This is a genomic window from Streptococcus infantis SPAR10 (assembly GCF_000279535.1).
GTDB classification, from domain to species: Bacteria; Bacillota; Bacilli; order Lactobacillales; family Streptococcaceae; genus Streptococcus; species Streptococcus infantis_I.
In genome coordinates this window covers 352,097-409,767 of sequence record NZ_ALCH01000004.1, presented here as the reverse complement: position 1 = coordinate 409,767, position 57,671 = coordinate 352,097, and the positions used below count along the sequence as shown (strand labels likewise).

Annotated in this window: 60 protein-coding genes, 1 tRNA gene and 2 pseudogenes (2 of these 63 running past the window's edge); 8 read left to right on the top strand and 55 right to left on the bottom strand. The window is 38.9% G+C overall.

The genetic code is table 11. From position 1 onward, the window contains the following. The 4 genes from SPAR10_RS07250 to SPAR10_RS0102005 form a co-directional block, all read right to left on the bottom strand. Positions 1-464: the 5' portion of an alpha/beta fold hydrolase gene (locus SPAR10_RS07250; RefSeq protein WP_004252456.1), read on the bottom strand. The gene continues 469 nt to the left of window position 1, outside the view; the window shows 464 of its 933 coding nt (coding positions 1-464); the start codon lies at positions 462-464; its stop codon lies off the left edge, out of view. A 153-nt stretch (positions 465-617) separates the two neighbouring features. Continuing rightward, entirely contained in the window at positions 618-824 is a 207-nt protein-coding gene (locus SPAR10_RS07245) for a hypothetical protein (RefSeq protein WP_004252454.1), read from the bottom strand. Between the two features lie 14 nt (positions 825-838). Then, positions 839-1,183, bottom strand: a complete 345-nt coding sequence (locus tag SPAR10_RS07240) for a hypothetical protein (protein ID WP_004252453.1) — start codon at positions 1,181-1,183, stop codon at positions 839-841. A gap of 23 nt (positions 1,184-1,206) precedes the next feature. Beyond that, positions 1,207-1,446 carry a hypothetical protein gene (locus tag SPAR10_RS0102005; RefSeq protein ID WP_006148166.1) on the bottom strand — a complete coding sequence of 80 codons (240 nt, stop codon included), beginning with the start codon at positions 1,444-1,446 and terminating at the stop codon, positions 1,207-1,209. Between the two features lie 279 nt (positions 1,447-1,725). Between SPAR10_RS0102005 and SPAR10_RS07235 the strand changes: the two genes are divergently transcribed. After that, on the top strand, positions 1,726-2,187 hold the full coding sequence (locus SPAR10_RS07235) for a helix-turn-helix transcriptional regulator (protein ID WP_004252452.1): 462 nt from the start codon (positions 1,726-1,728) through the stop codon (positions 2,185-2,187). Between the two features lie 133 nt (positions 2,188-2,320). On the opposite strand, the gene SPAR10_RS07230 is transcribed toward SPAR10_RS07235, so the two are convergent. From SPAR10_RS07230 to SPAR10_RS07185, 10 genes and pseudogenes are all read right to left on the bottom strand, one after another. Continuing rightward, complete coding sequence (locus SPAR10_RS07230; protein ID WP_004252450.1) at positions 2,321-3,202, bottom strand: class II fructose-bisphosphate aldolase; 882 nt, start codon at positions 3,200-3,202, stop codon at positions 2,321-2,323. A 147-nt stretch (positions 3,203-3,349) separates the two neighbouring features. Continuing rightward, entirely contained in the window at positions 3,350-4,669 is a 1,320-nt protein-coding gene (gene vncS / locus SPAR10_RS07225) for a sensor histidine kinase VncS (protein ID WP_004252445.1), read from the bottom strand. Then, positions 4,666-5,321: pseudogene (gene vncR, locus SPAR10_RS11240) on the bottom strand (response regulator transcription factor VncR). The gene vncS and the pseudogene vncR overlap by 4 nt, the downstream one beginning before the upstream one ends. A 70-nt stretch (positions 5,322-5,391) precedes the next feature. Continuing rightward, positions 5,392-6,771 carry an ABC transporter permease subunit Vex3 gene (gene vex3 / locus SPAR10_RS07215; RefSeq protein WP_006148162.1) on the bottom strand — a complete coding sequence of 460 codons (1,380 nt, stop codon included), beginning with the start codon at positions 6,769-6,771 and terminating at the stop codon, positions 5,392-5,394. A gap of 47 nt (positions 6,772-6,818) precedes the next feature. After that, complete coding sequence (gene vex2 / locus SPAR10_RS07210; RefSeq protein ID WP_004252438.1) at positions 6,819-7,466, bottom strand: ABC transporter ATP-binding subunit Vex2; 648 nt, start codon at positions 7,464-7,466, stop codon at positions 6,819-6,821. A gap of 13 nt (positions 7,467-7,479) precedes the next feature. Then, entirely contained in the window at positions 7,480-8,757 is a 1,278-nt protein-coding gene (locus SPAR10_RS07205) for an ABC transporter permease (protein WP_004252437.1), read from the bottom strand. Between the two features lie 135 nt (positions 8,758-8,892). Next, positions 8,893-8,978, bottom strand: a tRNA-Leu gene (locus tag SPAR10_RS07200). A 77-nt stretch (positions 8,979-9,055) separates the two neighbouring features. Next, positions 9,056-9,631 carry a cysteine hydrolase family protein gene (locus SPAR10_RS07195; RefSeq protein ID WP_004252435.1) on the bottom strand — a complete coding sequence of 192 codons (576 nt, stop codon included), beginning with the start codon at positions 9,629-9,631 and terminating at the stop codon, positions 9,056-9,058. Further along, the gene (codY, locus tag SPAR10_RS07190) at positions 9,631-10,419 is read right to left on the bottom strand and encodes a GTP-sensing pleiotropic transcriptional regulator CodY (protein WP_004252433.1); all 789 of its coding nucleotides are present in this window, start codon (positions 10,417-10,419) and stop codon (positions 9,631-9,633) included. Before codY ends, SPAR10_RS07195 begins: the two co-directional genes overlap by 1 nt. A gap of 273 nt (positions 10,420-10,692) precedes the next feature. Next, positions 10,693-12,267, bottom strand: coding sequence for a DEAD/DEAH box helicase (locus SPAR10_RS07185; RefSeq protein ID WP_004252431.1), 1,575 nt, complete (start codon positions 12,265-12,267; stop codon positions 10,693-10,695). Between the two features lie 339 nt (positions 12,268-12,606). On the opposite strand from SPAR10_RS07185, the gene SPAR10_RS07180 reads away from it, so the two are divergent. The 4 genes from SPAR10_RS07180 (at position 12,607) to SPAR10_RS07165 (ending at position 17,333) form a co-directional block, all read left to right on the top strand. Further along, positions 12,607-13,923: an FAD-containing oxidoreductase gene (locus tag SPAR10_RS07180; RefSeq protein WP_004252428.1), complete on the top strand. Its 1,317-nt coding sequence runs from the start codon at positions 12,607-12,609 to the stop codon at positions 13,921-13,923. Positions 13,924-14,009: 86 nt separating this feature from the next. Next, positions 14,010-15,353: a lipid II isoglutaminyl synthase subunit MurT gene (gene murT, locus SPAR10_RS07175; RefSeq protein WP_004252424.1), complete on the top strand. Its 1,344-nt coding sequence runs from the start codon at positions 14,010-14,012 to the stop codon at positions 15,351-15,353. Continuing rightward, the gene (gene gatD / locus SPAR10_RS07170) at positions 15,353-16,135 is read left to right on the top strand and encodes a lipid II isoglutaminyl synthase subunit GatD (RefSeq protein ID WP_004252422.1); all 783 of its coding nucleotides are present in this window, start codon (positions 15,353-15,355) and stop codon (positions 16,133-16,135) included. Before murT ends, gatD begins: the two co-directional genes overlap by 1 nt. A 115-nt stretch (positions 16,136-16,250) precedes the next feature. Further along, a complete protein-coding gene (locus SPAR10_RS07165; RefSeq protein WP_004252420.1) occupies positions 16,251-17,333 on the top strand; it encodes a M24 family metallopeptidase in 1,083 nt (360 codons plus the stop codon). Positions 17,334-17,379: 46 nt separating this feature from the next. Here SPAR10_RS07165 and SPAR10_RS07160 read toward each other — a convergent pair whose 3' ends face one another. From SPAR10_RS07160 to SPAR10_RS07075, 18 genes are all read right to left on the bottom strand, one after another. After that, positions 17,380-17,922: a GNAT family N-acetyltransferase gene (locus SPAR10_RS07160; RefSeq protein ID WP_025170553.1), complete on the bottom strand. Its 543-nt coding sequence runs from the start codon at positions 17,920-17,922 to the stop codon at positions 17,380-17,382. Between the two features lie 57 nt (positions 17,923-17,979). Then, positions 17,980-18,804 carry an ammonia-dependent NAD(+) synthetase gene (nadE, locus tag SPAR10_RS07155; RefSeq protein ID WP_004252415.1) on the bottom strand — a complete coding sequence of 275 codons (825 nt, stop codon included), beginning with the start codon at positions 18,802-18,804 and terminating at the stop codon, positions 17,980-17,982. Next, entirely contained in the window at positions 18,801-20,261 is a 1,461-nt protein-coding gene (locus SPAR10_RS07150; protein WP_004252413.1) for a nicotinate phosphoribosyltransferase, read from the bottom strand. The genes nadE and SPAR10_RS07150 overlap by 4 nt, the downstream gene beginning before the upstream one ends. 107 nt (positions 20,262-20,368) lie before the next feature. Further along, positions 20,369-20,857: a DUF6773 family protein gene (locus tag SPAR10_RS07145; RefSeq protein WP_004252411.1), complete on the bottom strand. Its 489-nt coding sequence runs from the start codon at positions 20,855-20,857 to the stop codon at positions 20,369-20,371. Next, the gene (locus tag SPAR10_RS07140; RefSeq protein WP_001107501.1) at positions 20,847-21,056 is read right to left on the bottom strand and encodes a helix-turn-helix transcriptional regulator; all 210 of its coding nucleotides are present in this window, start codon (positions 21,054-21,056) and stop codon (positions 20,847-20,849) included. The genes SPAR10_RS07145 and SPAR10_RS07140 overlap by 11 nt, the downstream gene beginning before the upstream one ends. A 150-nt stretch (positions 21,057-21,206) precedes the next feature. After that, a complete protein-coding gene (locus SPAR10_RS07135) occupies positions 21,207-21,617 on the bottom strand; it encodes a GNAT family N-acetyltransferase (RefSeq protein WP_004252408.1) in 411 nt (136 codons plus the stop codon). A gap of 98 nt (positions 21,618-21,715) precedes the next feature. Next, positions 21,716-23,089: an amino acid permease gene (locus SPAR10_RS07130; protein ID WP_004252407.1), complete on the bottom strand. Its 1,374-nt coding sequence runs from the start codon at positions 23,087-23,089 to the stop codon at positions 21,716-21,718. Positions 23,090-23,170: 81 nt separating this feature from the next. Further along, positions 23,171-23,653, bottom strand: coding sequence for a transcription elongation factor GreA (greA, locus tag SPAR10_RS07125; RefSeq protein WP_004252406.1), 483 nt, complete (start codon positions 23,651-23,653; stop codon positions 23,171-23,173). 76 nt (positions 23,654-23,729) lie between these two features. Then, positions 23,730-25,397, bottom strand: a complete 1,668-nt coding sequence (gene mltG, locus SPAR10_RS07120; protein ID WP_004252405.1) for an endolytic transglycosylase MltG — start codon at positions 25,395-25,397, stop codon at positions 23,730-23,732. Between the two features lie 82 nt (positions 25,398-25,479). Beyond that, positions 25,480-25,974, bottom strand: a complete 495-nt coding sequence (locus tag SPAR10_RS07115) for a GNAT family N-acetyltransferase (RefSeq protein WP_004252404.1) — start codon at positions 25,972-25,974, stop codon at positions 25,480-25,482. Continuing rightward, entirely contained in the window at positions 25,971-26,486 is a 516-nt protein-coding gene (locus SPAR10_RS07110; protein ID WP_004252403.1) for a GNAT family N-acetyltransferase, read from the bottom strand. Before SPAR10_RS07110 ends, SPAR10_RS07115 begins: the two co-directional genes overlap by 4 nt. Before the next feature lie 8 nt (positions 26,487-26,494). Beyond that, positions 26,495-27,829 carry a UDP-N-acetylmuramate--L-alanine ligase gene (gene murC, locus SPAR10_RS07105; RefSeq protein ID WP_004252402.1) on the bottom strand — a complete coding sequence of 445 codons (1,335 nt, stop codon included), beginning with the start codon at positions 27,827-27,829 and terminating at the stop codon, positions 26,495-26,497. A gap of 11 nt (positions 27,830-27,840) precedes the next feature. Then, complete coding sequence (locus tag SPAR10_RS07100) at positions 27,841-28,434, bottom strand: hypothetical protein (RefSeq protein ID WP_004252400.1); 594 nt, start codon at positions 28,432-28,434, stop codon at positions 27,841-27,843. 46 nt (positions 28,435-28,480) lie between these two features. Next, entirely contained in the window at positions 28,481-31,579 is a 3,099-nt protein-coding gene (locus SPAR10_RS07095) for a DEAD/DEAH box helicase (RefSeq protein WP_004252398.1), read from the bottom strand. A 91-nt stretch (positions 31,580-31,670) separates the two neighbouring features. Beyond that, entirely contained in the window at positions 31,671-32,837 is a 1,167-nt protein-coding gene (locus SPAR10_RS07090; RefSeq protein WP_004252396.1) for a MalY/PatB family protein, read from the bottom strand. 4 nt (positions 32,838-32,841) lie between these two features. After that, the gene (locus SPAR10_RS07085; RefSeq protein WP_004252395.1) at positions 32,842-33,936 is read right to left on the bottom strand and encodes a cystathionine gamma-synthase; all 1,095 of its coding nucleotides are present in this window, start codon (positions 33,934-33,936) and stop codon (positions 32,842-32,844) included. Positions 33,937-34,077: 141 nt separating this feature from the next. Continuing rightward, positions 34,078-36,036, bottom strand: a complete 1,959-nt coding sequence (locus SPAR10_RS07080; RefSeq protein WP_004252393.1) for a peptide ABC transporter substrate-binding protein — start codon at positions 36,034-36,036, stop codon at positions 34,078-34,080. A gap of 187 nt (positions 36,037-36,223) precedes the next feature. After that, complete coding sequence (locus tag SPAR10_RS07075; protein WP_004252391.1) at positions 36,224-37,846, bottom strand: putative polysaccharide biosynthesis protein; 1,623 nt, start codon at positions 37,844-37,846, stop codon at positions 36,224-36,226. Positions 37,847-37,951: 105 nt separating this feature from the next. Between SPAR10_RS07075 and SPAR10_RS07070 the strand changes: the two genes are divergently transcribed. Next, entirely contained in the window at positions 37,952-39,397 is a 1,446-nt protein-coding gene (locus tag SPAR10_RS07070) for a UDP-N-acetylmuramoyl-L-alanyl-D-glutamate--L-lysine ligase (protein ID WP_004252389.1), read from the top strand. Between the two features lie 39 nt (positions 39,398-39,436). Here the strand turns inward: SPAR10_RS07070 and SPAR10_RS07065 are convergent. The 22 genes and pseudogenes from SPAR10_RS07065 to SPAR10_RS06960 all read right to left on the bottom strand — a co-directional run bounded on the left by SPAR10_RS07065 (position 39,437) and on the right by SPAR10_RS06960 (position 54,872). Further along, positions 39,437-40,086, bottom strand: a pseudogene (locus tag SPAR10_RS07065) (DUF1803 domain-containing protein). Further along, entirely contained in the window at positions 40,070-40,582 is a 513-nt protein-coding gene (locus SPAR10_RS07060; RefSeq protein ID WP_004252387.1) for a YiiX/YebB-like N1pC/P60 family cysteine hydrolase, read from the bottom strand. The pseudogene SPAR10_RS07065 and the gene SPAR10_RS07060 overlap by 17 nt, the downstream one beginning before the upstream one ends. A gap of 63 nt (positions 40,583-40,645) precedes the next feature. Beyond that, positions 40,646-41,581, bottom strand: a complete 936-nt coding sequence (locus SPAR10_RS07055; protein WP_004252385.1) for a manganese-dependent inorganic pyrophosphatase — start codon at positions 41,579-41,581, stop codon at positions 40,646-40,648. 84 nt (positions 41,582-41,665) lie between these two features. After that, a complete protein-coding gene (locus SPAR10_RS07050) occupies positions 41,666-41,950 on the bottom strand; it encodes a GIY-YIG nuclease family protein (RefSeq protein WP_004252384.1) in 285 nt (94 codons plus the stop codon). Further along, complete coding sequence (locus tag SPAR10_RS07045) at positions 41,940-42,689, bottom strand: tRNA1(Val) (adenine(37)-N6)-methyltransferase (protein WP_004252383.1); 750 nt, start codon at positions 42,687-42,689, stop codon at positions 41,940-41,942. The genes SPAR10_RS07050 and SPAR10_RS07045 overlap by 11 nt, the downstream gene beginning before the upstream one ends. 48 nt (positions 42,690-42,737) lie before the next feature. Beyond that, positions 42,738-43,100, bottom strand: coding sequence for a S1 RNA-binding domain-containing protein (locus tag SPAR10_RS07040; RefSeq protein ID WP_004252382.1), 363 nt, complete (start codon positions 43,098-43,100; stop codon positions 42,738-42,740). 1 nt (position 43,101) lies between these two features. Beyond that, positions 43,102-44,502, bottom strand: coding sequence for a bifunctional Cof-type HAD-IIB family hydrolase/peptidylprolyl isomerase (locus SPAR10_RS07035; RefSeq protein ID WP_004252381.1), 1,401 nt, complete (start codon positions 44,500-44,502; stop codon positions 43,102-43,104). Between the two features lie 80 nt (positions 44,503-44,582). Then, entirely contained in the window at positions 44,583-45,086 is a 504-nt protein-coding gene (locus SPAR10_RS07030) for a GNAT family N-acetyltransferase (protein WP_004252380.1), read from the bottom strand. A gap of 148 nt (positions 45,087-45,234) precedes the next feature. Beyond that, positions 45,235-45,474 (bottom strand): 30S ribosomal protein S18, encoded by a 240-nt coding sequence (gene rpsR, locus SPAR10_RS07025; protein ID WP_000068664.1) that lies wholly within the window; start codon positions 45,472-45,474, stop codon positions 45,235-45,237. Between the two features lie 31 nt (positions 45,475-45,505). Next, positions 45,506-45,976: a single-stranded DNA-binding protein gene (locus SPAR10_RS07020; RefSeq protein ID WP_004252379.1), complete on the bottom strand. Its 471-nt coding sequence runs from the start codon at positions 45,974-45,976 to the stop codon at positions 45,506-45,508. Positions 45,977-45,987: 11 nt separating this feature from the next. Then, positions 45,988-46,278, bottom strand: a complete 291-nt coding sequence (gene rpsF, locus SPAR10_RS07015; protein WP_001151775.1) for a 30S ribosomal protein S6 — start codon at positions 46,276-46,278, stop codon at positions 45,988-45,990. A 128-nt stretch (positions 46,279-46,406) separates the two neighbouring features. Further along, positions 46,407-47,063 carry a CBS domain-containing protein gene (locus tag SPAR10_RS07010; RefSeq protein WP_004252378.1) on the bottom strand — a complete coding sequence of 219 codons (657 nt, stop codon included), beginning with the start codon at positions 47,061-47,063 and terminating at the stop codon, positions 46,407-46,409. A gap of 284 nt (positions 47,064-47,347) precedes the next feature. Continuing rightward, the gene (locus SPAR10_RS07005; protein ID WP_004252377.1) at positions 47,348-48,058 is read right to left on the bottom strand and encodes an ABC transporter ATP-binding protein; all 711 of its coding nucleotides are present in this window, start codon (positions 48,056-48,058) and stop codon (positions 47,348-47,350) included. After that, positions 48,058-48,822: an ABC transporter ATP-binding protein gene (locus tag SPAR10_RS07000; protein ID WP_004252375.1), complete on the bottom strand. Its 765-nt coding sequence runs from the start codon at positions 48,820-48,822 to the stop codon at positions 48,058-48,060. The genes SPAR10_RS07005 and SPAR10_RS07000 overlap by 1 nt, the downstream gene beginning before the upstream one ends. Continuing rightward, positions 48,822-49,778, bottom strand: a complete 957-nt coding sequence (locus SPAR10_RS06995; protein ID WP_004252374.1) for a branched-chain amino acid ABC transporter permease — start codon at positions 49,776-49,778, stop codon at positions 48,822-48,824. Before SPAR10_RS06995 ends, SPAR10_RS07000 begins: the two co-directional genes overlap by 1 nt. Before the next feature lie 3 nt (positions 49,779-49,781). Then, the gene (locus SPAR10_RS06990) at positions 49,782-50,651 is read right to left on the bottom strand and encodes a branched-chain amino acid ABC transporter permease (RefSeq protein WP_004252371.1); all 870 of its coding nucleotides are present in this window, start codon (positions 50,649-50,651) and stop codon (positions 49,782-49,784) included. A gap of 115 nt (positions 50,652-50,766) precedes the next feature. Beyond that, positions 50,767-51,927 carry an ABC transporter substrate-binding protein gene (locus SPAR10_RS06985; RefSeq protein WP_004252370.1) on the bottom strand — a complete coding sequence of 387 codons (1,161 nt, stop codon included), beginning with the start codon at positions 51,925-51,927 and terminating at the stop codon, positions 50,767-50,769. Between the two features lie 87 nt (positions 51,928-52,014). Beyond that, positions 52,015-52,284 carry a YlbG family protein gene (locus SPAR10_RS06980; RefSeq protein ID WP_004252368.1) on the bottom strand — a complete coding sequence of 90 codons (270 nt, stop codon included), beginning with the start codon at positions 52,282-52,284 and terminating at the stop codon, positions 52,015-52,017. Positions 52,285-52,359: 75 nt separating this feature from the next. After that, positions 52,360-52,950 carry an ATP-dependent Clp protease proteolytic subunit ClpP gene (gene clpP, locus SPAR10_RS06975; protein ID WP_004252366.1) on the bottom strand — a complete coding sequence of 197 codons (591 nt, stop codon included), beginning with the start codon at positions 52,948-52,950 and terminating at the stop codon, positions 52,360-52,362. 160 nt (positions 52,951-53,110) lie between these two features. Next, a complete protein-coding gene (gene upp / locus SPAR10_RS06970; RefSeq protein ID WP_004252365.1) occupies positions 53,111-53,740 on the bottom strand; it encodes a uracil phosphoribosyltransferase in 630 nt (209 codons plus the stop codon). An 88-nt stretch (positions 53,741-53,828) separates the two neighbouring features. Next, entirely contained in the window at positions 53,829-54,296 is a 468-nt protein-coding gene (locus SPAR10_RS06965; protein WP_004252363.1) for a deoxycytidylate deaminase, read from the bottom strand. Positions 54,297-54,314: 18 nt separating this feature from the next. Then, positions 54,315-54,872: a TetR/AcrR family transcriptional regulator gene (locus SPAR10_RS06960; protein WP_004252362.1), complete on the bottom strand. Its 558-nt coding sequence runs from the start codon at positions 54,870-54,872 to the stop codon at positions 54,315-54,317. 124 nt (positions 54,873-54,996) lie between these two features. Between SPAR10_RS06960 and SPAR10_RS06955 the strand changes: the two genes are divergently transcribed. Both SPAR10_RS06955 and SPAR10_RS06950 read left to right on the top strand, forming a co-directional pair. Next, positions 54,997-55,842: a DegV family protein gene (locus tag SPAR10_RS06955; RefSeq protein WP_004252360.1), complete on the top strand. Its 846-nt coding sequence runs from the start codon at positions 54,997-54,999 to the stop codon at positions 55,840-55,842. Between the two features lie 56 nt (positions 55,843-55,898). Beyond that, the gene (locus SPAR10_RS06950) at positions 55,899-57,074 is read left to right on the top strand and encodes a BaiN/RdsA family NAD(P)/FAD-dependent oxidoreductase (RefSeq protein ID WP_004252358.1); all 1,176 of its coding nucleotides are present in this window, start codon (positions 55,899-55,901) and stop codon (positions 57,072-57,074) included. A gap of 41 nt (positions 57,075-57,115) precedes the next feature. Here SPAR10_RS06950 and SPAR10_RS06945 read toward each other — a convergent pair whose 3' ends face one another. Further along, a protein-coding gene (locus SPAR10_RS06945) for a MerR family transcriptional regulator (protein WP_004252356.1) crosses the window boundary here: on the bottom strand, positions 57,116-57,671 show its 3' portion. It continues 185 nt past the right edge of the window; 556 of the gene's 741 nt are visible here — the last part of the coding sequence; the start codon falls outside the window, past its right edge; its stop codon occupies positions 57,116-57,118.

Below are 57,671 nucleotides of genomic sequence, written 5' to 3'. Positions count from 1 at the left end.
TTCACTTCATCAGGATACTTCTCCTGCCAAGCCAGACTTTCAAGACTAGCCATTGAATGAGACAGAATAATAAAAGGACCTGATATATTTGCTTGTGATAGAGCTTGACGTGTCTCAGACAAAACTTCCATCACATCTCTGGAATAATTGCTATCCTCGCTATAACCATAGCCAGCCCGCTCCACGATGACTACCTTATATTTTTTTGATAGGGAATCTGTTAGATTCTTAAAGTCTAATATAGGTGAAGCAATACCAGCACCTGATAGAACTACTATTGTCTCTGGACCATCCCCCTCAACGTAAACATTGATTTTGTGCCCATTAACAAGAACTGTTTGCCCCATAGGTGTTAAAAATTTATTTTCCTTTTGTAAACTGATTCTGTGATAGAAAAATGTAGCGCCTAAAAACAAAAGCATAAGACTAAGGAAGCCAAGAAACCATTTTTTCAGTATTTTCATAGCATTATTGTACACAAATTAGACTCTTTTAGCAACTTAGTATATAGTAGTCTTAAGTATATTCTCTATAAAAGCAACCAAAAAACCCACCTTCACAGGCGGGTTAGTTTGTTAAATAAGATAAAAACATATCTATTGTAGTAAGTAAAAAATCTAAAAACCTAAACGTTCTTGATCCCAATTACCATAATCATCGTATCCAAATCCATCAGGATCCATCGCATCAATACCACATTGTTCTAGAAACCTTGAACAGTCATGACAGTAGTAATCTTCATATCTTTCATCACTAGCTTCCCAATCAATTTCCTTTTTTGTAAACTGTTGTAAGCACTCTCTACATTCGTATAGTTTTGCCATAATATTACCTCTTTTTAATTTTCATTAAAATTTTCAATGTAGTCAATTATTTTTAATTTCATAGATTTTGTAATAGGATATTTTTTAACCAATTCAATAGCTTCTTCCTTAGAAGATGTTTTAAGATGTTCTTTAAGAACAAGCTTTGTAACTTCTTCATAACCTAACTCCGCTATTTTATCGGCTAATAAACCAATAGTTGCTAAAAGAACTATTCCTCCTATCATTCCAAAAGGTCCAAGTGCAGCTAAGGCTGTTGTCAATGCTGCCCCACCTGCTAATCCTGTCGCACTCATTGCTATCATTAATACTACGCCAGGTAAACCAAAAGCTGCTATTTTTTTTACAAGTTCATCCATTATAACTACCCATTTATTTTATATTAACCTACTTTTATTGAATTAACCACAATATATGAATTAATCAAACCAATTTTATATTTTTTGTTCAATATTTTTGCACATTCTAAAACACTGAATTCACTAGACTCTAAGAAGTCCAGTTCTGGACATCTATTTTTTATCAAAAATTCCGTAAACTTTTTAGTAATTATGTTCTTTCTAACCAATAGAAAGAAACACAAAGAAATTAACAATAAGATAAACGCCAATTGAATATCCATAAAAAAACTCCTCTTTATTTTTTATAAATAGTTTTACTGTTAATCATAAAGAAGACAATATTATAAATTCCTCTTTATTTTATACTTTGTAATAACCAATCTTATAATTTAAATCCCTTCTACTTTTATTAGATACAGTATAATATAGAATATTATACTTGTCAAGTATTTTTAACAAATATTTTATTTTTTATCAAATAAAATATTTTTGAGTAGTCAACTATTTAAATTTTATTTTATTTTTGTTATAATAGAAGTAGAAAATTATAGGTAAAAGATATGTTAAAAGAAAAATATCCATCAACAGAAGATACAAGAGCAATTCTACAAAATAACTTAAAAGCTATTCGAGAAATTTTGAATTGGACAAGTTCAGATCTCAGCAATCTTATAGGAGTTACTAAACAAACCATCAGTAATCTTGAAACTCAAAAAAGTAGATTAACAAAACTCCACTATATTGCATTACGTACCGTAATAGATTTTGAAATTGAAAATTTAAAAACTACTGATCAAGACAGAGCTGATAGAGCAGAGTTGTTGCTAAATTTTTTTGATGAATCAGAAAAATATGCGGTGTCTGAGAATAAATCAGTAGATTTTGAACAAATTAGTGAAGCATCTTCATTAATTGCAACCACTTCTACTGTTAAAAATGCTTCTAGAATAATTGTTTCTCTTGCACCAATTATTGGGGCAACAGTTGTTGCAGCCTTAATGAACTCAAATGACAAGAAATAATATTTAGTTCTTAAAACAAAAAGCAAAAAACTTCTAGTTGTTTTTGCTTTTTTATGTGCGATAAAAGAAGTTTTCTGTAAACACAAAAAACCCACCTTCACAGGCGGGTTTCGTTTTGTATTGTTCAGCTAGATTAAGCTTTACCTTCTGAACCGAATACGTCGATACGTTCTTCAACTGATGCTTGGATAGCTTTTACACCGTCAGCCAAGAATTTACGTGGGTCGAAGAGTTTCTTCTTGTCGTATTCTGCTTCGTTTGCTTCGTAGTCACGAGCAAATTTACGAGTTGCGTTAGCGAATGCGATTTGGCATTCAGTGTTAACGTTAACTTTAGCAACACCAAGTTTGATAGCTGCTTGGATTTGGTCATCAGGAATACCTGATCCACCGTGCAATACGATTGGGAAGCCTGGAAGAGCTTCTGTCAATTTTTGCAAGTGGTCAAGGTCAAGACCTTCCCAGTTTGAAGGGTAAGGACCGTGGATGTTACCGATACCAGCTGCTAAGAAGTCAATACCAGTTGCAACCATTGCTTTAGCGTCTTCGATTGGAGCCAATTCACCTTTACCGATGATTCCGTCTTCTTCACCACCGATAGTACCAACTTCAGCTTCTACTGAGATACCTTTAGCGTGTGCTTTTTCAACTACGTCTTTAGCCAATTTAAGGTTTTCTTCAACTGGAAGGTGTGAACCGTCAAACATGATTGAAGTGTAACCAACTTCGATACACTCAAGTGCATCTTCGTAGTGACCGTGGTCAAGGTGGATAGCTACTGGTACAGTGATACCCATTGATTCTACAAGGTTAGCGATCAAGTTGCGAGCAACTTTGTAACCACCCATGTATTTAGCAGCACCCATTGAAGTTTGGATCAAAACTGGAGCTTTTTTAGCTTCTGCTGCGCGCAAGATAGCTTGAGTCCACTCAAGGTTGTTTGTGTTAAATCCACCAACTGCATAACCGTTGTCACGAGCTGCTTGGACAAATTTTTCTGCTGAAACGATTGCCATTTTATCAGGCCTCCTGTATATTTTTATGGGATATCCCATTTACATTGTTCATTTTATCACTTTTTGACAAAAAAATCTAGTTTTTCCTGTAGTTTAGATTGAATTTCTTCTATCTAAAAATATGGAACTCTCCTCAAAGTCCTAATCTTACAGGTCTTTGGGTAGGTTCATATAAAAGGCTAAGTGGTCTTCATAGCGTTCAAATCGATAGTCAATTTCTTCGTTTTCCAATAAACTTTTAACTACAAATAGTCCCAAACCAGCTCCCTTACTTTGTCGACTAGATACTGTAAAGGATTGTTCAAACTTATCTTGCTCCTCAGGTGTACAGGCGTTCTCAATGAAAACCCAGCCATCTTCTGTCCCAATTTTTAAATAACCACCTTGAACAGAGTGTTTCACAGCATTACTGATAAGATTGGAAAGAATCAGCTTGAGTACCGAAGGATTTAGATAAGTTTGTTGGTCAGTCAGTTGATTCACAACTGATATTTCCCTCTCTTTAGCTAATAAATCATAATCCTTTAAGAGAAAATCTGTCATTTCAAAAAGGTTGATTTCTTCTTTCTTATCTCGCAATTCTTGCACTGAAGAAAGGGATAAGATTTGCTGGACATGGTGACTCAAATCATCCACAATCCCCAAAGAAACTCCCAGATAATGGTCCCGATCTTTATAACGTCCAATATTGGCTTTCATATTCTCCAGAAGAATCTTTAGACTAGCTAGAGGCGTTTTCAGTTCGTGGGAAGCTCCTCGTAAAAACTCAACCTTCATCTTTTCCAGCTGGAGAATGGCCTCGTTTTTCTCATGCAAATCTGCAATCACAGTCAAGAGATGCTGATAAAGGCTGTTGATTTGTTCTTTAAGATCTCCAATTTCATCCTTAGAATCCACGCGCAACCTCACTTCTGCATCCAAATCCATCATCCGTCGAGTCACTCGTTTGATTTCCAAAATAGGAGCAACAATGGTTCTAGCATAGATAAAGGCGATGAGGAGCGAAATGATGAAAGACGCTAATAAAGTATAAGGTAGAAATTGAAGACTGATGTCTTCTGCTTCTTTCTGCAAATCCATAGAAGCTAAAAACTGCAAGGTCATCGTCTGACCATCCTTAGTTTGAACTTCTCTTTCCTCAATAACTAAGGAGGCCGTCTGTCGTTGTTTATCAATGGGAAGATTATCATTGACTTCCAACTTATCCTGAGTCATCTCTCCCTTAACAGCTCCCTTAATATCACTGCTTTTAGAATAAAGTTCAAGGACTTCCTGAATAGCTTGACTATCTTTGCCTTGGAGAGACTGGGCAATTTCTGTAGCCTTTTGCCCTATGCTCTCCTGACGGTGACTGAGATAGGTCGGAGGAAAGAGGAAATAGATGGCCAAATGCAAACAAATGACCAAGGTAGAAAATACCGAGAAGGTATAGATAAAAATTTTTTTAAATAAACCTGAACGTCTCATTTTCTCTCCAATTTATAACCAACATTGCGCACGGTAAGAATACAGTCTAAATCCAATTTTTTCCGTAGTTCCTTGATATAGACATCGATCACTCTGTCAAAAGGAACCTCATCTGTCATCTTCCATACAGCATCGATAATCTGCGACCGTGTTAAGGCTCGACCTTCATTTTTAACCAGATAGTCTAAAATTTCTAGTTCTTTTGCATTCACTGCAACTTCTTGACCTGCTACTTTAGCGCTATAACTGTCAAAGTCTACCTGGGTGTCCCTATAGGTAAAAATACGACCAGTATCATAATAACGCTTAAAGATGGCATCCACTCGTACCTTTAATAAAGATAGGGAAAAGGCTTTTCCAAATATCCATCTGCTAATGCAGCAAAGGCACTCATCTTATATTCTTCGTCCTGAAAGGCTGTCAACATCAAGACCGGAACTTGACTGCTTTTACGGATTTCTGACAAAACCTCTAAACCATTGAGTTTCGGCATTTGAATATCTAAGAGAACCAAGGCAACTTGGTGATTGGAAAATTGTTTTAAAGCCTCAAGGCCATCTGCTGCCTGAATGGTTTCATAGCCACAATCCGTCAAATAATCACTAATTCCCTCACGGATCATGTCTTCATCTTCTACAATTAGAATTTTCATATAAATCCTTTTCTATCAAAAATGCTACCTATATTATATCTCATTTGAATGAGAATAGGTAGCATGTTTTTTATTCACTATCTATCAAAAGTTCTTTTGGTTGTTTAAAGAGGAGATTACTTGAAGCAAGTGCCATAACTAGTACTACTAGAACCAAGCCAAGTACAAAGATGATAGCAAAGTCAGAAGGTTGAATGGAAATATCCAAACTTGAAAGAGTCTTGCTAAAGCCATCAACTTCTGCACCACCACCAAGATTAGAGGCCTGGGCTGCCTTACTAGCTTGCTTAGCCACATCTGATGTGACATTTGCAAGAACTGTATTTCCAATGGCACGAGCAGTATAGTTAGCCAAGAAGTAAGCTGAAATTAGTGCTGGAATTGCAATCATAACTGCTTCTGTGATAAATTGTCCTAGAATACTTGCTTGTTTTAGACCAATTGAAAGGAGAATTCCAACCTCTTTACGACGAGCGTTAATCCATAGGGTGAGTAAGAGAGCGAGTAGAAGAACTGAGAAGCTCAAGCTACCCCAGAAGAGAAGATTAGCCATCTTGTACATGCCTGAGATAGATTGTTCGAGGGCAGGATAGTTAGATGAACTCTTAATCAAGCTATACATCTTCCAGTTGATGCCGTTGATAGACCCTAATTCTTGCATGACAGTATCTAGGTTCTTATCTCCAGCCACAAAGAAGGTAGCATCTCCATAAATAGCTGTATCTTCTGTATAACCATAGAGTTGGGCTGCTGTGTGAATATCTGTGATAGCTGTATTCTCATAGAGTTCTTGTGAATAGGTTACAGCAGATTTGTTGTGCCCATCAAAAAGTCCTTTGATCGTTACTTCTACTGTTTCCTTGGCTCCTTTTTCATTATCTGCATCGTAGATATTGGAGTTCAGTTTGACCTTGTCGCCAACTTTCCAGCCATGTTTAGCAGCCAAGTCTTTGTGCATGAGAATCTGGTATTTGTCATCTTTTGTTAAATGCTCACCTTCGACTAGTTTGTAAGAGCCTGACACAAACTTGTCTTCTTTAGAAGAGTCATTAACCCCTGTTATCATCAAGCTACTTCCAAAACGTTGAGCTCGATCTGCAGTTAGATTTTTCTTGGTTTCAGGCGTTTCAATCAGTTCATAGCCTGTCAAATCACCGATAGCATTAATCCGTTTGATGTAGGATTCAATGGCCTTATTCTCAGTAATTTTTTTGATATCTTCACCCTTGATATTCCCCGCACCACGTGGAGTTCCTTGATTGACCCTGCGGTTGATTTGCATGGAGAAACTATTGGTGATATTTTTAAAGGTTTCTTGAGAAGCCTTGGCTGTCGCTCCCTTGATAGACAAGCCGACCAAACTCAAACTAGCCATCAAGAGAATGATAAGAAAGATCACAAGCGACTTAAAAAATTTTCTTGTGACATAGGCAAATGCGTTGTGTAACATAAGATTCCTTTCTAGATTTACTTCAGTTTTTAATATGTTTAAATGTTTTAGTTACTATTTTTTCTTGTTTCAGTCAGTTTCTTATCCTTCAATTCAAGTGTAATATCTGACGCCTGTGCTACTTCCTTGCTGTGGGTCACAACGATCACACACTTGCCTGTTTTCTCAGCGAGAGATTTGAGCAAATCGATGATATCCCCAGCAGTCTTAGGATCCAAGTTTCCTGTTGGTTCATCTGCTAAAATCACTGGTGCTTCCGATACAAGGCTACGAGCAATGGCAACACGTTGTTGCTGCCCTCCTGATAATTGGAGAACATTCCTCTTGATTTGACTTTCATCTAAACCAAGTTCAAGAAGGGTATCCTTGCTAGCTTTTTTATTAACCAAGCGGATATTTTCCAATGGAGAAAGATAATCAATCAAGTTATAGTTTTGGAAAACTAGCGAGATGTGGTGCATGCGATGATAAGAATAACCTTGTTCACGAATATCCTTGCCTTCGAATAAGATAGCTCCTTCGACTGGGCTATCAAGTCCTGCTAATAGAGATAAGAGTGTTGACTTCCCAGCTCCTGATTCTCCGATAATACTATAAAACTTACCAGGTTCAAAATCGTAATTGATTTTATATAATACTGCTTCTGCAGTGTTTTTATAACGATAAGTAAGATCTTGTAATTGTAGTAAAGTCATGATTTCTCCTTTATTAACTGATGGATGATAAAATTTCTTTCGGTGATTTTCTAAATAAAAATAGGAAACAAAGTGCAACTGACAAGCAGCTGATTATAAGTAGGAAGATATAAGATTCTCCAAATGATAGAAGACTTGTTGAAAGATTCGTTGTTTTTGCTAGAGTATCTTGTAATGCAGCTTGGTCGCCACTTGCTAGAACAGTCTTCAAGAGATAGGAAGTAATGGCATTCCCAGCCACAAATGCAGGCAGAATAGATGCCAATGAAACTAGGATGACTTCCAGGCAGAATTGGCTAAAGATTGCTATTTTCCCTTTACCTAGTGCCAATAAAATACCAACCTCGTAAACTCGCTCTCGTAACCAAAGTGACAAGACCAAGATCAGGGCTCCTACACCAGCAATCATAATACCATAGAGGAAAATCTGTAGGAAGGTTTGGAAGGTCGAAACGGAATCCTTGATTTGTTCAAAGGCCTTATTTTCCTTTTCCACTTGGAACCCTTGATTTTCAAGAGATAACTTTTCAACCTCTTGAATGATACTATCCATATCTTTTGGATTTTCTAGATAGAAACGAGCGGCAGTAACTTGAGCTTCCTTATTTCCAAGAAGAGTTTGGCTACTTTCGAAGTCTGTATAGACCGTGTTTTCACTAAAATCTGAGCTAAGACCAGTGAATTTCTCTTGCTTCTTACCTGAGAAAATACCTACGATTTCATAGTCTTGATTTTGTCCACTACTATCTTCTACTGGTCCAGAATTTAAGTTAATCTTATCCCCAAGTTTTAGGTTATTCTTCTTAGCCAATTCCTCGTGGACTAATATTTTCTGGTTATCTCCTTTTTGTAGATGTCTTCCTTCTTTAAGGGTAAAGGCGGAACTTGTAAAAGAAACATCCTTGGAAGAATCTTCTAATGCAATTAAAGTGATGAGATTTTTTTCAGCTTCTGTCAAATCATCCCTTTGGATACTTTGTTCTCCAGTAACGACTTCTTTGTCAGTTAACTTGGCTATTGTTTCTAGCTCAGGTGAAATCTTCTCAAGCCCCTTTATCTTTTTAAGGTCATCTAGTTGAGACAGTTGAAAAGTCTGATCTGCTTCTATTCTTTTAATAGAAAAAGATGTATTCAATGAGCGATAGAGATTATTTTCTACTGTTTTGTTAGACTTCATGAGCGTCAAACAAGCCGATATTCCAGCCAATAATACAAATAAAATCAAGAATAATATGAGACTTCTCAGTCGTTTTCTGCTGACGTAAGCCCAAGCTCTTTGAGTGGGATTCATATAGCACCTCCATATTTGTAAAACCATTATAATATTCAAATATGAAATGTTTATGAAATACCAAAAAAAGAGCAAAAATATTTTTGCTCTTTTTGATGAAAAATAAAAAGCTAGCCAAAGCTAACTATTTTCCTATGCGGAGAGAGGGACTTGAACCCTCACGACCTAAAGCGGTCACAGGATCCTTAGTCCTGCGCGTCTGCCAATTCCGCCATCCCCGCGTCGATTACTTTACTAGTATATCAACTTTGAAAAAAATTGTCAAGACTTTTTTCAGATTTTTTCATCTTGAAATGTATTATTCTGTAATTTCAAGCAAATTTTCATCAACCAATTTCGCACCAAGTGTATTCTTGAAATGTCCAAGTGCAAAGGCATGATTCTCAGGCCAAATGGATGCTACTGCTGGTTTCACAACTTCTATCTGGTAACCAAGATTATAGGCATCAATCGCCGTATGCAAGACACAGATATCTGTAAGAACTCCTGTCAAAATGACTGTATCTACCCTACGCTCTCTGAGACGGATATCCAAATCTGTTCCAGAAAAAGCAGAATAGTGACGTTTGTCCATCCAGAAAACACGACTATCATCAGCATATTCCTGATAGAACTCAGCTAGTTTGCCATACAGATTGCGTCCACTAGTCCCAATAATATTATGTGGAGGGAATAGTTTACTTTCAGGATGAAAGACATCATTTTCCTCATGAGCATCGATGGTAAAAAAGATATAATCTCCACGTTCAAAAGCCTTTTGGGTCACATGATAGATATTATCAGATATTGCTTGAGCTGGAGCGCCCGCAGTCAGTTTCCCATGATCCGCTACAAAATCTTCTGTATAGTCAATAGAAATTAAAGCCTTAGCCATTAATAGTCCCTCTTTTTCACTTCTTCAAAAATATCTGGAATGAGAACTTTGAGATAAGTTCCTTTCATACCAAGAGAACGACTCTCAATAATCCCTGCAGATTCGAGTTTACGAAGGGCATTAACAATTACAGAACGAGTGATACCGATACGGTCTGCAATGACTGAAGCTGTTAATTGACCTTCATTACCATTTAATTCAGCTAGAATAGCCGATACTGCTCTAAGTTCAGAGTAAGAAAGGGTATTAACCGCCATAGTTACAGCCGTACGACGACGAATATTTTTCTCATCTTCCTCACGTTGGAAGTTCAAGAGTTGAATTCCTACTACTGTACTGGCAATCTCAACCAGAATCAAATCATCTTCTTCAAACTTTTTATCATTGCGCCAAATAATCAATGAACCCAAGCGAATACCAGAGACATGGATTGGAGCAATCGTTGTCAAACCATCTGGGAAATCAGAACGACTCTCAGTTGGGAAAATTGTCAAATCATGCTCTACTGGAAGATTGGCCTCCGTATCGTAGATCATGTTCGCACCTTGCACATAATCTTCTGGGAAAGTCTTTGATTGGAAGAATTGCTCTACTCGGTCATTATTAGTTTTGTAGCGCATAAAGTAGCCCAACAAACGACCCTTGCTATTCACAATACAAGCGTTACAGTCAATAATATCTGCTAATTGACGTGTAATGGCATTATAAGGAAGCTCATCTTGTAATTGCTCCTCCGAACGTTTTAACATTGATGTGATTTTTCTTGTTTTTTCTAATAAATGTGCCATTTTTTACCTCGCATATAATCGCTTTCATTATATCATAAAATTCTGACTTTTTCAACAATTATCTGAAAATTGTTTATTGAATTGCAATTCAAGTGTATTCGAAAATTTTTCCTATTTTTTATAATTTTCTTATTGACAGCTTCCTGATTTTTTGATAGAATAATATTACAAGATAACAAATATATAAATACAAACTTCTCGTATTACTTTTTCATATGACTCTCGGTCTCCTTATATATAAAAGCGATCCACCTCAGTGAACCGCTTTTTTTGTTATTTATCTCCTTTGTTACGAATAACAAAGCCTGTTTTCTTCTCGCTTGAAGTATTGCGTGGTTTTTTAGTATCCTTGCGGTAACGCTTTTCTTTATCAAAGCGATCCTTTGAACGTCCACCTTTACGATAGTCATCACGACGTCCATTGCCACGGCGATCACGGTCTCGACGGTCATCTCCACGACGGCCTCCTCGACCACCCTTGCCTTTGCCACCGAAGCCACCACCAGATGGTTTAAATGGTAAGGGTTTTTCACGTGCAATCTCAACCTCAGGAAGACTATCTGGGTCTTGAACTGTTAAGCTGAGGATATACATGGCCAATTCTTCTGGGCTGAATTCTGAGGCCAATTGACGAGCATCCTTGCCAAACTTCTCAAAGTTGCTACGAATCTCCTCATTCGCAAAATCACGTTCAATTTTCTTAAGAGCTACTTGCTTCTTAGCTTGGAAGGCTTCTTCTGCACTTGCAGGTTTAAGACCTTTCATGCGTTTCTTAGTTAAGTTCTCAATGATTTGTAGATAACCCATTTCATTTGGTGAAACGAAGGTAATAGACTGACCTGACTTACCTGCACGTCCTGTACGACCAATACGGTGAACATAACTCTCAGGGTCTTGTGGGATATCGTAGTTGTAGACATGAGTCACACCTGAAATATCCAAACCACGAGCAGCCACGTCTGTTGCAACGAGGACATCAAGATTGCCATTTTTAAAATCACGAAGGACACGAAGACGTTTGTTTTGATCCAAATCTCCATGAATACCTTCTGCACGGAAACCACGAATTTTAAGCCCACGAGTTAACTCGTCTACACGACGTTTGGTACGACCAAAAACGATTGATAACTCAGGTTGATCAACATCCATAAGACGAGTCATGGTATCGAATTTTTCTTGTTCTTTAACACGGATATAGTACTGGTCTACTAATTCTGTTGTTAATTCTTTAGCAGCAATCTTCACATGCTCAGGTTCTTTCATGAACTGAACACCAATACGTTTGATAGCATCTGGCATAGTCGCTGAAAAGAGCAAGGTTTGACGATTTTCTGGTACACGAGAGATGATTGCTTCGATATCTTCAAGGAATCCCATGTTCAGCATTTCATCTGCTTCATCTAAAATCAAGGTTTCAATATCATGTAATTTCAAAGCCTTGCGTTTAATCAAGTCCAAAAGACGCCCTGGTGTTCCTACTACGATATGAGCACCTGATTTAAGAGCCTTGATTTGTTTTTCAATGCTTGAACCACCATAGACTGAACGAACTTTTACACCCTTGCTTCTACCAAAGCGGAAAAGCTCTTCTTGGCTTTGAACTGCCAGTTCACGAGTTGGCGCAATCACCAAAGCTTGGATAGTTGCTTCTTCTGTTCGAATTTTTTCAAGGGTTGGCAAGCCAAAGGCTGCTGTTTTCCCTGTACCAGTCTGTGCTTGACCGATAACATCTTTTCCTTCAAGAGCCAAAGGAATGGTTTGCTCTTGGATAGGACTTGCTTCTACAAATCCTGCTTTTTCAACTTCTGCTAAAAGGTCGGCAGATAAGTTAAATTCATTAAATTTCACGTTATTCTTCTTTCTAAAGATGGTGCGAAGCCATCCTATAGCGCTTAGTTTATACTTTTCTTGTCATGACGTACTTTCAGTTTTTATGAAAGACCGTGTTGCTTCTTTTCCACTAAAGAAAAGTACTGCTTTCTTTGCAACTTATCTAGTATAACATAAGAGAGGGCCAAAAGATAGTCTAACCACTTGATTAAATCATGTAAACGATTTTTCTATTTTTTGAACTTAATTCTCAAAAGCTTTCGTGAGACTAAATTAGTCCAATATTTTTTCCCGTAGCAGAATTGTGAAAAAATTTTTTTCTTGTGCTAGAATGAAATCAAACAGGAGGATTTAAAAATGTTAACATACGATTTAATTGTCATTGGATTTGGTAAGGCAGGTAAGACGCTTGCTGGGAAACTAGCTTCAGCTGGTAAAAAAGTTGCCCTTATCGAGCGCAACAAGGCTATGTACGGTGGAACTTGTATCAACATCGGTTGTATTCCAACTAAAACCTTGTTAGTTGCCGCAGAAAAGGACTTGTCATTTGACGAGGTTATGGCAACAAAAAATACAATTACGAGCCGCCTCAATGGTAAAAACTATGCTACGATTGCTGGTACTGGAGTTGATATCATTGATGCTGAAGCCCACTTTGTGTCTAATAAAGTCATCGAAATTCAAGTTGGTGATGAAAAACAAGAACTAACTGCTGAAACAATCGTCATCAACACTGGTGCTGTTTCAAACGTTTTGCCTATTCCAGGACTATCTACTAGCAAGAATGTCTTTGATTCAACTGGTATCCAAAACTTGGAACAATTACCAGAAAAACTCGGAATCCTTGGTGGTGGAAATATCGGTCTTGAGTTTGCTGGTCTCTACAATAAACTTGGAAGCAAGGTAACAGTCCTAGATGCTCTAGATACTTTCCTACCTCGCGCAGAACCTTCTATTGCTGCTCTTGCTAAACAATACATGGAAGAAGACGGCATTGAACTGCTTCAAAATATCCATACTACTGAAATCAAAAACGATGGTGATCAAGTTCTTGTCGTGACAGAGAATGAAACCTACCGTTTTGACACCCTTCTCTACGCAACTGGACGTAAACCAAATGTAGAGCCACTTCATCTTGAAAATACGGATATTCAACTAACTGAACGTGGTGCTATCAAGGTGGACAAACATTGTCAAACAAACGTTCCTGGTGTCTTTGCCGTTGGAGATGTCAACGGTGGACTTCAATTTACCTACATTTCACTAGATGACTTCCGTGTTGTCTTCAGCTACCTTGCTGGTGATGGCAGTTACACACTTGAAGACCGTCTCAATGTTCCAAACACCATGTTCATCACACCAGCACTTTCACAAGTTGGTTTGACTGAAAGCCAAGCAGCTGATTTGAAACTTCCATACGCTGTTAAAGAAATCCCTGTTGCTACTATGCCTCGTGGTCATGTAAATGGTGATCTTCGTGGAGCCTTCAAAGCTGTTGTCAATACTGAAACAAAAGAAATTCTTGGCGCAACAATCTTTTCTGAAGGTTCTCAAGAAATCATCAATATCATCACTGTCGCTATGGACAACAAGATTCCGTATACTTACTTCACAAAACAAATCTTCACTCACCCAACCTTGGCTGAGAACTTGAATGACTTGTTTGCGATTTAATAATAAAAAGCAGCCCTCCTTGGGCTGTTTTTCTTTTTCTAAAATCTCAAATCTGTCTTTTCTGGCTTTTATGATATAATAGAAACATGAAATTAAAAACTACTCTGGGCCTTCTGGCTGGGCGTTCTTCTCACTTTATTTTGAGTCGTCTTGGACGTGGAAGTACGCTCCCTGGAAAACTTGCCCTTCAATTTGATAAAGATATTTTACAACATTTAGCGAAGAACTATGAGATTGTTGTGGTAACTGGTACCAATGGAAAAACCTTGACAACCGCTCTCACTGTCGGTATCCTTAAGGAAATTTATGGTCAAGTTTTAACTAATCCAAGTGGTGCCAACATGATCACAGGGATTACAACTACCTTCTTGACAGCCAAATCTTCAAAAACTGGAAAAAATATTGCAGTCCTTGAAATCGACGAAGCTAGTCTCTCACGTATCTGTGACTACATCCAGCCTAGTCTTTTCGTTATCACCAATATTTTCCGAGATCAAATGGATCGCTACGGTGAGATTTATACGACCTACAACATGATTTTGGACGCTATTCGAAAAGTTCCTACTGCTACTGTTCTGCTGAACGGTGATAGTCCGCTTTTCTACAAGCCTGCAATTCCAAATCCTGTTCAGTATTTTGGCTTTGATACGGAAAAAGGTCCAGCAAAGCTTGCTCACTACAATACTGAAGGTATTCTCTGTCCAGACTGTCAAAGTATTTTGAAATATGAGCTCAACACTTATGCCAATTTGGGAGCTTATATTTGTGAAAACTGTGGATGCAAACGTCCTGACTTGGACTACCGTCTGACAGAATTGGTTGAGTTGACCAACAATCGTTCTCGTTTTGTTATCGATGGTCAGGAATACGGTATCCAAATCGGTGGACTCTACAACATCTATAATGCTCTAGCTGCGGTAGCCATTACCCGTTTCCTCGGTGCAGATTCTCAACTGATTAAGCAAGGATTTGATAAGAGTCGAGCTGTTTTTGGACGACAAGAAACCTTCCAAATCGGTGACAAGGAATGCACACTGGTTCTCATCAAGAATCCTGTTGGTGCTACCCAAGCTATTGAAATGATAAAACTAGCTCCTTATCCATTTAGCCTTTCTGTTCTTCTCAATGCCAACTATGCTGACGGAATAGATACCAGCTGGATTTGGGATGCTGATTTTGAACAAGTTACTGACATGGATATTCCAGAAATCAACGCTGGTGGCGTTCGTCATTCTGAAATTGCTCGTCGTCTTCGAGTGACTGGCTACCCAGCTGATAAAATCACTGAAACAAGTAGCCTAGAGCAAGTTCTCAAGACTATCGAGAACCAAGACTGCAAGCATGCTTATATCCTTGCGACTTATACGGCCATGCTGGAATTCCGAGAACTACTAGCCAATCGTCAACTTGTTAGAAAGGAGATGAACTAATGGTTTATACTTCACTTTCCTCAAAAAACGGTAACTATCCTTACCAGTTAAATATTGCCCACCTCTATGGCAATCTCATGAATACCTACGGGGATAATGGGAATATCCTCATGCTCAAGTATGTGGCTGAAAAGCTGGGTGCTCACGTAACAGTTGACATCGTTTCTCTCCACGATGATTTCGATGAAAATCATTACGATATCGCCTTTTTCGGTGGTGGCCAAGACTTTGAACAAAGTATCATTGCTGGTGATTTGCCTGCTAAAAAAGTAAGCATCGATAACTTTATCCAAAATGATGGAGTCGTCCTAGCCATCTGTGGCGGTTTCCAATTACTGGGTCAATACTATATCGAAGCTTCAGGAAGACGCATCGAAGGCTTGGGTGTTATGGGACACTATACACTCAACCAAACCAACAACCGCTTCATCGGTGACATTAAAATTCATAACGAAGAGTTTGATGAAACCTACTATGGTTTTGAAAACCACCAAGGCCGTACCTTCCTCTCAGATGACCAAAAACCATTAGGACATGTTGTATACGGAAACGGAAATAATGAAGAGAAAATCGGTGAAGGCGTTCACTATAAAAATGTCTTTGGTTCTTATTTCCACGGACCTATTTTATCCCGTAATGCAAACTTAGCCTATCGCTTGGTCACTACTGCCCTCAAGAAAAAGTATGGTCAGGACATCGTCCTTCCAGCTTATAAAGATATTCTGAGCCAAGAAGTCGCTGAAGAATACAGCGATGTGAAAAGCAAGGCAGATTTTACCTAAACTTCCTATTCCAGCATGCCATCGGCTGTTGGAATTTTTTTAAGCTCTTTTCCCCTTCTCTCTTGCATTTTCTACTATTTTTTGCAAAAATAGAGGGGTAGAAAGAAGGTAACATATGTCTAAATTACAACAAATTGTAACATATCTCGAATCTGAAAAGTTAGACGTCGCAGTCGTATCTGACCCCGTCACTATCAATTACCTCACTGGTTTTTACAGTGATCCACACGAACGCCAAATGTTCCTCTTTGTCTTTGCTGACCAGGAACCTCTTCTCTTTGTTCCAGCTCTTGAAGTTGAGCGCGCAACTAGCACTGTCTCTTTCCCAGTTGTTGGTTATGTAGACTCTGAAAATCCTTGGAAAAAAATTCAAAACGCCTTGCCACAATTTGATTTCAAACGTGTCGCAGTTGAGTTTGATAACCTCATCTTGACTAAATACCATGGTTTAAAATCTGTCTTTGAAACTGCTGAATTTGAAAACTTAACTCCATTGATCCAACGTATGCGATTGATTAAGTCAGCTGACGAAGTGCAAAAGATGATGGTAGCAGGTGTTTACGCCGATAAGTCTGTCAAAGTTGGTTTTGACAATATCTCTCTTAACAATACTGAAACAGATATCATTGCGCAGATTGATTTTGCTATGAAACGTGAAGGCTATGAAATGAGTTTTGATACTATGGTTTTGACAGGTGATAACGCTGCAAATCCTCATGGTATTCCTGGAGCCAATAAGGTTGAAAACAATGCCCTTCTCCTCTTTGACCTCGGTGTAATGGTCAATGGTTATGCATCAGATATGACTCGTACAGTCGCTGTCGGTAAACCTGACCAATTCAAGAAAGATATTTATAACTTGACTCTTGAGGCTCAACAAGCTGCCCTTTACTTTATCAAACCTGGTGTGACAGCTCATGAAGTAGACCGTGCTGCCCGTGAAGTGATCGAAAAAGCTGGCTATGGTGAGTACTTCAATCACCGTCTCGGTCATGGTATCGGTATGGATGTCCACGAATTCCCATCTATCATGGAAGGAAACGACATGGTTATCGAAGAAGGCATGTGCTTCTCTGTTGAACCTGGTATCTATATCCCTGGTAAAGTCGGTGTTCGTATCGAGGACTGCGGTGTTGTGACCAAAGACGGCTTCGACCTCTTTACAAGTACCAGCAAAGACTTGCTTTATTTTGATTAAAAAGTATATTACAAAAAATAAGATGGAAAAGTTATTCTTTTCCATCTTATTTTTTGATTTGATAATAAATTTTATCGGCTATATAACCTTTTCGTTCAACTGCATTTGGAATCGTCTTCCAAAAAGTCATACCCGCCTTTTCCATCACACGACCAGAGGCGGGATTTAAACTTGCATAGCAAGCATCAACCTCTTCAAATCCAATCTCATCTAGACAGTATGATAAAACAGCCTTCAAGGCTTCTGTCATGAGTCCTCGTCCCCAGTAGTCCATCCCTAAGATATATCCGACTTCACAGCTAGAGTTTTCTTCATCCACACTGACCAGACTAATATCTCCAATGACATATTCTGGATTTTCTTTGAGACTAATGGCCCATTTGTAGTAATTTGGATTGTCATAGGATGCTACCCAAGTTCTTATTGAGTTCTTTGTAAAATCAACATTTGGATGAGGATCCCAAGTAACATAGGTTAGATTATTTAGACTAGAAGCCCAATTTTCAAACATGGCTTGAGCATCAGTTTCACAAAAGCGTCGCAATAGCAACCGTTCAGTATGTAATGTCTTTGTACCTATGGATTTCATAATTCAACCTCGCTTTTTTATTTTCAGGCTCGGGCTAAAAAAGTCCCCCGGACCTTTTTACTCCCAAAACGTATCAAACACGGTGATTGGTAGGTGGCGTTTGTGTTGGCCTTTATACCACCATTTTTCAATGGTTGCTTGGGCTTCTGGGCTTACTTGTTTACCTTCGAGGTAATCATCAATTTCATTGTAAGTGACTCCCAAGGCTACTTCGTCTGCAATACCTGGTTTTTCTTCTTCCAAATCTGCTGTAGGAACTTTTTCATAGAGGGCTGGATCAGCTCCAAGTTCCTTCAAAAGCTGTTTTCCTTGGCGTTTATTGAGGCGATAGAGTGGGAGAATATCTGCACCACCGTCACCAAACTTGGTAAAGAAACCTGTGATATTTTCCGCTGCATGGTCTGTCCCGATAACAGCTCCGCTATGAGCACCTGCAAGGGCATATTGGGCAATCATACGACTACGAGCCTTGATATTTCCTTTGTTAAAATCTGAAACCGGACTTCCTGTTGCTTCAACTGCTGCTGTCATAGCATCAGCAGATTCCTTGATATTCACTACCAGGCTCACATCTGGCTGGATAAAAGCTAGAGCTTTTTGAGCATCTGCTTCATCAGCTTGCACTCCATAAGGCAAACGAACTGCGATAAATTTATAACTATCATCGCCTGTTTCTGCTCGCATTTCTTCCATAGCTAGTTGAGCCAAGCGTCCTGCTAAGGTCGAGTCTTGACCTCCAGAGATTCCTAACACAAACGTTTTTAAGAAGGGATGCTTCTTTAAATATCGTTTTAAAAAGTCAATCGAACGACGAATTTCTTCCTTGGCGTCAATCACTGGTTTTACACCTAGTTGCTGGATAATGGTTTCTTGCAAACTCATTCTTCTTCTCCTTCGCCTAGAGCTTCCTTACGCATCTTATCAATCAAGTCCATCTTGTCTTGCCATACATCACGAGCCAAGTCCACAGGATAATGTTGTGGGTTAAGAACACGTTTGTATTCGTCCCAGAGCTTGTCAAATTCCTTACGAGCATAGGCTTGAATTTCAGGCAAACTTGGTAAGTCATAAACCAGCTTACCTTCCTTGAAAATGTCTATCAAGAGAGGAACAGCATCAAAATTACGAACAGTTTTCTTGATGTAAGTATAGGTTGGATGGAACATCTTAATTTCAGTCATGCTAGCAACATCGACACCGTCATAGGTAATGTAGTCACCTTCTGACTTGCCTTTTTCACGACTAGTGATGCGCCAAACTTGTTTCTTACCAGGCGTTGAAACCTTCTCTGCATTGTTTGAAAGTTTAATGGTATTGCGCATATGACCCTTCTCATCTTCGATGGCAACAACCTTATATACTGCCCCAAGTGCTGGTTGGTCATAGGCTGTGATGAGCTTAGTTCCTACACCCCAAACATCAATCTTAGCTTTTTGCATTTTGAGGTTGAGGATAGTATTTTCATCAAGATCATTGGATGCATAAATCTTAGCATCAGTAAATCCAGCCTCATCCAGTTGTTGACGAACTTTTTTAGAAATATAGGCGATATCTCCAGAGTCAATACGAACACCAAGGAAATTAATCTTATCACCAAGTTCACGCGCAACCTGAATCGCTGCTGGAACACCGATCCGAAGAGTATCATAGGTATCCACTAGGAATACACAGTTTTTGTGCGTTGAGGCATAAGCCTTGAAAGCCTGATAGTCATTTCCATAAACTTGAACTAAAGCATGTGCATGAGTACCTAAAACCGGAATTCCAAAGAGCTTACCAGCACGCACATTACTAGTTCCATTGGCTCCACCAATAACAGCGGCACGAGTTCCCCAGATAGCTGCATCCATTTCTTGCGCACGACGTGTACCGAACTCCATCAAAGGCTCATCTTCAATGACCGAACGAATACGAGCCGCCTTAGTCGCAATCAAGGTTTGAAAGTTGACGATGTTCAAGAGAGCTGTTTCAACCAATTGACACTGAGCCAAAGGACCTTCCACTTGAACAATCGGTTCATTGGCAAATACCAAATCCCCTTCTTGAGCAGAACGTACAGTCAATTCCAACTTGAGATTACGGAGATATTTCAAGAAGGCGCCATGATAACCAAGTGATTCCAAATAAGCAATATCGCTCTCAGAAAAGCGCAAATTTTCAAGGTATTTCACAATTCGTTCCAAACCTGCAAATACAGCATAACCGTTTTTAAAAGGTTGTTGGCGGAAATAAACTTCAAAAACCGCTTTCTTGTTATGAATTCCTTGGTCGAAGTAAACCTGCATCATGTTAATCTGATACAAATCTGTGTGCAAAGTTAAACTATCATCTGGGTACATATACTGTCCTTCTTCCCTATTTGTAAAAAGATGAAAATGTTTCTTCTTTTCTCATAAATTAGTACTATTATAACACATTTTCTCGATATTGATAAAAAGCTAACAAGCTATTCCATGCTCTCGAGCTTATCCATATCTTTTTCATACTTCTTCTGAGCCCATTCACCATAACTTTTCAAACCTAAGTTTCCAATAAAGACCCAAGGGAGATAAAAGACATAGGTAAATACCCAAGCAAAAATGTATTTAAGATGTAGAGGGTTGTGCTGATAAATTTCGATATTGAACTGGTAGTTCTGTAGCATCAAGGTAGCTGTAATCACTAGAGTTAATAATAGGCAACCTAAAATTGTAAAATGAAAACGACTATAGTAGGTCACACCGAGATTGCGAGCACGGGTGAAAAAGTAAAAAGTCCCTATGATAATAATAACGAGAAGCATACTTGGATTAAAAAGGCTTGGTGCTGACACTGCTATGAAATAAGCTAGAAACAACAATCCGATAGAGATATGAAAACTCTCTGCACTAGCTTTATTCATCAGTTGTTCTTCTCTTTCGTCTAATAATTGATAATAATAAAATTTATTTTTCATCTTCTTCCTCCCAAAATAATTGGTCTAAAGTTTTGCCTAAGCATCTGCAAATGGACTGGCAGAGGGAGAGACTAGGATTATATTTCCCAGCTTCTATCAAGCCGATAGTCTGTCTAGTCACACCTACAGCTTCTGCCAAGTCACCTTGTGTCATATCAAGCTCTACTCGAGCAAGTTTTAATTTTAAATTCTTAGCCACTTCTTACCTCCTTTTAGATTTTAAAAAGTTGCGCTTCTTTCCAAGTCCATTATATCATATAATTTACATTATGTAATATATATCTGTCATTTTGTGTGATTTTTTTTACAAAAAAACTCTCTACCACTTACATGATAGAGAGTTCTCTGTTTACAAATCTTTTTGATAATAGTGCCTTTGTCCAGTGTAGGGATAGTCTTTTAAGGTAAAGACTTCCTTGTAGCCCTGCTTTTGATAAAAGACTGGCGCTTGAAACTGATAGGTATTCACAAAAGCAAAGCGACAGTTTCTCTTTTTAGCTTCACTTTCTGCTTGGTGCAATAGTTGGGATCCGATTCCTTGTCCTCGTATGTCCTCCTTCACAAACAAATACTCAATTTCTAACCAATTCCCGAAAGTCTCTGCTACTAATCCAGCCATGATCTCACCATGTTCATCTTCAATATACAGATTAAGTGGCTCGCTTTCAGCAACTTCTCTTTTGGAACGATTATAGGAGCGAATCAAGTCTCCTATTATTTGCGATTTCTGAGACTCTGTATTTTCCAATCTTAGCTGCATCCAAACCTCCTCGAAGATACTTATAGCTTGATTATAGTCTTATTACCAAGAGCTGTCAAACTAGAAAACTCATCAACCTGAGTTGATGAGCTTATAACTTATTTTCTAAATTTCCATTGGCTATAAATACCAAAAGCAACAATCCAGATAGCTGAACCTTTTGCTCCCATTACAGTTGATTCTTGTAAAAATAGAGTTCCGAATACAAAGATGAAGAAGAGCATAGTCAGAGGATTTAGCAAGCGATATTGAGGCATGAGATAGCCATCTGCCATAAAGTCTTTTGACTTGCGATACTTAAGATGGGCCACCATGATTAAGATGTAGATGGCGATATAAACACCTGATGAAGAAGCCGTAATCAAAGCAAAGGCATCTGATACGCTAGGAAGTACATTGATAAAGGCTGCAAAACCAATCAATACCGCAGAAGCAATGATAGCATTCTGAGGAACGTTGTGGCGTGAAAGTGTATCTGCCTTAATAGCTTTCAAGAAACGATTTGGTGAATCATGGGCAATTTGGTACAAGTGACGACCTGTTGAGTAAAGGGTTGAATTCAAGGCTGACGCAGCGGAAGTCAAAACAACAAAGTTAATCAAGGCTGCTGCCCACTTAAGGCCAACAAGTTCAAATACCGTTACAAATGGTGAATCTGTCGCAGAAAGCTCACGCCAAGGAATAATAGACATGATTGCAAGCAAAGCTCCACCGTAGAAGAAGATAATTCGCAAGGGAATTTCCTTAACTGCCTTGGGCAAGACTTTTCGAGGATCTTTGGTTTCAGATGTAGTAACACCAATAAACTCAATCATCAAGTAAGCAAAGAAAACCATTTGAAAGGCCATGACAAAGTTCATTCCCCCATTTGGGAAAAGGGAGAATTGCTCACTGATATTGACAAGGCTTGCTGATCCATAAGGAGTTTCAAATCCGGTCAAGACCATAAAAATACCCGTCGCAATCATGGCAAGGATGGCCACAATTTTAATCATGGCAAACCAAAATTCCACTTCACCAAATATTTTAACTGCAATCAGATTGACCAATCCTAAAATTGTTAAAAAGACAACCTGAATCAACCAAGATGGCCAAGACGGAAACCAAAACTGAACATAGTGAGCGATTGCTGTAATCTCAGCCATACCAATAAAGACTACTGATAACCAATAAGACCAAACCGAGAAATATCCCCAGCCCTTTCCAAGATAGCGTGTAATAAAATTGATAAAGGTGTGTTGCTCTGGGTCCTGGTACAACATTTCTCCAATAGCACGCATCATGAGATACATAAAGCCACCCGTAATCATATATACCAAGACAATCGAAGGTCCAGTTAAACTGATAGACCGACCAGCTCCCAAAAATAGTCCAGTCCCGATTGTTCCCGCAATGGCCATAACCTGAACGTGGCGGTTTGTTAATCCACGCTCCATTTTACTTTTCTTTTTATGTTTATTTTCTGAATTCATCTAGTCTCCTCAAGTTTTTAAAATGAAGAAAAGGAGCGATGGAAGCGTTTTCCCTATATCTACTCCTTCTTCTCTATCCTATTAAACTGTTTTTTCAACTTTTAAAATCTTAACATCATAGCTTCCAGCAGGTGTTTCGATTGTAGCAATATCACCTGTTTTCTTACCAATCAAGGCTTGACCAATTGGGCTTTCATTTGATACTTTACCTGCAAAAGCATCTGCACCAGCTGAACCAACGATAATGTATACTTCCTCTTCGTCTTCTCCAACTTCTTGGATGGTTACAGTTTTTCCAATGGCAACTTCATCTTGAGCGACTGCATCGCTATTAACGATTTCTGCATAACGGATTTTTGTTTCCAAGCTTGATATTTGTCCTTCAACAAAGGCTTGTTCATCCTTAGCTGCTTCATACTCACTATTTTCTGACAAATCACCGTATGAACGAGCAATCTTGATACGTTCTACGACTTCTGGACGACGTACTAATTTTAATTCTTCTAATTCTTTTTCGAGTTTTTCCTTTTCTTCCAATGTCATTGGATAAGTTTTTTCTACCATTTTTCTCAACTTTCTTTTGATTGTTTCAATAAAATTTACTTTCTTAAAGCAAAATTATGTGGAAAACCACATAATTTTAGTTTGTGCTATTTGATTTGTTTAATTTACCATTAATATGTTCTTGAACATTTTTGTCATGATCTTCCAATGTTGTGGCATAGTAAACCTTACCATCTTGAACATTGGCTACAAAGTAGAGATAGTCACTCTTTGTCTGATTGATACTTGATTCGATAGCATCCAAGCTAGGGCTATCAACTGGCCCAGGCATTAAGCCAAGGTTTGTATAAACATTATATGGGGAATTGATTGTTGTATCAATACCTGCATCATCAGCAAGACTGATATTTTGACCAAGTTTACCTTCTGCGTAAAGGATGGCAATATTACTTTGAAGTGGCATACCCTGGTTCAAACGATTATAGAATACACCAGCAATCAACTTACGATCCTCTGTTTTTGCTCCTTCTTTCTCAACAAGAGAGGCAATTGTTAAGAGTTCATTCACTGTTAAGTTCTTTTCTTTGATTGTAGCATAGTGACTAGATAGGTTTTTATCCATTGCAGCTAGCATTTCATCAATTAAACTTTCAACAGTTGTACTTTCTTTGATTGTAAAAGTCGCAGGGAAAAGATAACCTTCTAAACGGTAACGAACACCACTATCTTTGGCTGGCAAGCTTGCAAGCAGGTTTGGATATTTGGCAACCTCTTGAGCAATAAAGGTCTCATCTTGAACTTTAGCCAAAAATGCTTCCGCTGTCAAAGGTTCCTTAAAGTTGCCTTGAAGTTGCCCAATAGTTTGAGCAATTTGCTCTAAAGTATATCCCTCTGGAATAGTCAAGCTTGCAAGTGTAACCTCTTGAGGTTCAGGTGTACCACCCTTTTGCAACTCTTTAATGATATCTTCAACGCTCATACTCTTTTGAAGATTATAATAACCAGATTTTAATTCATTATAGTTTTTATACTTGACATAAAGTGTAAAGATCAAACCATTTTTAATGACACCAGATTTTTCCAACGTTGAACCAATTTCTTGAGCATTAGATCCATCTGGAATCTGAACAGTCATATATTGTTTAGAACTTGGATCCACTGGTTGCAAGGCTGATTCAGCATAGCGAAGTCCAAAGAAACCACCAGCACCAAGTAGGATCAGCAATACCAATACTGTGACTAAAAATCCTTTCAAGTGGGATTTTTTCTTTTTCTTAGCTGGTTTCGCAGACTCTCTCCGACTTCTTCTAGGAAGGTCTGCTTCTTCAGTAGCTTCTTGACTTGTCAATTCTTCCTTGTGTGACGCAAGGTTTACTGTTTCTTTTTCTGGAACAGTATCGAATGCACGATAAGAAACTGAAACTCTAGTTGGAATTGAATTATTTTCTTCTTTTTCCGGAATTGATTGAGATGACTCAACTACTTCCTCTTGTACTGCTTCTGGAATTTCTTCTTGTACTTCCTCTGCAGCTTCTTCTGGAACTTCTTCTACAAGAACAGGACGCTCAGGAACAGTTGGGGCATTATCAATCAATTGATCAACAGCTGCAACTGATTTTGCAATCAACTCCTCTTCCGAAATACTTGGTTCCTTTTTTTCTGAAGTTGCTTCAGAAGATTTTGCTAAAGTTGAAAAAAGATCATCCGTTTGTTCAACTTCATTTGCCTCTTTTTTTAGTCGTTCTAAATCTCGCAAAATTTGCTCTTTAAAACTCAACTTTTCTTCATTTGAATTTTCGCTCAAAGGTATTTACCTCCTTGTTGATAATCCTTAATATTATATCTTAAAAACTAAAGAAAAGCAACCTTAGAAGCCTTTCTACTCACTAATTCTTGTTTTCCCAGACCATATCATACCATTCTTCTCCTGCAAATTGGGACTTAGACTTTCCTTCATTGACAAAACCATGCTTCTCATAGTATTCAATAAGGTAGTCATGACAGGTCAGATTGATCCCCTCTCGTTCGTGCTTAAGAGCCACTTCTTTCAATTCGGTCAGGAGTTTTTTCCCTAGTCCTAGAGATTGAGCTTTTTTTGCTATCGAAAGACAAGTCACAGATATATAACCACCTTCCTTATGACTGTGGTCTTTTATTTCTTCAGTGAAAGACTGGTCTTGTAAATAACGATGAGGGACTACTGGTCCTTCGATATAACCAAGTATCTCCCCCTCTTTTTCAGCCACTAGAAAGCTCGTTTTTATTTCCTTTAAATGTGCTTCAAAGACAGATCGAGGTATGGCTTCTTCAATTGAAAAATTCTCTAATTCAATCTCTAAAATACGGTCTAAATCACTCAGTCTAGCTTGTCGAATAATCATAGTTCCTCCTGATAAAAGGGATTCATCCAACACATGAGAAAATCAACTTTATTTCCGACTCCCAGATCTACTATTCCTTGCTCTATAAATTCATTCATCTCAAAATAAGATAGCAATTCATCTTTACAGACCAGATAAATAGCTGGACTATTTTGTTGAAGAGCAACTTGTTTCATGGCTGCGAGCAACAAGGTTCCAAATCCTTGCCCTTGATAATTCGGATGAACAGATAAAGCATCAATCACAAGATTTTCATTACTAATAGCTTCTCCATCTGCCATCTCTACTATCCATCTACTTACTGAGGAAGTAGCAAAATCTGTCGCTAAAATATAAGCAATCACCTGATCATCTATACTAGCTAAGAGAAACGTATCCGCAAAATTACGGATACGTTCTTCTATTATTTCTCTATTAACTATTTCTTGGAAGTTTTGAGTACTCTCCTGTATCAAGCAAACCTGCTCGATATCAGATTGCTGAACTTCCCTTATTTTAATTGGAAATTCCATCTTGTTCCTTACTGAACATTACTTGTCAAATTAGACAAGAGACGTTCGAATGAGTATTCATATGATTGAATATCACCTGCTCCCATAAAGACGTATACAGCATTGTCATGGTCTAAGAGTGGAGACACATTTTCGACAGTGATAACTTGATGTTTTTTATCAATCTTAGCTGCTAAATCCTCAACCTTAACATCACCATGGTCAACTTCACGAGCAGATCCATAGATTTGTGCTAAGTAAACTGCATCAGCCTGATTCAAGGCTTGTGCAAAATCATCCAACAAAGCAATTGTACGAGTAAAGGTATGCGGTTGGAAAATAGCGACGATTTCCTTGCTTGGATATTTTTGACGTGCAGCATCTAGAGTTGCAATGATTTCAGTTGGATGATGCGCAAAATCATCGATAATAACAGTATCATTGACAATCTTTTCGGTAAAGCGACGTTTAACGCCTCCAAAAGTATTCAAGTGTTCACGCACTAAATTCAAGTCAAATCCAGCTGTATAAAGTAAACCAATTACTGCTGTTGCATTCATGATGTTGTGGCGACCGAAAGTTGGAATGTGGAATTGACCCAACTCTTGACCACGGAAGTGAACTGTAAAGGTTGAACCAGTTGTAGAACGAAGCAAATCGCTAGCTACAAAGTCATTGTTGTCTGCTTCAAAACCGTAATAATAGATTGGGGCATTTGCCGTAATCTTACGCAACTCAGCATCTTCACCGTAGACAAACAAACCTTTGGTGATTTGTTTCGCATAATCATTGAAGGCGTTGAAGACATCCTCTAAGCTTGTGAAATAGTCAGGATGGTCAAAGTCGATATTAGTAATAATAGAGTATTCTGGGTGATATGGCATGAAATGACGTTCGTACTCGTCTGATTCGAAGACAAAATACTTGGCATTTTCAGAACCACGACCTGTACCATCTCCAATTAGATAGCTTGTATCAGTGATGTGTGACAAAACATGAGAAAGCATACCTGTTGTTGAAGTCTTACCGTGTGCTCCAGCAACTCCCATGCTGATAAAGTCACGCATAAAGCTACCAAGAAACTCATGATAACGTTTATAGCTTAGCCCATTCTTGTCTGCATAGGCAATTTCAACGTTGTTGTCTGGACGAAAGGCATTCCCAGCGATGATTTCTAAATCCCCTTGAAGATTCTTCTCATCAAAAGGCAAAATTTTGATACCTGCTTGCTCTAAGCCTCTTTGTGTAAAGTAGTATTTCTCTACATCAGAACCTTGGACCTTATGCCCCATTTGGTGCAACATCAAAGCCAAGGCACTCATCCCTGATCCTTTAATTCCGATAAAATGATAGGTTTTTGCCATCTTTTTCCCCTTTACTCTGTCATATTTGTCAAGTTCAACTCTTGAGCAATTTTACGTTCTTTTTCTGATTGATTTTCTTTTTTGTTATAAATTTGGCTTTTCTTTAAAAAATCATAATTATTTTTCTTTGGTCCAAGATGCTCTTCTTTGGTTGTCTGTTGCATCTGTGGAGCCATTTCAGCCAAAATATAATGGTTCTGAGTTAGTTTGTCACTAAATTTTGCTAGCTCCCCAGGATTTTCCTTTTGGAAAGGAGCTGTTGGCTGATTTGCCTGTCTTACTACATTATTTGAAGGTTTATAACGTTTTGTAAAACTAACATCTTGAGTCAAATATTTTGCTGAACGTTTCCGTTTTAGATCGGCTCTTGCTTCTTCACGAGCAAGTTCAGCATAGGATTTTTCCTTCTTTTCAGGTAGCTTATCTGATGCTTGAACCAGTGGCTTTTTTTCGGTAGTAATTGGTGACCATTCCAAGTAGTTTTTTTCCTGGTAATCTCCCTTGATATTACTAATGAGATCCGACTCATCATATAAATCCATAAATGGCATCTCTGTCAGCATAATCTCATCATCTGACACTATTGGAAATCGTACTTGTTTCATTTTTATTCCCTTTCAATACTCCATTATAACGTAAAGTCTTGATTTTTCAAGTCTTGGCTTCAGAAATTCCTAATATTTCTTGAATTTCAGTAAGTGTGAGACTTCCACGAGACTCTGTTCCATCCAATACTTCTGAGACCAGATTCTTTTTCTCTTCCTGCAACTCTTGAATCTTCTCCTCGATTGTGCCTCTAGTTACTAGACGATAAACCTCAACAGCTTGGTCTTGTCCCATACGGTGGGCCCGGCCAATAGCCTGTGATTCAACTGCCGGATTCCACCATAAATCTACCAGAATAACTGTATCCGCACCAGTAAGGTTGAGACCAACTCCACCAGCTTTTAGAGAAATCAAAAATACATCGCGCTCACCTTGGTTAAAAGCCTTGGTCATTTCTTGACGCTCCTGTGATGGTGTAGAGCCAGTAATCTTAAAGGAAGTTAAGCCAAGCTGAGGCAACTCCTTTTCGATGCGATCAAGCATTCCCCTAAATTGAGAGAAGATGAGTACACGATGATTTCCCTCAGCAATTTGACCTAACAGATCTCGTAAACTATCAAGCTTCCCGCTATCTCCCTTATAATCTTCCATAAATAGAGCTGGAGTATCACAAATCTGGCGAAGACGCATGAGTCCTGTTAAAATTTCAACTCGATTTCGTTGAAATTCTGCATCGGTCACTTGTCCCAAGCGCTCTTGCATCTGTTGAAGTTGAGCTAGATAGATAGCTTTTTGCTGGTCCTCCAGTTCATTTTTATAAACGACTTCTATCAGATCAGGTAACTCTGTAAGAACATCCTCTTTTTTTCGACGCATGACAAATGGTTTGATAAACTGTGCCACTCTCTCAGCAGGCAATTTCATAAAGTCTTTTTTTGCTGGCAAAAGTCCTGGCAATACAATCTGAAAGATAGACCATAATTCCCCTAGATTATTTTCAATTGGTGTTCCGGAAAGAGCAAAAACTGATGGAACCACAAACTTTCTCAAAATCTTAGCAATTTTGGTTTGGGCATTTTTCATCACTTGGGCTTCATCTAGAAATAGAAAATCAAAAGATAAATTTCGATAGATTTCACTATCCTGACGGAAAGTGGCATAACTGGTCACATAGACCTGATGTTTTTCTGCTAAAATAGTCTCACGATAAGGTTTCAATCCATGTACGACAGCCACATCCAAATTCGGTGCAAATTTTTTAAATTCATCAGCCCAATTATAGATGAGACCAGATGGAGCAAGAATCAAGACACGGCTATTCTCCTGAAGTTGGCTACTTAAAAAGGCGATGGCTTGTAAGGTTTTTCCAAGTCCCATATCATCAGCTAAAATCCCACCAAATCCATAATGGTCCAACATCTGAAGCCATTGAATCCCTTTTTTCTGATAATCCCTGAGTTGGGCTCGAATATCTAGGGACTTCATCGGAAAATCCTCAGGATGCGTTAAATGATGCGACAAATGACGAAATTCATCAGTAAAAGTAACTTGATCCTGATCCTTAAACAGATGAGATAAGGTATACGCTAAAGACTTGCGAGCGTGAAAAGAGTCACTCTCTATCTCTTCAATTCCCAAATCCTCTAGATCCTGACGAATACGTTTTGTCTGTTCATCAAAATAATAAACCTGGCTAGAGGAAGAAATATAATAGTCCTGCTTGGCAACGAGAGCTTTCATTGCTCGATTGATTTCTTCTTGATCAATATCCTGAAAGTCAAATTGAATTTCTAGAAGACTTCCCTTGGACGAGATATGGACTTGAGGTTTCTGAACTCGATAAAGCTCCTGCAAACTCTCAGAAATCTTTAATTCTCCAAGCACCGCAAAGGCTGGTAAAATTTCCTGAAAGAAAGTATGGACTGCATCAGCTTTCAAACTCTGACGCCATGAACGAAAATCTGCTTCAAATCCAGCTGATAGAGCCAGCTGAAAAATCTTTTTTTCTAATTGAATGTCACTCGCAAAAGGGAGGTTCTCTAGTTCATTGCGATTGGTTACTAGGCAAGTTTCATATTGAAATTGCATATCTAATCGAATAGAACCGTCCTCTTCTCGTTCCATGTAGAAAGACGGGCGGAAGGATTGAATGTGAAGCGAATCAGGAGCCTCTACTTTTCCGAGTTCTTTAAACTGGAACAGAGTCGAAGCTAAGAGATCTCGATCACTACTATCAAACTGTAAAATCTTTCTACCACTATGATCTAAAGGAACTTTTCTAAGCGCATCTAATAAACTAGCCTGTTTTTTTGTCAATAGGTAAAAATTGCCTTTAGAGAATAAAACTTGTCCCCCATAAAAGACATTGACCCCTGTCCGTTCAAGGATTTCCATCTCATAATAGTTGGATTTATCTTCAATTCTAAATGAAAACAAACCTGCTTGGCCATCAAAGTCTTGGAAGAGAAGATGGTGATATGTCGAAAGCTGATGGTCAAATTGAAAGGCATCTAATCCCATCAGTAGACTAGCCCCCTGCTCAAAAAAGGTTTTAGGGAAATAGAGGTGTCGTCCTTGATTTGGAAAAAAAATAGTGTAGTCAATCTTCTCTTCAACCAAACCTAATAAGAAATTCAAGACTTCTTGGCTGGCTTTATCAAAATACTCAAGTCTTAATGAGGTCTCGTAATGTTTCCCTATCATATAGGGTTTGGAAAACTCTATGACTTTTAAGAAAAGAGGGATATCCCTAATCACATAAAACTTGTCTTGCTTAGAAAGACCAATCCTTAAAGTCCAGATAAGGCGATTGGTCCCTGCTTCCACCTGTCCTTGAGCAGAAAGCTGATAGAGGTCAAACTGACTAGGTGCTTGGATAGACTCCAAGAATTTTCCTCCGAAAGTTACTTGTGTCTCAACAGTCTCTTTCTCTTCCTGATTAGCCTCTAGATTGAGTAAGATTTCTTGCCCTAGTTGGTCATTTTTTAGATAATATTCCAATGCCGCCAAATGAACACAGTAGCCTCTTTTTTTGAAAAATGCACAGGTACAAAAAACCAAATCGTCATCTAAACTATAGCGGATTTCTTCATCCGCTACACGCGCATAGATGCGATGGTCCTGTTCTTTAATGATTTCAATCTGACCAGTTTCGTAGAGTTCTACTCCCTCCATTCGAAGCTTTCCTGGAATCAATTTAGCCATAGTGTCCCCTTTACTTTATCTCTTAATTATACCATATTTCTGCCTATGAAAATAGCCTTCTAGGAAGACTTTTCTCCTAAAAGGCTAGTTTTTAAAGATTTGAAAAAGTAGAAATGATTCGTTGGCAAACTTCTTCTAGGACAGATGTCGGCATGGCTACATTGAGACGAGCGTGAAGGGCTCCTTCCTCACCAAAGTCCAGGCCTCTGTTCAGGATAACCTTGGCTTCGTCTCTTAAAAGCTTTCTTAGCTCCTCATCGCTAATATCATAGGCTGAAAAATCAAGCCAAATGAGATAGGTACCTTGAGGTTTCATGACTTTAATTTTAGTCTCTTTTCCAAACAATTTGACTACATAATCAATGTGTTTCTCAATCAGTTCTTTGAGTTCTGTCAACCAATCTTCACCATATCGATAGGCAGTTTCTGTTGCCAAATATCCCAAACCTGAGATTTCATGTTGATTATTAGCCAGCTGGCGTTTTTGGAAAGCAAGTCTCAACTTAGGATTTTCGATAATAGCGTAAGAATTTTTCGTCCCAGCAATGTTGAAGGTCTTAGTTGCACTACTTAAAATCAGTGAAAATTCTTTAAAATCTTCATTTACAGTGTTGAATGACTGGTGCTTGTTTCCAAACAAGGCTAAATCTTGGTGAATCTCATCAGATACTAGCAAGACTCCATGTTTTTGACACAGCTGTCCAATCTTCTCTAAGACTTCCTTTTCCCAAACGCGTCCACCAGGATTATGAGGATTACAAAGGACGTAGAGTTTCACATCTTCTTCGACAAAGTCTTTCTCCAATCGATCAAAGTCAATCTCAAAAAGCCCGTCTTTTTCTACTAGAGAGTTGGTGATTAGTCTACGATTATTGAGCTTAATGCTTCGAGCAAAAGGAGGATAAACCGGTGTGTTAATCAGAACCGCTTCACCTTCTTTGGTAAAGGCTTGAATAGCTGTTGAAATAGCTGGCACTACCCCTTCGATAAAGACTAGAGCATCCTTTTCAAAGCGATAACTATGGTGTTTTTCCTCCCATTTTTGAACGGCTTCAATCAATCCATCACTAGCATAGGTATAGCCATAGACTAATTGCTCAGCATAGTCATGGACAGTCTGACGAATCTCAGGTAAGACTTCAAAGTCCATATCAGCAATCCAGGCCGGCAATACTTGACGGTCAGTCTCTGCTTCTTTCCATTTGTAGGTATGATGTCCAAAACGATTGGGCAAAGTCGTAAAATCATATTTCCCCATAGTCTTATCCTTCCAAGGCTTGACGCAAATCTTCAATCAAGTCTCTAGCATCCTCAATACCAATAGACAAGCGTAAAAGGTCATCGGTCAAACCATAAGAATGACGAACCTCTGCAGGAATGTCTGCATGGGTTTGAGTGGTTGGGTAGGTAATCAGACTTTCAACACCACCCAGACTTTCAGCAAAAGAGAATACTTTCAAAGTGTTTAAGATATGAGGGATACGCTTCTCATCTGCCACTTTAAAGGAAATCATCCCCCCGCGACCTGTATACAAGACTTCTTTGACTGCAGGTGATTGTTCCAAAAAGGCTACGATTTCTTGAGCATTTGCTGTTGAGCGCTCCATACGAAGTGACAATGTTTTAAGACCACGAATCAATTGATAACTATCAAATGGTGACAAAACAGCCCCTGTCGTGTTGAGATTGTAAAAGAGTTTTTCGTACAAATCAGCATTATCTGTCACAACTACACCAGCTAGAACATCATTATGGCCTGCAAGGTATTTTGTCGCTGAATGAAGGACAATATCTGCTCCATCTTCAATTGGACGTTGGTAAATCGGGCTATAGAAGGTATTATCGACGACAACTTTAGCACCCTTAGCATGAGCTAACTTTGATAATTTTTCAATATCAAATTCCAACATCAAAGGGTTGGTTGGTGTTTCGATATAAAGTACATCCACATCCTTTTCTAGCTCGGCAATTAGCTCTTCTTCTGTGTTGGCATAGGTAAAGTGGAATCGTCCTTCCTGCTCCACTTGATTGAACCAGCGGAAAGAGCCACCGTAAAGGTCACGGACAGCCAAAACCTTGCTTCCTACTGGAAAAACGCTAAAGGCTAACACAATTGCAGACATACCTGAACTAGTCGCCAAAGCATACTTGGCTGATTCAATAGCTGCCAAAACTTCCTCTGCCTTGCTACGAGTTGGGTTTTTGGTGCGGGTATAGTCAAATCCAGTTGATTGACCAAATTCTGGGTGCTGATAAGTCGTTGAAAAGTGAATAGGTGTAACCAAAGCACCTGTTGCCTTATCAGACTTGATACCTGCTTGGGCTAAAATTGTGTTGATATGAAATGATTTGCTCATACTTTACCTCCAAATCTATAGTAACTATTGTACCACTTATTTTGGATCCTTCGTTTTCTTGTTTTCAAGAGCTAGTTATAGTTTCAAACTATATAAAAACGATAACCTCATTAAAGGTTACCGTTTTTAAATTTAGAGTCATTACTTAACGTGTTTAGCAAAATCTTCTTGGGCTTTTTTATTAGATTCTTCTTTTTCTTTCAGCCATTTTTGTCTAGCTTCTTCATACTCAGCTGTTGTGACAATCTTATCTTGCAATTTCACGTATTTGTAGGATTCAACACCCTTATTACCAGCTTGAGAGAAGGCGGCAGAGAATGGAACTGTTTTTCTCAATGTAGGTGTTCCACCTTTAGAAACGTTTGGAATTGCTAGAGAGCTATCCACCAACCAAGCTTGTGCTTCAGCGTATTTATCATAACGTTTGTTCAAATCTTGTTCAGCATTGGCTTCTTCCAACATCTTAGTATAGACATCCAAACCAACAGCTGTTGCTTTAGAATTGGTTGCTCCTGGTTCCAAACCGAGGTTTTGTAGTGAGCCACCACTTGTTAAGCTAAGAGTATCGAGGTAAGTTGATGGGTCTTGGTAGTCTGGTCCCCAACCACCGTTATAAAGGTCATAGTCTTTTTGTGCAGCTGTATTCGCTAGATAACCAATACTATCCATTTCCTCAGTAGTCAGCATTTGAATATCGATAACGACATTATCTGCACCTAGAACAGATTCAATAGACTGTTTGAAAGAACTTGCCTCTAACACCCCCTTCTTAAAGGTTTGGTCAACCGGTAAATCCAGGTGAATTGGGAATTGAACACCTTTGGCTTCCAATTCTTTCTTGGCTTGAGCAAAGACTTCTTTGGCCTTATCGGCATTGTAGTAAGCATCTTGGGCATCAGCGAAGTTCATATTTTGCCATACTTGACCGTAATTGACCATCTTAGAAGCTATGACATCACCAAAATCTTTACCATCAAGAGTAACGAATGATGGTGGAACGAGCAAGTTTCTGATAATCTTAGTTGCTCCATCTTCCCCTTGAGATTGGGCACCATAAGCAGTACGGTCATAGGCAAAGTTGATAGCCTGACGGAATGATTTATTCAAAACTGCTTCTTGTTGGGCTGTCTTTTCAGCATCAGTTGTTTTTGAAGTATGGTTATAAGATTGTCTATCTAGGTTAAAGTTATAATAGTAGGATGTCGCATCTTGCATACTGTAAATAATATTATCTTTATTCTTTTCCTTAATTCCTTCAAAGCTCGAACTATTTGGATAGAGACGTGCGTAGCTGTAAACTCCTTCCATGAAGTTACGTGCCAAGGCATCTTGGTCGCTTCCATCGTAGTAAGTCAACTTCACTTCATCTACGAATACATTTTTTGCATCCCAGTAATTTGGATTTTTCTTGTATTCCATGACAGATTTAGATGTGAATGATTTGAGAATAAATGGACCATTATACAAGATATTTGCTGGATCCACTTTACCGAAATCATCCCCTTTTGAGTTCAAGAAGTCTGCATTTACTGGGAACAGAATAGTCGCAGTTGTTTTTGAGTTCCAGTAAGTTTCTGGTTGTTTCAAAGTATACTGCACTGTTTGATCATCAATAGCCTTAACTCCAACTGTTGAAAAGTCTGTTGTTTTTCCGTTGATATAATCATCTAAACCAGCAACAGAATCTTGAACTAGATAGAGAGCTTCAGATTTTTTATCCGCAGCATACTTCAATCCTGTCACAAAATCTTGTGCTGTAACTGGGGCGTACTCTTCACCATCTGCTGTATACCATTTGGCGTCCTTACGAAGTTTGTAAGTATAAGTCAAACCATCTTGGGATACAGTCCAATCTTCTGCCAATGAAGGAATATAATTTCCATACTGGTCATTTTCCATCAAACCATCTACCAAGTTTGTCACAACATCACCTGTTGTTGCACGATTCTCTAAGAGATAGTTTAGACTAGATGGATCGCTACTGTATACATAATTATATGTTTTAGTAGAACTAGCTGAGTTGCTACAAGCCGCCAATAGCAGACCTGCACTTAGGACAACGCTTGCTAGCGTCAGATATTTTGCCTTAGACTTTTTCATAAACAGAACCTCCAAATTTAAATATTTGTATCATTATACAGCTATTGTTTTTTTAGTCAAGTGATTATGTTCTAAAATTTATATTTTTCTACATTTTTTATATTTTTTTGTATTTTTTCAAGAAAAAAAGAACAATTTAGACTTTTTTACGTAAAAAGTTCAAATTGTTCGTTTTATTTATAAACTATTATGATAATTTTAATCGTGCTCGTAACTGGTCAGCTTTTGCCTTTCCAATAACCTTATCCAAAAGTCGAGTATAGAGACTCATGACTCCGTAGAGCCCGCCACCGATTACACCAATAAAGGCGACATAGATGAAGCTCCAGAAACGTCCAGTTGGTTGGAAGACAAATCCAATAATCCATTGCATGAATCCAACCAGGATGAACATGACTAAAGTCAAAATAGTGATCAAGATTGTTCTCTTCAAGATAATCTTTCGGCGAACACCTGTAATCTGACAGATCTCGCGATACATTAAAACAATTGGAATGATAAGACCGATGGTCGTTGAAATGAGAGGACCATAACTATGGAAAATAGCTATCGATGGTAATTGTAGAACAATCTTAGCAATTGAGCCATAAACAAAATACAAGACTGCCTTGCGGTTACGGAACATAGCCTGAAGCATTGGTGACAAGACCATGTACAAGCCTAGAATTGTTGATTGCAAGACCGCAAAGATAAATAAGCCTATAGCCAAGCCATCTGGCTTACCGTAAAAGACTGTATAGAGTGGTTCTCCTACCATAACTACTCCAACTGTTGCAGGTAATAGGAATAGGAAGAGCATGGTGATACTATCTTGCACCAAGCGAGAAGCTGCTGGTAAATCACCCTTTACATAGTTCTCAGTCAAGAGAGGCAAACCAACGCTACCGATTGATACTCCAACCGAAATCAAAATCATAGTGATTTTATTCGGATTGGCAGAGAAATAAGAGAACATGACAACAAGGTCTTCATTACTATAGTTGGTAAACCACTTCATGCTATTGATGAAAGTCATCTGGTCCAAGATTTGGAAAAGCTGAATGGCAGAACCAGTTATGATAAAAGGAATAGCTTCCTTAATCGTATCAATTAGAAGACTCTTACTATCAATCTTATCTCGTGTTTCAAAAACTTTTTGGAGCAATCCTTCCTTATAAAGGAAATAAAGCAAGACTGCAAAACTAGCTACCATTCCCACAAAAGCAGCAAAAGTTGATTGGGTAACCGCTGATAGATAATCTTTTGAACCGAGCTTCATGATGATAAAGGTTGCTAAGAGCATCCAAATCACACGGATAACCTGCTCAGCAATTTGACTCATGGCATAAGGTTTAAGATTATTCATCCCTTGGAAAAATCCACGGATAACACTCATAGACGGGAAAATCAAGACAGCCCAAGCTAAACTCTGCATAATGGGAATCAAGTCCTTACCGACACCCGAAAGATCCGCTAACCAAGGCGCAAAGAGATATAAGATCAAAGCAAAGGCAAGTCCCAATACCGTCATAAAGCCTAAGAAACTTCGAATCAGGGCAAAACTATGCTCTTCCTCATGCATGGTATTGTATTTAGCAATCTGCTTAGCTACAGCCACCGGGATACCTGCTGTCGAAATCAACAAGAACCAGGCGTAGATATTATAACCCATGGTAAAGAGTCCGTTAGCCTTAGCAGCATAAGTCCCCATCCAAATATACCAAGGGATAATGTAAATAGCTCCAAGTAGACGACTGATAAAGTTACTAGCTGTAAGCCAGGCAGTCCCGCGTAACATCTGGGCCTGCTGATGATTATTTTCGTTAGACATAACTTCCTCATTCATTTTTAATCACTAGGAAATGTTCCTTATCTTCCATTATAAACTTTTCCTTGTTACTTGTAAAATTCAGACTTTCAGTTTACAATAGAAAGTATGATAAAGATTGAAACCGTATTAGATATTTTAAAGAAAGACGATCTCTTCCGTGAGATTATCGACCAAGGACATTACCACTATCATTTTAATGATGTAACTTTTGATAGCATCTGCTACGATAGCCGAAAAGCAAAAGATAATAGCCTCTTTTTTGTAAAAGGAGCTGCTTTTAAGAAGGAATTTCTTCTTTCGGCAATCTCACAAGGACTCGGTTGGTATGTAGCCGAGCAGGACTACGAAGTAGGCATTCCTGTTATTGTCGTTAGCGATATTAAAAAAGCTATGAGTTTGATTGCCATGAAGTTTTATGGCAACCCTCAGGAGAAATTAAAATTACTTGCTTTCACTGGTACTAAAGGAAAAACTACGGCAGCTTACTTCGCTTACAATATCTTAAATCAGCAACATCGTCCAGCTATGTTATCGACCATGAATACGACTTTGGACGGAAAAACTTTCTTCAAGTCTGCTCTGACAACACCTGAAAGCATCGACCTCTTTGATATGATGGCGCAGGCAGTTGATAATGGAAGAAGCCACCTTATTATGGAAGTTTCCAGTCAAGCCTACTTGGTGAAGCGAGTCTACGGCCTCACTTTTGATGTTGGTGTCTTCCTCAATATTAGTCCTGACCATATTGGTCCTATTGAGCATCCAACCTTTGAAGACTACTTCTACCACAAGCGTCTCTTGATGAAAAATAGCCGAGCAGTTGTCATTAATAGCGATATGGACCACTTCTCTGTTCTAAAAGAACAAGTTGAGAACCAAGATCATGACTTCTACGGTAGCCAGTCAAGTAACCAAATCGAGAACTCCAAAGCCTTTAGCTTCTCAGCTACTGGTAAATTAGCTGGCGATTATGATATCCAGTTGATTGGACATTTCAACCAAGAAAATGCTGTCGCTGCTGGACTTGCTTGCCTTCGTTTAGGTGCTAGTCTTGAAGACATTAAAAAAGGGATTGCTACTACTCGTGTCCCTGGCCGTATGGAAGTTCTCACTCAGAAAAATGGAGCAAAAGTTTTCATCGACTATGCCCACAATGGTGATAGCTTGAAGAAATTGATCTCAGTCGTTGAAACACATCAGACTGGAAAGATTGCTTTAGTACTCGGCTCAACAGGAAACAAGGGAGAAAGCCGTCGTAAGGACTTTGGACTTCTCCTCGATCAACATCCTGAAATTCAAGTATTTCTAACGGCTGACGATCCAAACTATGAAGATCCAATGGCCATTGCTGATGAAATTAGTAGCTACATCCATGGTCCTGTTGAAAAGATTGCCGACCGTGAACAAGCCATCAAAACTGCGATGTCAGTTACAAGTCAAGAACTGGATGCTGTCATTATCGCTGGTAAAGGTGCTGACTGCTACCAAATCATCCAAGGTAAGAAAGAAGACTATCCTGGAGATGCTGCTGTTGCAGAACGTTATCTTTAATCAAACAATAGAAAGGCTAGGAAAATTCCTAGCCTTCTTCTATTTTTTTCTAAAGACGAATCGTTCTTTATCAAATTCTACAGCCAACTCATATTTCCCATCTTCGTTTTGAACGATGTAGCCTAATAAGACTAGACTATCAACAAAGATATCACGTCGTTTCTGTATCAGTTGATTTTTTTAAGAAACTTGAGCAAAAAAGTAGTCATATACTTGAGAGCATACTCAGGATTGACATCCCCTAAAATTTCATACAGTCTCTGCTGCTCTTCCGTCAGTGGATACTGGAACTTGACCCTGTAGAAGTAATTGGACAAGGTCATCTTTTCCCTTGCAAAATCGGTGTGCTCTTCTAGGATAGCTGCATTTGTTTGATTGCGCAATTCTGTCTGAAAATCTTTCTCCAGGATTTCTTGATAAACAGGACTATTATCTCTCACAAAGACTTCCTGGTCTAGTACAAGAGATTCTGTAGATTCTAGAAAGGGAAGATTGAGATAATAGCGTTTGTTTTCTCTCAAAATCAAACCCGCTTTAATGTATTCCTCCAAAAACTTATCAACTGGTATCTCTGGAAACTGAGCCTTGATTTCACGGAGGATAACATCGTCATGCTGGTCTAGAAAATCAATTAAATCCTTAAAGAATGGCTGTCGCGTTAAGCGAGATGGATTAAAAATATGAATCATAAAGATTCCTTTCTTTACAAACTAAAAGAGGAGATACTGCTAATTGACTTGGATTTGTCCCCGGCTGATTCAGTGGTACAGGAAGCCCCAGCTCTCGATAATATTCTCTCCAGAAATCACTGATTTCCTGTGTATCATCTCCAAACTTCATGGGAATGGTCTCAAAAATAGGAAGAATTTCTGCTACAAACTGGGAACAATAGAAACCATCTCCATCTGGGTAAAAGGACGCATTGTAGGGAGCCCCTAAGAGACTCTCTGCTCGCTTTTTGACCTCTGCACCATCAATCTGCTCATAGTGATAAAGGTCATAGACTTTTCCAGCTTCAAAGAATTCCTCAGGAGACTGAGCAAGGACACAACCTTCTACCGTGGCATGATAGACCTGTCCGTCCAAAAAGATGGCCACATGGCTATATTGACCAGTAGATTCCTGGATGGCCTGTCCTATATCCGAATCATCTTTCACAAAAATCAAATCGCCATTTTCTAACATACTTCTCCCCTAGAAAAAAAGGAGTCGAAACTCCTTTTTAACAATGGGCTTCCCCATCTATGATTATGCATTAAAGCTTTCAGTCAATTGTGGTACCACTTGTTTCTTACGTGAAACAGCACCTGGAAGGAAAGCGTGGTTGTTTTCAAGCTTAAAGTTGAAAGCTGCTTCTACCTTGTCCATGTTGGCACCAAGAGCCAAAATTTCTGAGTTTGAGTTGACGATGTCTGTAATCATCAAGACAAAGTCAGAGTAGCCATTAGCTGCATTTGCGGCTTGGATAGCTGCTTCGATTTCAGCTTGGCGTTCCAAGACTTCAGCAATATCAACTGTATTCACTTGAGCCACACGGACATTGTTTCCATTGAGTTCAAAAGTCTTGGCATCGATATCAATCAATTCTTCAGCAGATTTGCTTGCCAAGTTTGTACCAGCCTTGAGCATGGCAAGACCGTATTCTTCCAAGTTCACACCAGCTAATTCAGCCAATTCAGGAGCAATGACTTTATCTGATGGGTGAGTGGTTGGTGATTTCAAAAGAAGGGTATCTGAAATCAAACCAGATAGCATCAAACCTGCGATTTCTTTTGGTACAGCTACATCATGTTCTTTGAACATGCGGTAGACGATAGATGATGCGGATCCAACTGGTTCCAAACGCATGTAAAGTGGGCTTGCAGTTTCAAAATTAGCCACACGGTGGTGGTCCACCACACCGTAAACTTCTACTTCAGCGATATCTGAAACAGATTGTTGGAATTCATTGTGGTCTGTTAAGATGACTTGTTCTGCACCTTCTGCTTTAGCAGATGTAATCACGCGCAGTGCTTCCACATCAAAATAGTTCAAGACGAAAGCTGTTTCTTCATTTGGAGTTCCAAGAGCCACCGCTTCTGTGTCCAAACCGTATGCTTCTTTTGCAAGATAAGCAAAAGCTACAGATGAACCAATAGCATCTGAGTCTGGATTTTGGTGACCAAATACTAGAATCTTAGACATGATAATACCTCGTTTCTTTATTCTCTTTATTGTAGCATTTTTTTCTATTTTTGACAAAAATAAGAGGAGCCAAAGGACTCCTCATTACATATCAAAAGCATCGACTAAATTTTTATTTTGACACTCTTTAAGATAATGTTCTTTTTGCATGCGTGTCTTGCGCTTGAAAAGAGCTTCAGCAGACATGGCCTCTTCCTTGCTGTCAAAACCTTCTGCAAAGATGAGTTTTACCGGCAATCGAGCGCGTGTATATTTGGCTCCTTTACCGCTATTGTGCACGGCAATCCGTTTCTTCACATCTGTTGTATAGCCTGTATAGTAGGAACCATCACGGCACTCTACCACATACATATAAGCCTTATGATCCATAATAAATCTCTTGAATTTCTGGTGTATAAGTACCATCACTATTATGAACAATGAGTGGTGGTAAAACCTTAAAACCACTAGTGGAGCCGTCCTTGATAGCTTCAATCAAAAGCATATTAGCTTCCTTCTCCCGTTTAGGATAAACAAATTGCAGACGTTTTGGAGCCAGATTATGCTGTTGGAGCGTAGCTAAGATATCTAATAATCGATCAGGACGATGAACCATTGCCAAACGTCCATTTGATTTGAGAATACTCTGGGCACTACGACAGATTTCCTTAAGATTGGTTGTAATTTCATGCCGAGCTAAAAGGTAATGCTCACTTTCGTTCAGATTAGAATTTGGATCCACTTTAAAATAAGGCGGATTGCATAAAATCAAATCAACCTTGCTCCCCTGAATGTGACTTGGCATATTTTTCAAATCATCACAGATGACCTGCATCTGTCCGTCTAGCCCATTTAAACGTACTGAGCGTTCGGCCATATCAGCAAGACGTTCCTGAATTTCTACAGATAGAATTTTAGCTTTGGTCCGGCTACTGGCAAACAATCCAACAGCTCCATTGCCCGCACAGAAATCTACTATCAAACCATTTTTCGGAAAACGAGGAAAGCGTGACAAAAGTACACTATCCACTGAATAGCTGAAAACCTCTCTATTTTGAATAATCTTGATATCTGTAGAGAAGAGTTGATTAATGCGCTCTCCTGTTTTTAATAATTGTTCTTCGTTCATACTTCCATTATAGCAAAATATAATAACATCACAATGATTTGAGGGATATCAATTACTGTTTTTCTTTAAATGTTCCAAAGCTTCTCGTGTCCAAACAGGCATCATGCGACCAAGCGGCGCGAATCCATGTTTGATGCGATCATTCGAAAAACGTCTCCGTCTAGGAAGTTGATGTTTTTCTTCTTCCAAGGTACGAATGGAAAGGCTAGCCTTCCCTGTATATTCGTCAAAATCTACTACTTGTACCTGGACTTCATCACCGATTTTTAAAACCTCGTAAATATTCTCGATAAATCCTGTCCGAATCTCCGAAATATGAATCAGGCCTGTCACTCCTGTTTCTAACTCAACAAAAGCTCCATAGGGCTGAATCCCAGTAATACGGCCATTTAGCTTATCACCGATTTTCATTTTAGTCCTCAATTTCAATAGTTTCAATTACGACATCTTCAACTGGCTTGTCCATTGCACCTGTTTCGACACCTGCAATTGCATCCAGAACTTCATAAGAAGCTTCATCCGCAAGTTGACCGAATACAGTATGACGACGGTCTAGGTGAGGAGTTCCACCTTGTTCTGCATAAATCTCCGCAATTGGCTCTGGCCAACCACCACGAGCAATTTCTTTCTTAGAATATGGCAAGTGTTGATTCTGCACGATAAAGAACTGGCTACCATTTGTATTTGGCCCAGCATTAGCCATAGAAAGGGCTCCACGGACATTGTAAAGTTCTTCTGAAAACTCATCCTCAAAAGATTCTCCATAGATAGACTCTCCACCCATACCGGTTCCAGTTGGGTCTCCACCTTGAATCATAAAATCTTTAATAATACGGTGGAAAATCACACCGTCATAGTATCCATCTTTTGACAGAGCAATAAAGTTGGCTACTGTTTTTGGTGCGTGTTCAGGGAAAAGTTTGATACGCATATCCCCATGATTTGTCTTAATAGTCGCAATTGGACCTTCTATTGTTTCAATGTCTACTTGTGGAAAATGTAATTCTTTTTCTACCATACCAAATCCTTCTAAGGCATCAAAGATGCCATCTTCTTCTAATGTTTTTGTAATATAATCTGCTTTTTCTTTGATTTTGTCATGAGAAACACCCATGGCAACACTAATGCCTGCATAATCAAAGAGTTCTAAATCGTTAAGTCCGTCCCCAAAAACCATCACGTTTTCAGGTTTTAAACCTAATTGGTCTACCACTTTGGCAACTCCAGCTGCCTTAGAACCGGAAATCGGCACCACATCTGACGAATGTTCATGCCAGCGTACCATACGCAAAGTCGATGCTAAAGCATCAGGCAATCTCAGGTCATCTCCCTGGTCCTCAAAGGTCCACATCTGATAAATATCTTCTTTTTGGTAAAAATCAGGGTCCACCTCTAAATCAGGATAAATCGGGTCTATCGCCTGGCTAATCATCTCTGTTCGTCTTGATAGTTTAGCAGCATGGCTTCCCACCAAACCATAATCAATCCCAACTTCTTTGGTCCAAGTAATATATTCCTCAACCTTATCTTTAGCAATTTTGTTACTATAAATGACATTGCCCTTTTTGTCCTCAATATAAGCACCATTCAAGGTTACAAAGAAATCAGGTTTGAGGGCTTTAATCTCTGGGACGACACCAAAAATTCCACGTCCAGTCGCAATTCCTGTCAAAATTCCTTTATCACGTAATTGTTTAAAGGCTGTTGGAATAGTGCTTGGAATAAAGCCAGTCTTTGAATTTCGTAAAGTATCATCTATATCAAAAAAGATAATTTTAGTTTTCTTAGCCTTGTATCTTAACTTGGCATCCATTATAATACCTCCTTCAACTCACTCTTTCCATTATACCATAAAGTAGAGAAATCCCACATCCCCAATAAAATCCTTGTCTCTTATCCGAATTCCTTTACTAGATACAAAACCAAATCATCATTATTTTGGCTAGTTGCATTCATTTCCAAGGGTTGATTTCGATACCAGACACCTGTCCCATCTGGAATGTAGCCCCGTCTGATATATAATCTCTGGGCAGGGCCATAGCCTAAGTGCAAACCTACACCAAGAGTGACCTTACTCGAAACAAACTTGATTCGTTTTTCTGCTTCTTCTAGCAGTTGATTCCCAATCCCTTGATTTCGAAAAGGCTCAAACACATTAAAATCTGATAATTCTGGATAGATTTCTGCAAAAGGACCATGTTTAGCAGAGGGCAAAATGGTAACGTAGCCCACTACAGCACCATCAATCTCTGCAACTAAGACTTCTCTCTCCCCACTTTCCTGTTCCAGAAAATATCTAGCTAAAATTTCCTCTCTACCAGGCCAACCCTGATTCATAAATCCATGAGATAAGGATTCAATATCAGACTTAATCATATTTCTAATCGTACAATTCATCTTTGACTTACCCACCTTTACTCTTTCTATTACCATTATAGCACGCCAAGGTCAGAAAAAACTATCTCGTAAAAAAGACCCGTAAGGGTCTTAACTCGCTATCCAATTTCCATGCTCGTGAAAAAAAAGACCCGTAAGGGTCTTTTCTTTAATCTTCGTTTACGAAAGGCATCAAAGCCATTACGCGAGCGCGTTTGATAGCTGTTGTTACTTTACGTTGGTTTTTAGCTGAAGTTCCAGTTACACGACGTGGAAGGATTTTCCCACGTTCTGAAACGAAACGGCTAAGAAGCTCAGTATCTTTGTAATCAACATATTCAATTTTGTTTGCTGCGATGTAATCAACTTTTTTACGGCGTTTGAATCCGCCACGACGTTGTTGAGCCATGTTTTTTCTCCTTTATAGTATTAATTGTCCATTAGAATGGTAAATCATCATCTGAAATATCCAAAGGATTGGTTGATCCAAATGGATTTTCATCACGTGAAAAGTCTGGTACTGAATTTGTAGTTGCTGCATGACTAGCAGTTGGTGCAGAATAAGCTCCACCACTTTGTCCTTCACGAGCACTACGGCTTTCCAACATTTGGAAATTCTCAGCTACGACTTCTGTCACGTAGACACGTTGTCCTTGCTGGTTATCGTAACTACGAGTCTGAATACGACCTGTAATCCCGACAAGAGAGCCTTTTTTAGCCCAGTTAGCAAGATTTTCAGCCTGTTGGCGCCACATAACGACATTGATAAAATCAGCCTCACGTTCGCCATTTTGACTCTTGAATGTACGGTTTACTGCAAGAGTAAAAGTCGCAACTGCTACATTTGATGAGGTATAACGCAACTCGGCGTCACGTACCATACGCCCTACAAGTACAACATTGTTAATCATAATCTACCTTCTTATGCGTCAAGTTTGACGATCATGTGACGAAGAATGTCAGCGTTGATTTTTGAAAGACGGTCAAACTCTTTAAGAGCTACGTCATCGTTTGCTTCAACGTTAACGATGTGGTAAAGTCCTTCACGGAAATCTTGGATTTCGTATGCAAGACGACGTTTTTCCCAATCTTTTGATTCAACAACAGTTGCACCGTTGTCAGTCAAGATAGAGTCAAAACGTGCTACCAAAGCGTTTTTCGCTTCTTCTTCAATGTTTGGACGAATGATATAAAGAATTTCGTATTTAGCCATTGATATGTTCCTCCTTTTGGTCTAATGACCCCAAGCCTTTGCAAGGGGTAAGTGAGGTTTGCTCACAATAAACTATTATACTAGAAAAAAATTTTTTTCGCAAGTAAAAAACAATGATAGTTTAATTTTTAGAGTTTTTTTGCTGCAGTTTTGGTAATTTCATCTACGAAAATATTCTCTTCTTCAAATTTCTTCTTCAAGGAACTAAGATCAATCGTTCCCTCAATTTGGACTTCGATAACAATCTTACCATCTTTACGTGGAATATTAACGGTATGAGAAATATTAAGATTTTCCTCAACGATTAAAGAAACAATCTTACCTAAAACTCCAACTTCATTTTCTGTGATAAAACGAACACGGATTCCATCTTCCCCATAACCAGCGATTTCAAGAAAGGCACTGAATACATCACGATCTGTAATGACTCCATACAATTGTCCATTGTCAACAACTGGCAAAATACCAATCTTATTTTTAAGCATGAGATAAGTTGCATCTTCTAAACTTGCATAACCTGAGACTGTAACAACATCTCGAATCATGACGTCTTTTACTTTTGTCTTATTAAGCAGATAATTCATCTCGAAGATTGAAAGACTAGTCGCTTTTGAAGGACTAGCTTCAGCGATTGTCCCTTCTGTTACCAAGCCTACTAATTTATCATTCTCAATAACAGGGAGACGGTGCAAGCCTTGTTCGCGCATCAAATCTGCTGCGTGTGCAACAGTTGTATCAGGACTGATATAAACGACCTTGCGTGTCATAAAATCTTTAACTGCCATAGGAAATCTCCTTTATGTTTATAGTTTTATTATACACTTTTTACGGAAAGCTATCAAACGCTTTCATTTCTTTTTCAAGATTCAGAAAAATCTGAAGGACTTTACGAAAAAGAGCTCAACTTAGAGCCCTCGATTTTATACTTATGTAGATTGTATGATTGCTTAGCAATCTTTATCCGCCGACTAAAAAGGTCCCCCAAACTATAGAGGGATTGCGTGCGCAATCTCCATCCACAACCTAAACTAGTCTCCCAGACTATACGAAGATTACTAAGCAATCCTTTTTAGCCACCTAGATATGCTTTTCTGACTTCGTCTGATGCTGCGAGTTCTTTTCCTGTTCCTGATAGGACAATCTTACCTGTTTCAAGTACATAGCCTCGATCTGCAATAGCAAGTGCTTTGTTAGCATTTTGTTCAATCAAGAGAACTGTTGTTCCTTGTTTTTGAATATCTTGGATGATATCAAAAATTTCTTGGATAAAGATTGGCGCAAGCCCCATTGATGGTTCATCTAATAAAAGAAGTTTAGGTGTTGACATGAGTGCACGTCCCATGGCAAGCATCTGCTGTTCACCACCAGATAGAGTAGCCGCATCTTGATTTTTACGTTCTTCCAAACGAGGGAAACGAGAGAAGACTTTCTTCAAATTTGCTTGATTCTCTTCACGATTTTTCTTAAGAAAGGCTCCCATCTCCAAGTTTTCCAAAACAGTCAAACCAGGGAAGACATGACGTCCTTCTGGTACTTGAGAAAGTCCTGATGCCACAATTTTCTGAGCTGGTGTCTTTTGAATTTCTTGTCCTAAAAATTCAATTCGACCAGAACTTGGACGTACAAGGCCTGATAATGTTCTAAGAATAGTTGTTTTACCAGCACCGTTAGCACCGATAAGTGAAACAACTTCCCCTTCATTAACTTCAAAGCTCACATCACGTACAGCTTGAATCATACCGTAGTGAACTGAGAGGTTTTCAACTTTTAACATAGACATTAGGCTTCACCTCCAAGATAAGCTTCGATAACACGTTTATTGTTCTTGATTTCATCTGGTGTCCCATGAGCAATCAAACGACCGTACTCTAGAACATAGATACGTTCAGTGACTTCCATGACCAAGTTCATATCATGTTCAATCAGCATGATGGTAATCTTGAATTCATCCTTGATGCGACGGATCAACTCAGTCAATTCTGCAGTTTCTTGTGGGTTCATACCTGCTGCAGGCTCATCCAAGAAGAGGATTTTAGGTTCTGTAGCAAGGGCACGAACAATTTCCAAACGACGTTGTTGGCCATAGGCTAAGTTTTTAGCTAAGGTTTCAGCATCACCATCTAAATCAAAGATTTTTAGTAATTCTATGGCTTTAACTTTTAATTCTTTTTCATTCTTATAAAAAGCTGGTAAGCGCAAGAAACTTGCAAAAACATGTTGTTTATGATGGTTACTAAATGCAATAAGAACGTTATCCAAAACTGTCAAGTCTTTAAAGAGGCGGATGTTTTGGAAGGTACGCCCTAAACCAAGAGCAGCAATTTTATAGGGTTGCTTGCCATTTAACAAGTGGCCATCCAAGGTTACTGTTCCTTCGCTTGGTTCATAAACTCCAGTCAGCAAGTTGAAAAGAGTTGTTTTCCCAGCTCCATTCGGTCCAATCAAGCCAACAAGTTCACCTTCGTTCAAGTCTAGAGTTACATCTCCAACAGCAGTCAGACCACCAAAATGCTTGGTTAACTGTTTTACTTCAAGTAATGCCATTAGTTTTGTCCCTCCTTCTTACCTTTTTTAAAGAGTCTTGATAGGCTCAATTCCCATGTTCCTAGAAGGCCTCCTGGTCTGAAGATCATAACAAGTACCAAGGCCAAAGCATAGATAATCATACGAACGCTAGCTACGTCTTGAAGGAACATATTCAAAATACCAAGAACAATCGCAGCGACAATTGCTCCTGTAATTGATCCCAAACCACCAAATACAACGATAATTAAAACGTTGATAGAATTGATAAAGCTATAATCCTTAGGCACAACAGAACCGATAAATCCTGCTTGAAGGGAACCTGCAATACTTGCAGTCATAGCTCCAAAGACAAATGCAATAATTTTGATTTTTGTTGTATTGACCCCGACAGATTCAGCTGCGATTTCATCTTCACGAACAGACAAGGTTAAACGACCGATTGGACTACGAAGGAAATTCAGCGTTGCAATTGTCGTAATCACGGCAAAAATGTATACCATTTGCCAATTAGTAAAGTTTGGAATACCAAGGATACCAGCAGCTCCGTTTGTTAAATCACCACCATTGACGATTAGGATACGGATAATTTCAGCAACTCCAAGTGTCGCAACTGCAAGGTAGTCCCCCTTCAAACGAAGGGTAGGAATTCCAACGACCAAGGCAACCAAACCAGCAATGATAGCACCAAGCAACATAGCTCCAAAAAATGCACCGTAAGTTGGAGATTTAGAACCAATAATGGCTGCTGCATAGGCACCGATAGCCATGAACCCAGCATGTCCAAGAGAAAATTGACCAGAAAAACCAACGATAAGGTTAAGTCCAACTGCAAGAATAATATTGATACCGATTTGTTCTAGAATCTGAATATGGAAAAGGTTTAAAATACCAAACGAAACTAATAAGCTAATCACACCATATCCAAGCAACAAAAGGAGCAACCAGAGAATATTAACTTTTAAATTTTCTTTCATTGTTTACACCTTCTCTTTCACATTCTTACCAAGGATACCAGCTGGACGAACAATCAAGATCAATAGCAAGATTCCGTACACGATAGCATCACGGAAATCTGACATTCCGAAGGCTGTTGCAAAAGTTTCCAATAGTCCAATTACAAAACCTCCAAGAGCTGCACCAGGAATAATACCGATACCACCTAAAACGGCAGCAACGAATGATTTAATACCCGGAGTCATTCCCATCAATGGTTCAAGAGAGTTGTAGTAAAGGGCAATCAAGACACCTGCTGCACCAGCCAGAGCTGATCCTAAGGCAAAGGTAAAACTGATTGTACGGTTTACGTTGATCCCCATTAACTGAGCTGCATCACTATCAACAGATACTGCACGCATTGCTTTCCCCATCTTGGTTTTTTGCACGATGAGTTGCAAAAGAATCATCAAGACAATCGAAACTGTCAAAATCAATAATTGAATATTTGTTAGACTGATTGGACCCAAGTCATAACGAACTGTTTGGATTGCTTGAGGGAAGGCACGTGTATTGGCACCTACTAGATAGACCATTCCATACTCAAGCAAGAAGGATACCCCGATAGCAGTAATCAATACAGAGATACGAGTTGAATGACGGAGTGGACGGTAAGCTAGAAACTCGATGATTACGCCGAGAATAGCTGAACCAATCATGGACAAAATTAAGGCTAAAAAGAAATTTAAATGGAGGGCATTAATCAAGAAATAACCCATGAAAGCACCCATCATATAGATATCACCATGGGCAAAGTTAATAAGCTTGATAATTCCATAAACCATAGTATAACCCAGGGCTAGCAAGGCATAGACACTACCCAAGATTAAACCATTGACAAGTTGTTGAAGCATATGGTTCACTCTTTCTAAGTTTTATTTTTAGGATTTTATAAAAAAATAATCCCTTTATAAATACCGAAACAGGGAGTGAGTAAAAGCTCATTCCCCATTTACGATATCTATAAAATTAAGGTTTTACGACTTCTGCCGCATCTACTTTACCATTATTCATGGTCATCATGAAGGCTGTTTTCACAGTGTTATGATCTGCATCAAAACTTGTTTGACCTGTAACACCTTCGAAGTTTTGTGTTTTAGCAAGATTATTCTTGATATCAACTGAAGTTTTTGCACCTTTTGCTGCATTAGCTACAAGGTAAACTGAGTCATAAGCAAGAGCTGCAAATGTTGAAGGATCTTCGTTATATTTTGCACGATAAGCTTCAAGGAAGGCTTTTGCTTTATCTGAAACATCAACAGTAGTTGAGAATCCTGAGATGAAGTAGATATTTGATGCGCGTTCAGCAGTTGCTTGTTGAACAAATTCTGCACCGTTAAATCCGTCACCACCGATGATTGGCTTATCAATTCCCATACCACGAGCTTGGTTTACAATCTTACCAGCTTCTGTGTAGTAACCTGGCAATACGATTGCATCAAAGTCTTTATCTTTGATTTTTGTCAAAGCTGCTTGGAAGTCTGTATCACCTGATACAAATGTTTCGTCTGCTACGATTTCACCTTTGAATGAATCACGGAAAGATTTTGCAATACCTTTAGCGTAGTCACTTGAGTTATCTGTATACAAGACCACTTTTTTAGCGTTCAATTTGTTTGAAACGTAGTTTGAGATGATTTTTCCTTGGAAACTATCTTGGAATGTTCCGATGAAGAGGAAATCTTGACCTTTTGTCAAACCATCTTGAGTAGCACTTGGAGAAATCAATGGAACTCCAGCTTGTGTAGCATTTGCTACTGCCGCTGCAGTTGCACCTGAAGTCGCAGGTCCTACGATAGCTGCTACCTTAGATTGAGTCACAAGGTTTGTTGAAACAGAAGCAGCTTCAGCAGTTTCAGATTTGTTATCTTTGTCGACTACTTCGATTTGTTTTCCATCGATACCACCTGCTGCGTTGATTTCATCAACTGCAAGTTGAGCACCCTTTTGCTCAGAAGTACCATAAGATGCTACAGCACCAGTTTCTTCGAAGTTGAAACCAATTTTTACAACTTTTTCATCAATTGGATTACCTGTTGTGTTTGAAGCTCCTGACTTCACTTCCCCACAAGCTGCTAAAAGAGCTGTACTTGCAAGAGCTACAAGTGATAATGCAAATTTTTTCTTCATGTTTATCTCCTTTTAAGGTTCAATTTAAATTACATGTTAAGAATATACCGAATTATCAGAAAATTGTCAACAAGTTTCTCTCACTTTTTAAATGATAACGTTTTCGCTTGTTTTATATAGGTTTCCAACAAAAGGAGTTTCCAATTCTTGGATATGACAAACTCTCACTTTCTTGATAAATTTCTCTTTTCCTAAACGATTTACCAGCTCTTCTACTTCCTCTGTTGGGACATAAAGTTGTAGGTAACGATGTTTTTTTGAGTGGTAACAAATATCACCATAATTTGCGAGTTTTTTAGCATCGCGATTATAGTATAAATAGATAATCAGACCAGACCGATTCTCTTTTTGAAACATAATTCAACTTCCTTCTTACAATCTTCCTTCTATTATATCAAAAAAAACAAGCTCAGTCGAGCTTGCTTTAGTAGTTTAATTCAAAGAATTATTAGCCATAATTTCGTCAATAAAACCGTAGTCAAGAGTTTCTTGAGCGCTCATCCAGTAATCACGTTCAGCATCTTTATGAATTTGCTCAACAGATTTGCCAGAATTATCTGCTAGGATTTGCTCCAAAGTCTTACGAGTTTTAAGTAAGTGTTCAGCAGCGATGGCCATATCAGTCTGCTGAGTACCACCACCTGTACCACCCATTGGTTGGTGAATCATATATTCTGCATTTGGAAGCATGAAACGTTTACCCTTTGCTCCACTTGATGCGATGACAGTCCCCATTGAGGCTGCCATTCCCATAACGATAGTTTGGACATCTGCCTTGATAAAGTTCATAGTATCAACGATTGCCAAACCAGCTGATACAGAACCTCCAGGAGTGTTTACATAAAGGTAAATATCTTTTGTACTATCTTGGGCATCCAAGAAAAGCAATTGGGCGATAACTGAGTTTGCCATATTGTCTTCGACTGGTCCAGTCAACATGATAATGCGGTCCTTAAGAAGACGTGAGTAAATGTCATACGAGCGTTCTCCACGACTTGTTTGTTCAATAACTACAGGAATCATTCATTTCTCCTTTTGATTTCTAATTTCTTTATTAATAGGATTATTATATATCTTTGGTCAAAAAAGGTCAAATTTTTGCTCTATCCTACTAACAGATACAAAAATTCAACCTCCTTTCAAAACTAAGACTAGGCTATAGTCTCAATATCACTTTAGAATCTTATTTTGTTCCGAACAAGCGGTCTCCAGCATCTCCAAGACCTGGAACGATGTAACCATGTTCGTTCAAGCGTTCATCCAAAGCTGCTGTAAAGATTTCTACATCAGGGTGTGCTGCTTGAAGTGCCTTCACACCTTCTGGAGCTGATACAAGGCAGACAAACTTGATGTTTGAAGCTCCACGTTTTTTGAGGGAGTCAACAGCCAAAATCGCTGATCCACCTGTTGCAAGCATAGGATCAACTACAAAAATTTGACGTTGGTCAATATCTTCAGGTAATTTTACCAAGTATTCTACTGGTTGAAGGGTTTCTTCGTCACGGTACATGCCAATGTGACCAACTTTTGCTGCTGGAACCAAACTCAATAGTCCATCAACCATACCAATACCTGCACGCAAGATTGGGACAATCGCCAATTTTTTACCAGCCAACTGTTTTTGAACTGTTTTTGTGATCGGTGTTTCGATTTCTACATCTTCAAGTGGAAGATCACGAAGCACTTCATATCCCATCAACATTGCAATCTCGTCTACTAGTTCACGAAAAGCTTTTGTAGAAGTGTCAGTGCGACGCAAGATTGATAATTTGTGTTGAATCAGTGGATGATTAATAACTTCAAGTTTTCCCATTTTCAGAATTCCTTCTTTCAATTTATTCTTCTTATTATATCAAAAAATGGTTTAAAAAGCTTTCTAAACCATTTATTTTTTATAATTTCTAGATTAGGTGAGCCTCTTGGAGAGCTGCCTGCACTGTTTCAAGTGGTAGGTGAGTTAATTCTGTTCCCTTTTCTTGATAAAGGTGTTGGGCATAGTCATCCATACGGTATTGGTTGATATAAACAACACGCTCACAACCTACCTGAAGCAGTTGTTTTGTACAGTTGAGGCATGGAAAATGAGTAACGTAAGCTGTAAAGCCTTTAGGAACTCCACGTTCGGCTCCTTGCAGTATAGCATTCACTTCTGCATGAAGAGTGCGGACACAGTGGCCTTCAATCACCAGACAGTCATGATCTATACAATGCTCTGTTCCTGATACAGAACCATTATAGCCTGTTGAAATAACCTTGTTATCCTTGACTAAAACAGCTCCTACCTTGGCACGTTTACAGGTTGAGCGATTGGCAATCAATAGAGCTTGAGCAGCAAAATACTCATCCCAAGCTAGTCTTTTTTCTGTCATAGCATTTCTCCTCATGTTTTATTTTTTGAAAAATGGCAGGCGTAGATCTGCGATTTTTTCAGCAGGAACCTTCATCCCATCCTTGATCCATTTAAGCAAGACCGATACGATGGCCGAACTCCAAAAAGAATGCAGGTAAGAGCTGACACCTTTTGATTTTCCATAGTATTTTTCTAGAAATTCTTGCATGGCTTGCACAAAGATTTTTTCTAAGTGATAGTCTAGGGCAAGCTGAATAACTTTGGCTTCTTTCTTGGCTTCTCTAAAGAGATGAACCCATACGAGATAAAGGTCTGTTTTAACATCGTAATGACTCAATTGCTCCATGATGTTATGGACGCTACGTTTAAAGACACTTTCTAAAATCTCTTCTTTTGAATCATAGTTTCGATAAAAAGCTGCACGAGAAACGCCAGCACGCTTGACCAACTCAGAAATGCTAATCTTAGCCAACTCCTTTTTCTCCAAGAGTTGCAAAAGAGCTGTTTCAATCGCTTCTCTGGTTAGCAAATTAGATTCTTGATTTGATTTTCTAAGGTTTTCAAGCGATTTTTCAGATATTTTACGTTCAGACATAACAATTTCTTTCTACTTGTGACAACAGAGAGGTACTACTTTTGTTTCAAGGGCTTTCATGATATAATTGTAAAAAAAGACAGAACCTTTGTCAATGTATAAGTGATAAAGATGGAGAATTTCTATGACTTGGAAGATTGTAGCTGACTCTGGTTGTGATTATCGCCAACTGGAAAACCTTGCTTTTGATACTGAATTTGTTAGTGTTCCCTTAAAGATTCAGGTAGCAGATCAAGTCTTTGTCGATGATGCCAATCTGGATATCGATAAGATGATGGAAACTATGTATGCGACTTCTGAAGCTTCAAAATCAGCCTGCCCTAGTCCTGATGATTACTTACGAGCATTCGAAGGTGCCAAACATATTTTTGTAGTGACTATCACTGGAACTCTCTCTGGTAGCCACAATAGTGCTCAATTAGCTAAGAATATCTATCTCGAAGAACACCCTGATACTCAGATTCATGTCATCGATAGCTTATCAGCTGGTGGGGAAGTTGACCTAATCGTCGAAAAGATCAATGATTTGATCAACCAAGGACTTTCTTTTGAAGAAGTCGTTGAAGTGATTACTACTTACCAAGAAAAAACGAAGTTGTTGTTCGTTCTTGCTAAAGTGGATAACTTGGTTAAAAACGGTCGATTGAGTAAGCTTATTGGTACAGTTGTCGGGCTCCTCAATATTCGTATGGTTGGGGAAGCAAGCGAAACCGGAACCTTAGAACTCCTCCAAAAAGCTCGTGGTGCTAAAAAGTCTCTTCAAGCCGCCTATGAAGAGTTAATCAAAGCTGGCTATGCTGGTGGGCGTATCGTCATGGCTCACCGCAGCAATGAAAAATTCTGCCAACAGCTCTCAGAGCTCTTACGAGAAAAATACCCACAAGCTGACATTAGAATCATCCCAACTTCTGGACTCTGCAGTTTCTATGCGGAAGAAGGCGGGCTCCTCATGGGATACGAAATCAACTAATAAATCTGACAAGAGATGTCTAATCATCTCTTGTTTTTTTATGGTACAATACTCTTATGAAACATTTTGATACTATTGTCATCGGAGGGGGCCCTGCTGGTATGATGGCTACGATTTCCAGTAGCTTTTACGGGCAGAAAACCCTTCTCATTGAAAAAAATCGGAAACTTGGAAAAAAATTAGCTGGAACTGGCGGTGGTCGTTGCAATGTGACTAACAACGGCACTTTAGACGACCTACTAGCTGGCATCCCTGGAAATGGGCGATTTCTTTACAGTGTCTTCTCCCAGTTTGATAACCATGATATCATCAACTTTTTCACGGAAAATGGTGTTAAACTCAAGGTTGAAGACCACGGACGTGTCTTCCCAGCTAGCGATAAATCGCGAACCATTATCGAAGCCTTGGAAAAGAAAATCATTGAACTTGGTGGGCAAATTGCCACTCAAACAGAGATTGTTTCTGTTAAAAAGATAGACGACCAGTTTGTCCTTAAGTCAGCAGACCAGACCTTCACTTGTGATAAACTCATCGTCACAACAGGTGGTAAGTCTTATCCTTCGACTGGTTCGACTGGTTTTGGCCACGAGATTGCTCGCCATTTTAAGCACACCATTACAGAGCTTGAAGCTGCTGAAAGTCCCTTATTGACAGATTTTCCTCATAAGGCCTTGCAGGGAATTTCCCTAGATGATGTAACCCTCAGTTATAGCAAGCACGTCATTACTCATGATTTGCTCTTTACCCACTTTGGTTTGTCAGGCCCTGCTGCCCTGCGTATGTCAAGCTTTGTCAAGGGTGGTGAGATACTTTCCTTAGACACTTTGCCTCAGCTTTCTGAGAGCGACTTGGTGGCATTTCTAGAAGAAAATCGTGAAAAATCCTTAAAAAATGCCTTGAAATCTTTGTTGCCAGAACGCTTAGCAGAATTCTTTGTGCAAGGATACCCTGAAAAAGTTAAACAGCTAACTGAAAAAGAACGGGACCAACTTGTCCAGTCTATCAAAGTTCTTAAAATTCCCGTAACTGGCAAAATGTCCCTTGCTAAATCCTTTGTTACCAAAGGAGGTATTAGTCTCAAGGAAATCAATCCTAAAACGCTGGAAAGCAAACTGGTTCCTGGCCTTCACTTTGCAGGAGAGGTCCTAGATATCAACGCCCACACGGGTGGCTTTAACATCACTTCTGCCCTCTGTACTGGCTGGGTGGCAGGAAGTCTGCATTATGATTAATCTTTAAAGTAAGAAATCGGCAGAGATTACTCCGCCGATTTTTATTTTGTCTGAGTTCTAACATAGTGGGCAATAACATCTGAAGTGTATTGAGCTGTTCCAGGTCCAAATTTGTCAATGTTTTCCTTGAACTCTGGATTATAGACATAGCCTTGGCCGATATAACCGAAGACTTCCATAGAGCAGTCAAATCCATATGTACGAATAGCTTGCAAGAGTTTGCCAGCTTCTTCTTGGTTTTCGGTTGCTGTTGCAGGTAAACCAGCTTGAAGGTTTTGTGCCAAGGATTGAAAAACTTGGTTAAAGGCGGCCGTAGACTCATCTTCACGACCTTTTTGGCGTTCGAGGGCCTGATCCATGACTTCTTGCCCATATTTCTCTACTGCCTCTTGGTGGTATTTTTGATTGTCTTGGTAGCTAAATCCAGTGAATTTTTCTTGAATGGTCATTTTTATTTCTCCTTTTTGTTCTTGAATGGTTTTTTGTAAGGTTAAAATCAAGGTGTCTAGATGTTGCCTTTCTCGAGTTAGGTAATCCAACTGTCTTGCCAAATGTGGTAACAAGTCCGTCTTTTCTTCCTTCAATAGCTCTGCTATT

Coding starts and splice junctions, on each gene's coding strand:
- SPAR10_RS06955 (WP_004252360.1), top strand. CDS start 54,997: ATGACTTGGAAGATTGTAGCTGACTCTGGTTGTGATTATCGCCAACTG.
- SPAR10_RS07030 (WP_004252380.1), bottom strand. CDS start 45,086: ATGAATTGTACGATTAGAAATATGATTAAGTCTGATATTGAATCCTTA.
- SPAR10_RS06950 (WP_004252358.1), top strand. CDS start 55,899: ATGAAACATTTTGATACTATTGTCATCGGAGGGGGCCCTGCTGGTATG.
- SPAR10_RS07070 (WP_004252389.1), top strand. CDS start 37,952: ATGATAAAGATTGAAACCGTATTAGATATTTTAAAGAAAGACGATCTC.
- nadE (WP_004252415.1), bottom strand. CDS start 18,804: ATGAGTTTGCAAGAAACCATTATCCAGCAACTAGGTGTAAAACCAGTG.
- SPAR10_RS07230 (WP_004252450.1), bottom strand. CDS start 3,202: ATGGCAATCGTTTCAGCAGAAAAATTTGTCCAAGCAGCTCGTGACAAC.
- SPAR10_RS06990 (WP_004252371.1), bottom strand. CDS start 50,651: ATGCTTCAACAACTTGTCAATGGTTTAATCTTGGGTAGTGTCTATGCC.
- murT (WP_004252424.1), top strand. CDS start 14,010: ATGAAATTAAAAACTACTCTGGGCCTTCTGGCTGGGCGTTCTTCTCAC.
- SPAR10_RS07165 (WP_004252420.1), top strand. CDS start 16,251: ATGTCTAAATTACAACAAATTGTAACATATCTCGAATCTGAAAAGTTA.
- SPAR10_RS07235 (WP_004252452.1), top strand. CDS start 1,726: ATGTTAAAAGAAAAATATCCATCAACAGAAGATACAAGAGCAATTCTA.
- SPAR10_RS07045 (WP_004252383.1), bottom strand. CDS start 42,689: ATGAACGAAGAACAATTATTAAAAACAGGAGAGCGCATTAATCAACTC.
- rpsF (WP_001151775.1), bottom strand. CDS start 46,278: ATGGCTAAATACGAAATTCTTTATATCATTCGTCCAAACATTGAAGAA.
- SPAR10_RS07005 (WP_004252377.1), bottom strand. CDS start 48,058: ATGTCTATGTTAAAAGTTGAAAACCTCTCAGTTCACTACGGTATGATT.
- clpP (WP_004252366.1), bottom strand. CDS start 52,950: ATGATTCCTGTAGTTATTGAACAAACAAGTCGTGGAGAACGCTCGTAT.
- rpsR (WP_000068664.1), bottom strand. CDS start 45,474: ATGGCTCAACAACGTCGTGGCGGATTCAAACGCCGTAAAAAAGTTGAT.
- SPAR10_RS07145 (WP_004252411.1), bottom strand. CDS start 20,857: ATGAAAAATAAATTTTATTATTATCAATTATTAGACGAAAGAGAAGAA.
- SPAR10_RS07095 (WP_004252398.1), bottom strand. CDS start 31,579: ATGGCTAAATTGATTCCAGGAAAGCTTCGAATGGAGGGAGTAGAACTC.
- SPAR10_RS06980 (WP_004252368.1), bottom strand. CDS start 52,284: ATGTTTCAAAAAGAGAATCGGTCTGGTCTGATTATCTATTTATACTAT.
- codY (WP_004252433.1), bottom strand. CDS start 10,419: ATGGCACATTTATTAGAAAAAACAAGAAAAATCACATCAATGTTAAAA.
- SPAR10_RS07150 (WP_004252413.1), bottom strand. CDS start 20,261: ATGTACCCAGATGATAGTTTAACTTTGCACACAGATTTGTATCAGATT.
- SPAR10_RS07100 (WP_004252400.1), bottom strand. CDS start 28,434: ATGAAACAAGTACGATTTCCAATAGTGTCAGATGATGAGATTATGCTG.
- SPAR10_RS06965 (WP_004252363.1), bottom strand. CDS start 54,296: ATGACAGAAAAAAGACTAGCTTGGGATGAGTATTTTGCTGCTCAAGCT.
- SPAR10_RS07130 (WP_004252407.1), bottom strand. CDS start 23,089: ATGAATTCAGAAAATAAACATAAAAAGAAAAGTAAAATGGAGCGTGGA.
- SPAR10_RS07080 (WP_004252393.1), bottom strand. CDS start 36,036: ATGAAAAAGTCTAAGGCAAAATATCTGACGCTAGCAAGCGTTGTCCTA.
- SPAR10_RS07195 (WP_004252435.1), bottom strand. CDS start 9,631: ATGGCTAAGGCTTTAATTTCTATTGACTATACAGAAGATTTTGTAGCG.
- SPAR10_RS07050 (WP_004252384.1), bottom strand. CDS start 41,950: ATGGATCATAAGGCTTATATGTATGTGGTAGAGTGCCGTGATGGTTCC.
- SPAR10_RS07110 (WP_004252403.1), bottom strand. CDS start 26,486: ATGGAATTTCCAATTAAAATAAGGGAAGTTCAGCAATCTGATATCGAG.
- vncS (WP_004252445.1), bottom strand. CDS start 4,669: ATGAGACGTTCAGGTTTATTTAAAAAAATTTTTATCTATACCTTCTCG.
- gatD (WP_004252422.1), top strand. CDS start 15,353: ATGGTTTATACTTCACTTTCCTCAAAAAACGGTAACTATCCTTACCAG.
- SPAR10_RS06985 (WP_004252370.1), bottom strand. CDS start 51,927: ATGAAGAAAAAATTTGCATTATCACTTGTAGCTCTTGCAAGTACAGCT.
- SPAR10_RS06960 (WP_004252362.1), bottom strand. CDS start 54,872: ATGTCTGAACGTAAAATATCTGAAAAATCGCTTGAAAACCTTAGAAAA.
- greA (WP_004252406.1), bottom strand. CDS start 23,653: ATGGTAGAAAAAACTTATCCAATGACATTGGAAGAAAAGGAAAAACTC.
- SPAR10_RS07060 (WP_004252387.1), bottom strand. CDS start 40,582: ATGTTAGAAAATGGCGATTTGATTTTTGTGAAAGATGATTCGGATATA.
- SPAR10_RS07090 (WP_004252396.1), bottom strand. CDS start 32,837: ATGGGGAAATATGATTTTACGACTTTGCCCAATCGTTTTGGACATCAT.
- murC (WP_004252402.1), bottom strand. CDS start 27,829: ATGGCAAAAACCTATCATTTTATCGGAATTAAAGGATCAGGGATGAGT.
- SPAR10_RS07180 (WP_004252428.1), top strand. CDS start 12,607: ATGTTAACATACGATTTAATTGTCATTGGATTTGGTAAGGCAGGTAAG.
- SPAR10_RS07085 (WP_004252395.1), bottom strand. CDS start 33,936: ATGAGCAAATCATTTCATATCAACACAATTTTAGCCCAAGCAGGTATC.
- SPAR10_RS07035 (WP_004252381.1), bottom strand. CDS start 44,502: ATGGATGCCAAGTTAAGATACAAGGCTAAGAAAACTAAAATTATCTTT.
- SPAR10_RS07135 (WP_004252408.1), bottom strand. CDS start 21,617: ATGCAGCTAAGATTGGAAAATACAGAGTCTCAGAAATCGCAAATAATA.
- vex3 (WP_006148162.1), bottom strand. CDS start 6,771: ATGTTACACAACGCATTTGCCTATGTCACAAGAAAATTTTTTAAGTCG.
- SPAR10_RS07010 (WP_004252378.1), bottom strand. CDS start 47,063: ATGGCAGTTAAAGATTTTATGACACGCAAGGTCGTTTATATCAGTCCT.
- SPAR10_RS07075 (WP_004252391.1), bottom strand. CDS start 37,846: ATGTCTAACGAAAATAATCATCAGCAGGCCCAGATGTTACGCGGGACT.
- vex2 (WP_004252438.1), bottom strand. CDS start 7,466: ATGACTTTACTACAATTACAAGATCTTACTTATCGTTATAAAAACACT.
- SPAR10_RS07240 (WP_004252453.1), bottom strand. CDS start 1,183: ATGGATGAACTTGTAAAAAAAATAGCAGCTTTTGGTTTACCTGGCGTA.
- SPAR10_RS07245 (WP_004252454.1), bottom strand. CDS start 824: ATGGCAAAACTATACGAATGTAGAGAGTGCTTACAACAGTTTACAAAA.
- SPAR10_RS06995 (WP_004252374.1), bottom strand. CDS start 49,778: ATGAAAGAAAATTTAAAAGTTAATATTCTCTGGTTGCTCCTTTTGTTG.
- SPAR10_RS07000 (WP_004252375.1), bottom strand. CDS start 48,822: ATGGCATTACTTGAAGTAAAACAGTTAACCAAGCATTTTGGTGGTCTG.
- SPAR10_RS07160 (WP_025170553.1), bottom strand. CDS start 17,922: ATGAAATCCATAGGTACAAAGACATTACATACTGAACGGTTGCTATTG.
- upp (WP_004252365.1), bottom strand. CDS start 53,740: ATGGGAAAACTTGAAGTTATTAATCATCCACTGATTCAACACAAATTA.
- SPAR10_RS07040 (WP_004252382.1), bottom strand. CDS start 43,100: ATGAAAATCGGTGATAAGCTAAATGGCCGTATTACTGGGATTCAGCCC.
- SPAR10_RS07020 (WP_004252379.1), bottom strand. CDS start 45,976: ATGATTAACAATGTTGTACTTGTAGGGCGTATGGTACGTGACGCCGAG.
- SPAR10_RS07055 (WP_004252385.1), bottom strand. CDS start 41,581: ATGTCTAAGATTCTAGTATTTGGTCACCAAAATCCAGACTCAGATGCT.
- SPAR10_RS07115 (WP_004252404.1), bottom strand. CDS start 25,974: ATGATTATTCGACAAGCTAGACTGAGTGATTTAGACCGTATTTTAGAG.
- SPAR10_RS0102005 (WP_006148166.1), bottom strand. CDS start 1,446: ATGGATATTCAATTGGCGTTTATCTTATTGTTAATTTCTTTGTGTTTC.
- SPAR10_RS07205 (WP_004252437.1), bottom strand. CDS start 8,757: ATGAATCCCACTCAAAGAGCTTGGGCTTACGTCAGCAGAAAACGACTG.